This is a genomic window from Bacillus sp. UNC41MFS5, from assembly GCF_000686805.1.
Map to the genome: position 1 here is coordinate 980415 of NZ_KK366017.1, position 57671 is coordinate 1038085.

Below are 57671 nucleotides of genomic sequence, written 5' to 3' on the forward strand. Positions count from 1 at the left end.
ATAGGGCTGCACTCCTGTAAGTGCCGTTCCTCCAAACTTATCGGGCCTTTGATCTTTATGAAAATAACTAGTTAGAGGCTGAAGACGCTTCACTGAAGTGTTCACTGCTTCACTGTAAAAAGCAATTGTTTTCTCATCCAAATTCGGATTTCCAGAGCAGCCCCTTACAATAGAAGTAGGAAAAGCACCTTCCCACCCTCGCCAGCCAAAGTTAATAAATCCTTCTTGGTCAATTTCAGTTTTCAATAAAAAGGTTTGAACAAGTTGAGTAACCGGTATTGGTTTATAATGAACAAATGAAAAAATCGACTCTACGAGATCTTGTCCGACATTTCCCACATATTTGATATATTGATTATAAAACCTTTGAAATGAAATGCCTGGAATATTGCGGACTCCTTTGGCCATTACCGTTAGGGATTCCTGAATAGATAAGGGAAGTTCGTTAAAACGTGTGACTACAGGTGGATTATTGATAAATGTATTCTTTGCTACATCAATTTCAATTATTTTACCGGCTATTTCCAAATTATCTTGGCTTAAATTAAATGGATCATAACCTGATCCACCATCTCCGGTTGTTAAAACAAGTTTTCCTGTTTCAGGGGAAAAGTTTAAGCTATTGAAACCATTATGATTCATATATGGTCTTCTTAAGTTAAGTAATGTCCGTCGTTTTTGCGGTTGACTATTCGATTGTAAAATCCATTCCTCCACAGTATCAATATGATCATATTGGGTTTCTCTATTTATCCACGTTAAGTTTAAGGTTTTGGGATCACACGGGTTTGGATTAAAACCTTCAGGAAGAGTACCAGGGCCTTGTGTTCCAGCTACTGAGTAATGTAAATAAAAAAGACCGTTATTGTAAAATTCGGGATGAAACGCAAGCCCTAACAATCCCCGTTCATCATATCCAGGACCAGAAACACCTTGTTCAGAACTACCTAGTTTTATAATCAGCGGGCGAATATCTAAAAATGTCCTTATTGCTCCGTTTCCTATGTAAAAGATCTCTCCTACCTGCGTTGCAATAAATAATCTTTCAATAGAGTCACCTGGAAGTATTGCAGTTTTCAAAACAGTGGGTAGATTTATCCTACTAACAATGGGCTGTAAACGAACCCTAACTTTTTTCACCTAACTTTACACCCCTTCTAATTATTATCTTTTATAAGAATATGATTAGAACTGTTCTATTAGTACCAAATAGGGGGGCTGGGGAATCGTTCGTGGATTGTCTAATAAAATTACAAAAAAACATAAAGTTATCACAATTAAAAATTATCTAAATTTTTATATAATTTAACATGTAATCGCTTACACAGGCGCTGCGGAATTTTAGATTATGGAGGTGCTACCTAGAAGTAAATACCAGTATTTCAAGTTAAGTTAGAGGGGCAAATTTAGGGAGGTAGAAATTATTGTCAAGTAAATCCAAACGTTTAAGAAAAATTGTAATGGGGTCATTTGTATCAACTATCGCTGCAGCTTCTATTGCCGGAGGAGCATTAGCCGCTTCTCCACCAGACCATTCCAACGCCGGTGGCAAGAAGTCTCCGTCGGTTGAAGCTCATGTTAAGCCTATTATTAAGATTGGACAGCGCGAGTTCAAAGATCTCAATGCCAATGGAAAGCTTGACAAGTACGAGGACTGGCGCTTGTCGACTGAAAAGCGTGTGAATGACCTTCTTCCACGTATGAGCATGGAGGAGAAGACCGGGATCATGCAGATCACTTCATTAGGTGCTAACACAGGAATAGTTAATGATTATGTCAATAACCGACATATTCGCTACATGATTATTCGAGACAACCCTACAGCTGAAGAGTTAGCAAAGCGGGCGAACTCCTACCAGGAGATTGCAGAGGCTACAAAGTTAGGTATCCCACTCGTTTTCACTTCAAATCCGCGTAACCATATCAATGAGCAAAATCAGTTTGGAATAAGTGAGGCATCTGGTCAGTTCTCCTCTTGGCCAGGCACCCTTGGTCTAGCGGCAACTCGCGACATTGACCTAATCCGTGATTTTGCAGAGATTGCCCGAGATGAATGGAGAGCATCCGGAATCCAGAAGAATTACGGCTACCAGATTGAGACTGCGACCGAACCGCGCTGGCGCCGCATATCTGGTACCTTTGGCGAGGATCCAACGTTGAACGCGGAGATTGCACGTGAGTTAGTACTCGGCTTCCAAGGAGAGGAGCTCAGCAGCCAGTCTGTGGCCCAGACGATTAAACATTTCCCAGGTGACGGTGCGGTCCTCAATGGCCTTGATCCACACAATGAGCAAGGTCAGTGGGCAATCTACCCGACAGAGGGAAGCTTGTACAAGTATCAGCTTCCACCATTCCAAGCAGCGATTGACGCTGGAGCAAGCTCGGTTATGTCCTACTATAACGTACCTAAAAACGATATGAGTGCTGCGCAGCTCCCAAAAGAGCTTTGGTACTCTGAGACACAGCAGTTCGAGGAAGTAGCGGGGGCTTATAACAAGAAAATCATTACTGACTTGCTTCGCGGCGAGATGGGCTTCAAAGGATACGTTAACAGCGATAGCGGTGTACTGACTAACCGTGACTGGGGAGTACATGATCTAACAATCGAGGAAAAGTTCGCAAAGGCCATTGATGCTGGAACGAATATCTTCTCAGACAATAACGATCCAAGCGGGTTGATTTCTGCAGTCAATAAAGGGCTGGTCAAAGAAAAGGACCTTGACCCATCAGTAGCGCATTTACTTACTGAGATGTTTAACCTTGGTCTGTTTGAGGATCCATATACTGATCCAGAAAAAGCCCAGGCACTTGCTGACTCATCTGAGTCTCAGGCACGTGCAAACGAGGCTCACCTTAAGTCGGTCACACTCCTCCGCAATAACGAGAATATGTTGCCGCTGACTGACGCAAAAATAGTAGATACAAAGCTTTATGTTGAGGTTTTTGCAGGGAAAGATAGTCTCACTAGGACATCTGCCTTGAAGGAACTCATTGCTAAGGAAGATCCATCAGTAACCATCGTTAACACGCTTGAAGAGGCAAGTGCCGCCCTCGTCATGTTGCGACCAAGTCCTTTTGAAGACCCAATCAACCTTAACGCCCCGGTAGATATCAAGCTGGGTACACCTACTGGTATTGACGTTGAAAGAGTTAAGGAGATTGAGAACAAAGTACCAACCACACTTGTTATCAATATGAATAATCCGTGGATAATCGATGAGGTCGAGACAGATGCTGCCGCTGTAGTTGCAACTTACAACGTTAGTGGTGAGGCACTTCTAGATGTGCTTCGTGGTCGCTTTAACCCAACTGGAAAACTGCCAATTACAATTCCAGCTAACCAGGAAGCTGTAAATAAAAATGCTTCTGACGTCCCAGGTTATGATGAATCGTTCGACTACACCTACACAAATGAGGTTGGTGACGATTACACACTCGGCTTCGGTTTGAGCTACGACAAGAAGTAAGCTGAAATAGAAAGAGGGGTATCATCGGTATCAACCTTTGAACTACAAGATTAGTATTTTTCTCTTTTCTAACAAAATAAAACAAAGAAGGGAAACGTATTATCGCGTTTCCCTTCTTTGTGGTTATCTATTTATTTTAACATACTATCTAAATAACGGATCACTTCATCGGGTTTTCCGGAAACTTTCTCATCCCGTTCTTGATCTTTAACAAGCTTTTCTTTTGCTTTCCTTAATACTTCTTCCTCGATTGCTTTCGGAACGACTACGACCCCATCAGCATCCGCTACAATGATGTCTCCGGGACTAACTGAGGTTCCACCGCAAGAAATCGGGACGTTAACTTCTCCCCAACCACCCTTAGCACTTGATGCAACAGTCGTGCCTTTGCAGAAAACTGGAAAATTAAGCTTTTTTACACCAAGGATGTCACGAATGACTCCATCGGTTATAACCCCTGCAATTCCTAATGTTTGTGCAAGTCCAAGGATAAAATCCCCTGCAATGGTACGATAAGTATCTCCTTTGGCATCCACAACGAGAATATCTCCTGGCTTGGCTTCACGAATAGCACGTAAAACGCATTGATTATCTCCAACAGGCATTTTTACAGTATAGGCTCGACCTGCTATTCTGTATTCTTCTTTTAATGGTTTAATTAATGGATCCATATTATTTAGTCCTTGCATAGTGTCAGAAATGCACGTGGTTGGAATCTCTTGAAATGCTGAAACTATCTCGCTCATTTTGGCCCTCCTTTAAGATAATAATAGAATGTAATTTAATGCTACAAAAAACCTTGGACTTTATATAATAGTAAAAAAGAATGGATGAATATAACCAAAAGGAATCAAAAAAAGTTTGAATTACATTAAGCTAAAATTCAAAAATTCTAAATATTTCATAGATAATAAATATATCAAACAATTCCATAATTAAAAGTTATGGCATTAGATAAAAAGAGTGAATTTTATTTTAATAGTATTCTATTTTAAAGTTAATTATGAAAGCGATACCAAAGATAGAAGATAATTGGAGGGATGAAGGAGGCAGAGCGTCTAGGTATTGATCTATCTGATATTCTTTAATAGAGGATGATCTTACTTTGTCGCTGAAAAGTGTCTGGATAATTATCTTATTCTTTCAAAATAGCTGATGAAAACCCAAGCTCCTGAGGTCAGAAGTAGAAAAGGTCATCATTAAGCTGATGAAGACCCAAGCTCTGGAAGTGAGAAGTAGAAAAGGTCATCATTTGGCTGATGAAGACCAAACTACTGATAGAAAGCCGAAGAAAAGGTTATCATCAAGCTGATGATGACCAAAATTCCGAAAGAAAGCCGAAGAAAAGGTCATCATTAAGCTGATGAAGACCAAACTACTGAAGGAAAGCCAAAGAAAAGGTTATCATCAAGCTGATGATGACCAAAATTCCGAAAGAAAGCCGAAGAAAAGGTCATCATTAAGCTGATGAAGACCAAAACTCCGGAAGAAAACCGAAGAAAAGGTCATCATTAAGCGAATGATGACCAAACCTCTGAACAATATCATTAAACTAGTAGTTATTCTCCTAATAAACAATCATTTCTACTTTGTTATCTTAAGGCTCTACTCTTTAAGCGTTCTGCAAGAGGTACTACAATGATACCTGCTATTACGACCTGCATTATGTTACCAGGGATGGAGCCGAATGGCTGTATCCAGTTACTATAAAGGATCACTTCTGCAAAATAATAGCCAACAACTTTTATGATTAATGCAGTGGCAATTGCCAGAGTGTTAACAAAGATTTTATTGCCGGGTACTTTTTCGGAAATAAGTCCGACTACGAAGCCCATTGCACCTACGATGATAAATGTAAACGGGGACCATATTGCCCAGCCAGAGATCAGATCGAAGAAACCCATTCCGAAGGCGCCTGCTATGGCTCCTGTTTTCTTGCCGTAAACCAAGGCTGCTATAAAAAGAGGCACGTTGCCCAGATGAATTAGCCCTCCGTTACCCATTATTGGCAGCTTTATGTTAATGAACATCGTAGCTAAGAGAGTTAAAGCAATGAAAAGTGCATTGATGACAATGGCTTTTGTCTTAGATGTTGTTTTTGTTGATGAGAATGTTGATTCCATATGTTAACCCCTTCTTTTTTTAAAAATAATATCATACAAATAATATTTAATAAATGGAATTTTGAAACATTTATTAGATTTCAAGTTGATTTCCCGCATCTTTTTAAAAACAGGTTTCTACTGTTATAGAAAATCCATATATATAGGATTAAAAGCAAATAGGAGTAGAAATCATTGGACAAACAAAATAGCAGATTTAGATGGATTGTATTTGCTGCGGTCATGTTTACTTATTTATTGATGGCGAGCCAACGAACCGCACCGGGGTTGATTACAGAAGAAGTGATGAGGGATTTTAATGTAACAGCTACAACGATTGGGTTACTAACAAGTATACAATTTTTTGTATACACAGGATTGCAAATTCCAATGGGTATTTTCGCTGATCGATTTGGACCCAATTTTTTCCTCATAATAGGTGCCATACTTACCGGCTTAGGTACAATCATTTATAGTCTTGGTACCCATGAAATTGTCCTGTTTTTGGCAAGAATATTGACGGGAACGGGGGATGCGACCATTTGGGTCAATCTGGTGTTAATTTTGGGCCAATGGTTTAAAGTAAAGGAATTTGTTCGATTAATTGGTTTGGCAGGAATGACGGGAAGTCTTGGTTTCCTTTTTGCAACAGTCCCGTTCTCCATATTAATTAACCTGCTTGGTTGGAGGGGGGCATTTTTTTCAGCGGGACTGCTCTTATGTCTGTGTGGAATCCTTCTTTATTTTATTCTCATAAAAAAACCCAAACAAATCTTTCATACCAAATCGGCCGCTGTTAAAGAAGAGATACCACGTGAAAAAACGTTCGCGCTAATAAGAAGAATATTTTCGAATCGTCAGGCGTGGGCTTTATTTTTTTGTCACTTTGGGGTTGTAGGTGCATATGTAGGATTTATCGGTTCGTGGGCAGTGCCTTATGGGATGGATGTCTATGGAATGACTCGTTCAGATGCGAGTCAACTCATTATGATTGGTCTTATTGGAGCACTTATTGGTGCTCCTATAACTAGTTGGATTTCAAGCCGATTCGAAACAATTAAACGACCTTATGTTATTGTTCATATCATGATTTTATTGAGTTGGTCCTTCTTTCTTTTATTTAATGGGAATCCACCTTTATCCATCCTCGTTATGCTTTTCTTTATCATTGGCTTTGGTTACGGATCTAGTGCTTTAACCTTTGCTGTCGTTCGTCAATCTTTTCCTCTAATAGAATCTGGCATTGTATCTGGGTTTGCGAATACGGGCGGATTTCTAAGTGCGGTATTGCTGCCAAGCATTTTTGGATATGTGTTGGATCATTTTCAAACAGCTTCAGGTAGTGTGGGTAATGGGTACTACTATGGTTTCATCACTCCAGTTATTTTCTCTATGATTGGTGTGATGGGAGTGATCTGTATTAAGGAAAAGTGCCAGATGAAAAACATGACTCAAAATTAATTAGTTCTAAATTGAGTAACAGCAAAATTAAAATAAACGGAGATTTTCCGGTTAAATGCAAATGGGAGCTCGTTTCGGGATAATTTTCCGTTTATGCAAAGCAAAATCTCCTATTTGCACGTTTATCGAGTTAATAGGCGGAATTTCTCCGTCTATTTAAGCGTTTTTTAATAATAATTACGGATTAAGCGGAAACTTTCCGTCTATTTATCAGCTCGGGTGCTTAACCTGATCATCCAACCGATAAGTGCGGACCCTCTTGATCCTAGAAGCGGAATCAGCAAATTCATACGTCAATTCTTGTGTCTTTTCATAAGAAAGCACTCGAAAACGGAACCCTTTAGATTCCACACGTGTACGTTTTTTTCTTAGTGTTGACTTTGCAATTGCAACATTTACATAGATATTGTTAGAAATTTCGAATGTAAGGACATCTCTTCTAATAAAGTAATTGTAACGGGAGTAAAAAGGCTTTTTAGCCGAAAAACACCGGCAAGTTTCATATTACTGTAACTAAAGGACCATGTGTCTGTTAATAAAGGGAGGGGTTAAATGCTGCATATTGTAGCCTGTATTAAGCAAGTGCCTGACACCAAAATTATCAAGATGAATCCAAAAACAAATACGATGGATCGTAGGACGGCGCCTGCGATATTGAATCCGTATGATGCTCACGCTGTTGAAGAGGCGGTTCGGCTAAAGAATAGGTATGGAGGAATCGTTTCTGTTGTAACAATGGGGCCGCCTCCAGCAGTTACCGCCATTAAAAAGTGTATTGAAATTGGCGCCGATGAAGGTTATTTGATTACAGACCGCCGGTTCGCGGGTGCGGATACATTGGCAACGAGCTATGCTGTGACAAAGGCGATTGAAAAAATTGCAAAAACGAATCCCGTTGATTTGATCATTTGCGGAAAAATGTCCATCGATGGAGATACCGGGCAAGTCGGACCTGGAATTGCACGACGGCTCGATATTCCACCACTTACGTCTGTGAATAAAGTAGAGGAAGTCAATCAAGAGGAAGGATATGCCATTGTTTATCGCAAGTTGGAGGACGGATATGAAGTCGTAAGGTCCACATTGCCGTGCCTGTTTTCCGTTGAAAAAACAATCAATGAAGTACCGTATTCTCCACTTCCAAACATGCTGAAAGCTGCAAGATATCAACCCCATATCTGGTCTGTTGATGACTTGGAAGGGGTAGACATTAAGCAGCTTGGTTTGAAGGGATCCCCGACGATTGTCTCCAAAGTATGGGCTCCGCAAAAACCGGCAGGGGGGACGTTCCTTGATGGCACCCCAACTGCACAAGTAGAGCAATTGCTCTCTGTCCTGCTTGAAAAGAAAGAACTGTTTGAAACAAAGGAGGGAGTGTAATTGGATTTCAAAGATTACAAAGGTGTTTGGGTGTTCATTGAACAAAAAGATGGTGTCGTTGCTTCTGTATCCCTTGAATTATTGGGAGCCGGAAGAAAGCTGGCAGATAAACGGGGAGTGGAATTGGCAGGTATTCTAATTGGAGAAAATGTTAAGGATTTAACAAAAACCGTATTTGAATATGGAGCAGATACAGTGTACGTATATGATCAACCCATCTTTAAACATTACCGGACCGAAACCTACATGAAGGCGCTGCTGGAGTGCTCGGATAAACACAAACCTGAAATTATCCTCTATGGGGCCACCTCAACTGGAAAAGACCTAGCAAGTGCGGTGGCTACCGATCTTCCGACAGGTTTAACGGCAGATACGACAGAGCTGGATGTGGAAGAGGAAACGGGGTTACTATTGGCGAGCAGGCCGGCTTTTGGCGGAAATATTATGGCGACCATTTTATGTAAAAAATACCGGCCGCAAATGGCGACAGTACGCGCCAAAGTCATGAAGGCGCTGGACCCGGAGTCGGGGAGAACCGGCAAGGTGGTTGAAGAAACAATACCCCTAAAGGAAGACGATATCAGGACAAAAGTCTTGGAAATTGTAAAGGAAACTGTAAAGAAGGTACGAATCGACGAAGCGGACATCATTGTTGCAGGTGGAAAAGGATTAGGGAGCTTCGAAGGATTTCAGTTAATCCACCAATTGGCGGAAACGCTTGGAGGAGCGGTTGGTGCCAGCAGAGATGTAGTAGAAGCGGGGTGGATCGACCATCCTCATCAAGTAGGGCAAACCGGTGTAACAGTAACGCCAAAAATTTATTTTGCGATTGGAATCTCCGGTGCGATTCAACATATTGTGGGAATGAAAAATTCAGGTTTAATTATTGCCATAAATAAGGACAAAGAGGCCCCTATTTTTCAGAATTGTCATTATGGAATTGTTGGCGATGCCTTTGAAATCGTTCCTATATTAATTGAACAGTTTACAAAGGCTTTATCCAGAGAAAAGGTAAGTAATACCAGAGAAGTTTAATCTAATGATGTCAGGGCAGCCTCGTTTGCTTCGTTGGGAAACCCAATGAAGCAAACGAGGCTTTTTTAGAAGGAAATTGATCCTTATCATCGGTAACCTCTAGAGTTGAGGTTTAAATTACCAGATTTTGTTGGAAAAATAAGCATATTGTTTTATCATTAAAATCATAAATATACTACTTCGAGGAAAGAAAGGGATTGGGCTAAATGCTGGTTAGAGAAATTACAGAGAATGAATACTTAGAATCAATGAAACTATCAATGTACGCTTTTCAATATAAGATTCCAGAAGTTGATATACCGGCTAGGAAAGAATCAATGAAAAATCATCATATTCTTGGAATATGGGATGATGAGAACATTCTGGCTGCCAAACTACATATTATTCCACTAACAATTTTCATGAAGGATGCCGAATGGAAAATGGGTGGAATAGCGGGAGTTGCTACATACCCGGAGTTTAGACGAAATGGTTATGTAAACACACTCATTATCGAATCTTTGAAACACATGCGAAATAATAATCAGATTGTATCGCTTTTACACCCATTTGATATCTCTTTTTATCGGAAATATGGTTGGGAGGTATTAAGTGAACAGAAGAAATTAACGTTTGAAAAAGTAAACCTTAAGTTCCTTGAAATGCAGCCAGGTTTTATTAGGAGATATTCCAAGGAGACCCATCATGAGGAGATAGAAAAGATTTACCAGCAATTTTGCACTCAACATACAGGAATGCTAAAACGAGATACGAATTGGTGGAAACAACATGTATATAATAAAGATTCGCAACTTGCTGTCTATTACCAATCCGAGAACGAGGCAATGGGCTATCTTCTGTACCAAGTGAAGGAAAGAAATATGGAGGTGGAAGAGCTAGTTACTATTAACCATGATGCGAGAAAAGGGCTATGGAATTTCATATGCCAGCATGACTCCATGGTTGAAACAGTAACTATGAATCTTGCGAGCCACGATCCATTTCCTTATTTTCTGCCGCAGCCAAAGGTGAAAATGGAGTTAGCGCCCTATTTTATGGCAAGAATTGTCGATGCTGAAGAATGTTTACGGAAATTTCCGTTTCAAGAAGAAAATGAGTTTCTATTCCTCCATCTTGAAGATACACATGCACCTTGGAATAATGGGAGCTATCTGCTAGGAAAGGGAGAAATCAAGGTGTTTAAAGAAAAAACGGGAGGTCACTGTGTTCATCCTCCTAAAAAAGGGATTCAATTAAATATTAATTCCCTTTCAGCGATTCTATTCGGATACAAGAGACCGATGGAACTTTTTGAAATGGGATATTTGAAAGGTTCCAAGAATGAGATCGATCTTTTTGAAAAAATGATCCCATCGATGAAATCGTCATTTTTTGATTTCTTTTAATATTATTGTAGTATCTATTAGTAGAATAGTACTATTATGACGTTTTTCCCCTTCAGAGGTTGATTCATAACGACCCATTAAAAATTGGTTACTTTTCTTTTACTATTAATTAAAGTGGAGCTTGCTCTTTTCTATGGGAAGTTAATAACCCCATCCTCACAAGAGAATGGGGTTACTAGTCATCTTTTCTGGTAAATTATCAGTTAAATACCTAAAATTCATATAGCAAGGCAGGGGTTATTATAAAAGATCACTTCTGTTAATATTGAATACCCGTGCATTTCGCTTAATGCATCTCTCGCTTCTTTTTCAGTATCAAATTCAAATATTTTAATACTTTTTTCTGTATACCTTGTGATCACCCACATTTAAAATTCCCCCGATTTTTTTCTGAATTTTTATGACTAGCACACTGAAATTAGGAAGTTAGCCTATGCCTCTATAGCTAAATCTGAAAGTTGATAATCGTCCTTTGTAAAAACGGAACCTTCTAGGATGGTTCTAGCTGTACGCACTACCTTTATTGAATTTATATTGCCTGCAAGCAAGTCTACCTTTGTTTCCATAATTCCAGCAGGGTGTGCTAATCTAAGGATTTCGTGGTTGATTGTCACGATATCCGACAAAATGGTATCCTTCAGGAAAGCACCGGCAGTTGTACAGATGGCACCTGTAATAGCAAGCGCTTGATGCGGCTTTTGCATTGACATCATTCTTATTGCCAAATCCATTTCTGACGCATTTCTCTTAATGCCAGTCACATCAATAAAATCCATTGGAGGGGCAATGAGGGTCATTTTTGGCACAGCTGGAGACTTTTTAGTTGCTTCTTCTTTTTTCGAAAAGTGGCACATTTCAGCTGCTAGAGATCTAATTTCTTCTAATTCCTTTAATTTTTCTGGAGTATACTCATGAGGCAATTCGTTTCCTTTTAGCCCCACATCTTCTGCTCTGACAAAAACAAGGGGATTGGCAACATCAATAATGGAAATAGGAATGGTACTATTTTTTGTTTGGATCCAGTCTACATGTTTTCCGGTTGGAAAGAGCTTCCCAGTTACTGCCCCCTCAGAACGGGTAAAGGAAAGGTAAATAGGGGAACCAGTTCCTGGAACACCAGGGATTGAACATTTTCCTTCAGTTTTCACTTTCCCATTTTTAACTTCAACTTCTGCTATAATTAATTTTTTTGTATTAGTATTTAATATTCTTACTATCGTCACAGGTTCTATTGCATGTACAAGACCTTGTTCAATCGCATATGGCCCTACTGCAGAAGAAATATTGCCGCAATTTCCTTTAAAATCAACTAATTGATCTTCAATGCTAATTTGTGCAAATGTATATTCGATGTCAACTCCTTCTATATTAGACTTTTTAATAATCGCTGCTTTACTAGTTAAGGAATTTGCGCCGCCCAGCCCGTCAATTTGTCTTTGATCAGGACTGCCCATAATATCAAGGAGAAACTTCTCCCAAACTGCACGATTTTTAGGCATGTTTTCGTAATTCAAGAATACTCCTTTACTTGTTCCTCCTCGCATAATAACAACCGGAACTTTCATATTCCATACCCCTTTATTTTAATTATTTGAAAAATCGTTTTTCTTATGAAAACATCGTATGATAAACTAAATCATAAGTAAAATAGATAATTTTAAGAAAAAATATAAAAAAATACTTATAATATAAAAAGGAATGGGGGATTCATATGGATGAGAAAGATTGGGTTGCAATTAAAGTTTTATATGAAGAAAAAAATATTAGCCGGGCATCGGAACGATTATTTATATCACAGCCTGCTTTAACCTACCGATTAAAGAATTTAGAAAAAGAACTTGGGACTGAATTGTTTTACAAGATAAAAGGGGGAACCGAATTTACTTCTGAAGGTGTTTATTTAGCTGATTATGCTGAAGAAATGATAAAAAAACTTCAGCAGACAAAAGATTATATGCTAAATATGCGGGAGGAAGTAAGAGGAACATTAAGGATAGGAGTATCAAGTAACTTTGCTCAATATAAACTTCCCAAACTATTAAAGAAGTTCTCTATTGAGTATCCTAACGTACAGTTTAGTGTGCATACAGGCTGGAGTACCGGTATTATGAACTTGCTTAATTCATCAAAGGTTCAAGTGGGAATACTGCGTGGAAATTATGATTGGTATGGAGTCAAAACAATGCTGCATGAGGAAAGGCTTTATCTTATATCCAAACATGAAATTGACATCAATAAATTGCCTGAACTCCCTTTTATTCATTATCAAACAGATAGTTCCCTAAAAAATCTTATCAATGGCTGGTGGCACGATCGATTTTCTGAACCACCGATGGTAACAATGGAAATAGACAGGCAGGAAACGTGCAAGGAAATGGTTAAAAACGATTTAGGGATTGCCATATTGCCTGAAATTTGTTTACAACCCTCTGATAATTTATATACATATGGATTGTCTTACAAAAATGATACGCCCGTATTAAGAAGTACATGTTTAATGTATAACAGGGAAGCATTACAACTATCAACTGTAAAAACCTTTGTTGATTTCTTAACCCAAAATTCTAATTTATAAAAAAATAGATCTGTAGGGACAAAGAAGCAGTACTTTACTTCTTTGTCCTTAATTTGATTAATACACAACCTATGAAAGTTATTTATACATAGTGTCCAAGTTGATTATAAGTTTTTTTTTAGTAATACATAAAAAAATATATATTTTACTTATTATACTCATTGCAATATTCTAAAAATATAGTTTTCAGAGATTAATAGAAGTTGATATAATTTCTTTTTAATCTCTTTGTTTGTAAGCGATTACTTATTAAGGGGGGAATTTATATTATTACGTTTTTAGGAATTTCAATGGTTGTCGTTTTTACTTACTTGATTATGGCTAAACGATTATCTCCTGTTACTGCCCTTGTAGTTGTTCCAATTGGCTTTGGATTAGTTGGAGGCTTTGGTTCAAAGCTTGGAGATATGATGCAGGAAGGATTAAAGGTTGTTGCGCCTTCAGCAGCTCTATTATTATTTGCAATTCTATTTTTCGGTATTTTAATTGACGCTGGGTTGTTCGATCCGCTAATTAAACAAATGTTGAGATTGGTAAAAGGGGATCCAGTAAAAATCGCAATAGGAACTGCAATCATTGCTATGACAGTTGCACTTGATGGAGACGGTACAACAACACACATGATTACAATTTCTGCATTGCTGCCGCTTTATTTGAGATTAGGCATGAATCCACTTGTACTTGGGACTATTTCTATGCTTTCTGTCAGTATTATGAGCGGCATGACTCCTTGGGGAGGTCCAGCTACAAGAGCAATTGCCTCTTTGGGCCTTGATGCCAATGAATTTTTTATTCCACTCTTGCCTACATTATTTGCAGGAATGGGAAGTATCTTGTTTACAGCATATTTCCTTGGGAGAAAAGAACGAAAAAAGATTGGAATAATTAGTGTGGAGTTTCCTTCTAGAACCATTTCTGTCATTCCTGAAGCAGCTATAGCTTTGGAAATGACTGAGAATTTTAAGCGGCCTAAGTTGATATGGATTAATCTTCTGTTAACGCTCGTGGTCATGTTCGTTTTGGTAATGGGAATATTGCCAGCTCCAGTGTTATTTTTAATAGGGTTTGTTCTTGCTTCTACGATTAATTACCCTAATTTGAAGCAACAAAAAGATCGTATCATTTCACATGCAGGTAATGCTCTAACAGTTGTTACTCTCGTTTTTGCAGCAGGGATATTTACAGGTATTTTTTCTGGAACAAAAATGGTAGATGCAATCGCCCATTCACTAGTTTCTATAATACCAGCTTCTGTTGGATCTTACTTCCCTGTAGTGGTGGCGTTGACAAGTATGCCGTTTACATTCGTTTTGTCGAATGACGCTTATTACTTTGGTGTTTTGCCAATTTTGGCAGAAGCGGCATCTGCATATGGCGTTGATCCTTTGGAAGTAGCCAGAGCTTCCGTTTTAGGTCAGCCTGTACACTTTTTAAGTCCTTTAGTCGCATCTACACTGTTATTAATAGGAATGATTAATACCGACTTGGGAGAATTCCAGAAATATGCTTTCAAATGGGCTGTTATCTGCTCATTGGTGGTCACCATTGCTGCTATATTAACTGGAGCATTTACACTTTTTAAATGAGGAAATGAAATGATAATAGAATAAATTCAGAGCTGTTTTCGAATCGGTACAGCCAGTGAATTCGAAAGCAGCTCTGTTTTATATAATTTTGTAAATGAAGGTTTATTGTACGGTAAGACGAATGATTTTCACAATCGTTCTGGCAAAATTGAATACGGTGTATAATCGAGTGTCATTAATAAATTGTGATGCGGGCAGGGGATCAATATAGTTGACCACACCTTTGATATGGTAATCTCCAACTTCAGGTAAAATTTTCTCCAGGGCCTTGCCAGGAGCAAGCGGCCCTTTGTTAAAAATCATAAATCCAACTTGGCTTTTTTCACCCAAACATGCATCAATACTGATAATTAACGGCTTTTTTAGTTGCTTATTGATATCTTTCAAAATATCCTTTAAGTTAAATGCATGAACAGGTTCTTTCAAAGTACCATACACATGATAAGGAACATGACTTTCTCTAAGCATAGTACCCACTAAAGGCCCCAGTGAATCTCCTACATACCGGTCTGAACCAATGCATAGAAACACAATATCTCTATGTTCAAGCGTAGAGCAAGTGATTATTTCTTCCATAATCCTTGCAGCTGCCTCAATTTCCTTTTCTTCCATCATTTCTTTCACTTTAATTCTAAACAATGTGTTTTCTTGTTGTGTGTTTTCATGATTATTGTAAAAAGGGCACATTCTATTTCCCCCAAATTCAATACATAATTATTTTTCCTGTAAAAGTACCTACTACTATTATATCAGCTAACCAGCATGAAAACAGTAACTTAAAACTGGGCAAGATGGGATGTTTTCTTTTTTACCTCCCTATCTACTAATAGTTTAAAAAAGAAAGGAAGTATTGCACAAACACAACTACTCTCAATACTTGCACTGGTAAAACGTATGTAGCATCTCCATGTAGTACGATAAAGAATAGGCTGCTATTGATAAATCCAATTTGTACTAATAATGCATCAGTATTCTTTACAAATTTCCTTCTTTCACTAATCTTTGATTTTATGTTAACGATAAACTACATATTTTTAAGCGACCAGATGTAAATATGGTAAATATACAATAGATAAAGAAATAAATAAAATACAAAATTTTTAATTGTCTAGACTAAAAAATTTTATATTAAAAATGAACGGTGAAATGGATGAATCGTTTCGATTTATGGATATACTGAACATAACTTAAGACATTCTTGCCAGGTTTGATGGGTTCGATTCCCACGGAATCCCGCTGAAGTAGCTTTTTCAATCTTCGAAATTTTTTATTATTTTATTGACATAGGAATAAGTCTGTGAGATTATTATTTTGTGAATGCGCTTTCAATTTTTAGACAATTTTCTCTTTCGTGGTTTTACAAATTTTTTATACATAATTTAATATTTTACGGTCGATTGTATTGGGAGAGAGTGACGAATGTCGCCGCCGACGGAGCAAGTTCCATAAAATCCTTGGAATAAATCTCTCAGGTAAAAAGAACCAATACATGACGTAGCTCTGGAGAGTGCATATTTCTGGATATGCCACCAAAGGGGATTCGCTTTGATGCGGAACAAACTTTCAGGTAAAAGGACAGAGAAGGTGAAACATTGCCTTCTTCTGTCCTTTTTTTGTTGCAGAAATTAACAAAATTCTAATTAATCACTTCTAACCCAACATTAGCATTTAGCCATGTAAAAAGTGAAGATCATCAAAAACTTCCAAAATGGCTTTTTTATAATTTTATCTACTGATTAGGGAAATAACGAATCTAAAAAATAAGGAGGAGTAAGAATTGTAATTGGGTGGGACTGATCTTTGTCAAAATAAAAAAGTAGAAGGTGGGGATTCATATGCAGGAACAGAAATTGGCTAGAGGACTAAAAAACAGGCACGTACAACTAATCGCTATTGGTGGAGCAATCGGAACAGGATTATTTCTAGGTGCAGGAAAATCTATTCATTTGGCAGGACCTTCGATTCTATTTGCTTATATCATTACTGGAACCATTTGCTTTTTAATCATGCGTGCGCTTGGCGAACTGCTCTTAACCAATTTGAACTATCATTCTTTTGTTGACTTTGTAAGAGACTATTTAGGGAATATGGCAGCATTTATCACGGGATGGACCTACTGGTTTTGCTGGATATCAATCGCCATGGCAGACTTAACAGCAGTTGGGCTTTATACCCAATATTGGTTTCCGTCTGTACCACAGTGGATGCCAGGATTAATTGCGCTTGTCATTTTGCTGATTATGAACCTTGCTACTGTAAAGCTGTTTGGAGAAATGGAATTCTGGTTCGCTTTAATTAAAGTCATCGCGATTTTAGCACTCATTGTCATTGGTGTTTTCATGATTATTAAAGGCTTCTCCACTGATGCAGGTGCATCCAGTTTCACAAATTTATGGAGCCATGGCGGTTGGTTCCCAAATGGCATAAATGGGTTTATTCTCTCATTCCAGATGGTTGTGTTTGCGTTTACCGGCATAGAACTTGTGGGACTAACAGCAGGTGAAACCAAGGACCCGGAAAAAGTTATTCCAAAAGCAATCAATAATATCCCAATTAGGGTTTTTATTTTCTACCTTGGTGCACTATTTGTCATAATGAGTATTTATCCTTGGAACGCGATAAATCCGGCGAAAAGCCCATTTGTCCAAGTCTTCGTGGCGGTTGGGATTGCTGCAGCTGCAGGTATTGTTAACTTTGTTGTTCTAACATCGGCAGCGTCGGCATGTAACAGCGCCATCTTCAGTACAAGCCGGATGGTATATTCACTTGCCAAAGATAAAAATGCACCTGTACCATTTACAAAACTTACTGCCCGTAAAGTACCTTCCAATGCATTGCTCTTTTCAACTGTGGTCATTTTAATTGCCGTTGTGTTGAACTATGTCATGCCAGAAGGAGTATTCACACTAATTACAAGTATTTCTACCGTATGTTTTATCTTTATTTGGGGTATTACCGCCATTAGCCATTTGAAATACCGTAAAACAAGACCAGATCTAGCAAAAGTAAACAAATTTAAATTGCCGCTTTATCCATTTTCTAATTACTTAATCCTAGCTTTTCTAGCATTCGTTCTTGTCGTGCTTGCACTTGCAGAAGATACTCGCGTTGCCTTGTTTGTAACTCCTGTTTGGTTTATTTTACTAATTGCCATATATAAGATGCGAAATATGAAAGCAAACTATGCAGATCAAGTCAATCAGGAAAAGATAGCAGAAAATTAAGAGGCAACTTAAAAATGTCTTATTTATCTACTGTTGTTACCGTTTTCAAAAAAAAGCTTGACTTGGATTCCTTTAACAATTATTCTGAAAATAATAAAAAAATAGAGCGGATGACGGTTGTGGGAGAGTGCAATTTTTACACGCCACCGAAGGAGCAAGTTCCAAAAAAAACCCTTGGAATTAATCTCTCAGGTAGATGGAACCACAGCGGGACGCAACTCTGGAGAGCGCATAATATTTATGCCACCAAAGGGGAAGGTTCGACAAAGAACTAAACTCTCAGGTAAAAGGACAGAGAAGGGAAATGAAGCTTTTTAGCTTCCCCTTCTTCTGTCCTTTTTTGCGTGCAAAAAAACAGATGTTTCGCAATGACGACCTGGAGAGTAGCTGATAAATTTTCCATGTTTGAAACATAAAGGGGAGCTTGAACGATATTTCAAGGAGGAGTTTACATGAGTTTACAACAAAATGATCAAACCATTTTTGAAGCAATTAAAAAGGAGCAAGATCGTCAGCATCAAACATTGGAGTTGATTGCATCAGAAAACTTCGTGAGCCAGGATGTTTTAGAAGCAATGGGAAGTGTGTTGACCAATAAATATGCAGAAGGCTATCCAGGAAAGCGTTACTATGGCGGATGTGAATTTGTCGATGTGGCAGAACAAGCAGCTATTGATCGTTTAACAAAGCTGTTTGGTGCTAAATATGCAAACGTTCAACCTCACTCAGGTGCACAAGCTAATTTTGCTGTTTTTTTCGCACTGCTTCAGCCTGGCGATAAAATCATGGGAATGAACCTTTCACAAGGTGGGCATTTAACGCATGGAAGTCCTGTTAGTGTTTCAGGAAAATGGTTTGAGGTTGTGTCTTATGGGGTAAAAGAAGACACTCATTTGATTGATTATGATGAGCTGGAAGAAGTCGCGAAAAAAGAACAGCCTAAATTGATTATTGCAGGGGCAAGTGCTTACCCAAGAACGATTGATTTTGCACGCTTTAGACAAATTGCAGATCAAGTTGGTGCAAAATTCATGGTGGATATGGCGCATATTGCAGGACTCGTTGCAGCTGGTCTTCATCCATCGCCAGTTCCGTATGCAGATGTTGTGACAAGCACTACGCATAAAACGTTACGAGGACCACGAGGCGGTATCGTTTTATCAAACGATGAAGAGATAATCAAAGCGATTAATAAATCCGTATTTCCAGGAATTCAAGGCGGTCCCCTCATGCACATCATTGCAGCTAAAGCAGTTGCTTTCAATGAAGCTTTACAACCAAGTTTTAAAGATTACGCGAAACAAATCATTGATAATGCAGCAGCACTAGCGGATACGTTAAAGAAAGAAGGAGCAACCCTTGTCTCTGGAGGTACAGACAATCACATTGTTCTTTTAGATGTTCGCCCGTGGAACTTAACAGGAAAAGAAGCAGAGAAATTGTTAGAAGATGCAGGTATTACTGTTAACAAAAACACGATTCCCTATGATCCTACAAGCCCGTTTGTCACAAGTGGAATCCGTATGGGAACTGCTGCTTTAACAACTCGCGGAATGAAGCAGGATGATATGGAGAAAATCGGGAAAGTAATCGCTGCTGTTCTGAAAAGTAAAGGTAATCTAGAAGTTCTTAAACAAGCAAAAGAAACTACTAAAAATATTTGTGGTAACTATCCACTATTTCAACACCCAATTACTGTTTAAGAAGGAGACATTTCATGGAATTTCAAAGTTGCTTTGATATAATCGGCCCGATTATGGTTGGACCCTCGAGCTCACATACAGCAGGTGTTGTGTCAATCGGAAAATTTATATATGAACTGTTAGGTCGTTGTCCAGAAGAGACAAAAATTGTATTTTATGATTCCTTTGCCGAAACGTATCAAGGCCATGGGACGGATAAAGCGCTCATAGGCGGATTGCTTGGAATGAATACCGATGATCCAAGAATTAAAAATTCGTTGGAGTGGGCAAAAGAGGATGGCATGCAGTACCATTTCGAATTTGAAGACAAATGTACTTATTATAATCATCCCAATACAACCATTGTGACAGCAAAATGCAATAATCGTGCTGTAAAAGTTGGAGGAGTATCCCTTGGCGGTGGTTTATCGAAAATCTTTATGATTAACGGAAGAAAAGTAGATATTCGTTTAAGTTCAGGCGATGACTTTACGTCCCTCGCTAGTCATTACCAACCAAACGAGAAAGTATTTATGGAGGCAATTTAATGGAAATTAAGTCCATGGCAGAACTGATTGAAGTTTGTGAAAGAGAACAAAAAACCATTGGTGAAATCATGTTGATGATGGAGGCGAAAAAGTCAGGAAAAGCTGAAGAGACCATAATCAGCATGATGGAAGAACGATTGATCAAAATGAAGGAGGCCGTTGATAGCGGGATTAAAGACGGCTCAACAGCACCAAGTGGTATTTCCGGCGGTGATGCTGTGAAAATGTATAACTACATGACTCAAGGTAAATCCTTGTCAGGAAATTACATTAGTAATGCCATGACGTTTTCATTAGCTACATCTGAAAGCAATGCACGTATGGGAATCATTGTAGCTACACCAACTGCTGGAGCGGCTGGTATTTTACCTGGTGTATTGTTTTCTCTTTATAAAAATGACACCTATTCGTATAAAGATTTAGTCATGGGCTTATTTACTGCAAGTATGGTAGGTTATGTGATTGCTAACCGTTCATTTATTTCTGGAGCAGCAGGGGGCTGTCAAGCTGAGGTGGGATCCGCAACAGCAATGGCAGCGGGGACAATCGTAGAGTTAAAAGGCGGTACACCACAACAAGCCGTAAATGCCACCGCCATTGCGATGAAATCATTATTAGGCTTGGTGTGTGATCCGGTTGCAGGGCTTGTGGAAGTACCTTGCATAAAGCGAAATGTCATTGGTACATCGATTGCCTTTTCAGCAGCCGATTTATCGCTTGCTGGCGTGGAAAGCCGTATTCCATGTGACGAAGTCATAGAAGCGATGTATAAGGTTGGAAAGGAAATGCCACGGACTCTTCGGGAAACCGCACTTGGCGGTCTGGCGATGACCGAAACAGGTAAAAAGGTAAAAGAACAGTTATTTTGTAGGAAATCTAAATCGGAGGTAACACAATGAGTACAGAAACAATCTTAAAGCGAACACCCTTATTTGAAACATATAAAAAATATGGGGCAAAGGTTATTGATTTTGGGGGCTGGGAACTACCAGTACAGTTTTCAAGTATTTTAGAAGAGCATGAGGCGGTACGTAACCGAGTAGGACTTTTTGATGTTTCTCATATGGGTGAAGTGCTGGTAGAAGGAAAAGATGCAGAAAGCTACATAAACTATCTGGTCACAAACGATGTTACAAAGCTCAGTACCAATCAGGCACAGTATACAGCAATGTGCTACCCGAATGGCGGAACGGTCGATGATTTATTAGTTTATAAATTAAAGAATGAAAAATATTTACTCGTCATCAACGCGGCCAACATTGATAAAGATTTTGAATGGATGAAGCAAAATGTAAAGGGGGAGGTAACACTTAAAAATATCTCCAATGAAACCGCTCAGCTAGCCATCCAAGGTCCAAAGGCTGAACGTATTTTGCAAAAGCTAACGGATACCAATCTATCGGAAATTGGCTCATTTAAATTTGAACAACATGTTAATGTTTCCGGGATAACAGATGTCATTGTATCACGTACAGGTTATACGGGAGAAAATGGTTTTGAGCTTTATTTAGAAGCTGACCAGGCGGAAGCGCTATGGGAAAAGTTGATAGAAGCAGGTAGTGAAGATGGCTTAAAGCCATGCGGACTGGGTGCACGTGACACCCTTCGTTTAGAGGCACGTCTTGCACTTTATGGTCAAGAACTATTAAACGATATTAGTCCTCTAGAAGCAGGAATCGGCTTCGCGGTAAAAACCAATAAAGATAGTGATTTTATTGGAAAAGAGGCACTTTTAAGACAAAAAGAAGAAGGATTAAAACGCAAATTAGTAGGAATTGAAGTAACTGGCCGTGGGATTCCCCGTCATGGTTATAAAGTAATTTCAGAGAGTGGAGAGGAAATTGGTGTAGTTACATCGGGAACACAATCACCCACTCTAAAGAAAAGCATTGGTCTTGCCCTTGTATCAACGGAGTATGCACAAGTTGACACACAACTAAAAGTAGAAATCCGTAATAAACAAATTGATGCAGTAGTAATTAAGACCCCGTTTTACAAAATGTGTTAATAGAATCATAGAATTCTATTACCTTTTATTACAGTAGTCAGCTTGCCGCTCTACTTACACAAACTTACTTACATGACCTCAATGGTCAAATTCAAATTTACAAATGAAGGGAAGTAAAATTATGACAAACGCAACTGCAAACTTACTATATAGCAAGGAACACGAATGGGTATTACAACTAGATGGAAATCGGGTACGTATTGGAATTTCTCATTTTGCACAAAAACAATTAGGGGATATCGTGTTTGTTGAAACTCCGGAGGTAGATGATGAAGTAACAGTGGAAGAATCGATGGGCACAATTGAATCGGTTAAAGCCGTTTCTGAAATTTACGCTCCTGTATCTGGAACGGTTGTTTGTGTAAACGAGGATTTAAACGATAATCCTCAGACAATCAACGAACAGCCATATGATGCAGGGTGGTTAGTAGAAGTGGAACTTTCCAATCCAGAGGAGTTAAACTCGCTTTTAAATGAAAATGAGTACCAGGCATATATTGAGGGAGGGGAATAAGATGACCAACACATTTAGGTACCTTCCTGATACGAAACAAGATCAAGAGGAGATGCTCACATTTTTAAACGTGTCTTCAATCGATGATTTATTTGAAGACATTCCCAAAGAAATCCGTTTAGAGGGTGAGTTGAACATTCCAGAAGCGGTTCCAGAGCCGCTTCTGTTGAAAAAAATGCAACAGCTTGCTTCGAAAAACAAAAATGCCAATAACTATCCAACATTTCTTGGTGCTGGTACATATGATCACTACATTCCAAGCGTGGTAAATCATATGATTTCACGTTCAGAATTTTACACAGCTTATACACCATACCAACCAGAAATCAGCCAAGGTGAGCTGCAGGCCATTTTTGAATTCCAGACAATGGTTTGTGAGTTAACAGGAATGGATGTTGCCAACTCTTCCATGTACGATGGCTTTACATCACTTGCAGAAGCTGCCTCACTTGCTATTTCATCAACAAGGCGTTCAAAAGTGCTTGTATCAAAAGCGGTTCATCCTGAATCACGATCGATATTAAATACAGTAGCACGCGGCCAAGAATATGCAGTAGAAGAAGTCAATCTTGTTGATGATGTCACTGATTTAAGAGGACTAAAAGAACAATTGGATAAGAGCATTGCTGCCGTTATTGTTCAATACCCGAATTTCTTGGGATCGATTGAAGATTTGGTAGAAATTAAAAAAATTGCGGATGCACAAGGAGCGCTACTCATTGTAAGTGCTAATCCTCTGGCACTTGCACTTCTGCAGTCACCAGGTAAGCTCGGGGCAGATATTGTGGTGGGTGATATGCAGCCATTAGGAATACCGATGGCCTTTGGGGGTCCACACTGCGGTTATTTCGCTGTTCACAAAAAATTTATGCGTAAAGTCCCAGGGCGGATTGTAGGACAAACAACAGATGAGCAAGGAAAACGTGGATTTGTCTTAACGCTGCAAGCACGTGAACAACATATTCGCCGTGACAAAGCCTCTTCTAATATTTGTTCCAATCAGGCATTAAATGCTCTTGCTTCCGCTATTTGCATGACTGCACTAGGAAAGCAAGGAATTCGTCAAATGGCCCAGCTAAACATTGAGAAAGCTGACTATATGGCAAAGTGTCTGCAAAAGGCAGGCTTTATCATTATCAATCAATCACCATTTTTTAATGAATTTGTAGTGGAACTTCCTCGTCCGGTTAAAGAGGTCAACACCAAACTGCTTGAGGCGGGAATCATCGGAGGATTTGACTTGGAAAGTGATTACGGTTCTGACAATCAAATGCTTATTGCAGTGACAGAGCAGAGAACAAAAGAAGAGATTGACCAATTTGTAACAGTATTGGAGGAAGTCGTAAATGATTGAATATAATGAGCTAATCTTTGAAATTAGTCGTCAAGGGCGTATGGGGGCAAGTCTGCCGGAAACTGACGTGGAAAGCATTGATTTAAATACTAAATACCCGAAGCATTTGATTCGTGATGTACCAGCCGAGCTACCGGAAGTATCAGAACTTCAGCTTGTACGCCATTACACAGCACTTTCCAATCGAAACCACGGAATTGATAATGGGTTCTACCCATTAGGTTCTTGTACTATGAAATACAACCCGAAAATTAACGAAGATGTTGCACGTTTTGACGGCTTTAGCCGCATTCATCCGTATCAGCCGGCTGAAACGGTTCAGGGTGCTTTGGAGCTTTTATATAATTTGCAGGAAGAGTTAGCTGAGATCACCGGCATGGATTCAGTCACGTTACAGCCTTCTGCAGGAGCTCAGGGAGAATGGACTGGCTTAATGATGGTAAAAGCCTATCTTGAACAAAAAGGAGAAAAAAGAACAAAGGTCCTTGTTCCGGACTCTGCGCATGGTACAAACCCTGCCAGTGCAACGGTTGCCGGGTTTAAAACAGTCACCATTCCTTCCAATGAAAATGGTTTGGTCGACTTAGAAGAATTAAAAAAACATGTGGATCAGGATACAGCCGCGTTGATGCTGACAAATCCTAATACACTTGGATTGTTTGAAAAAGAAATTTTGGAAATTGCCAAAGTTGTTCATGAAGCAGGCGGCTTATTATACTACGATGGAGCCAATGCCAACGCCATTCTAGGAAAAACAACACCGGGTCATATGGGCTTTGATATTGTGCATTTAAATCTTCATAAGACGTTCACAACCCCTCATGGCGGCGGCGGCCCAGGAGCCGGTCCAGTCGGTGTGAAAAAGAAGCTTATTCCGTACTTACCTGTCCCACGTATTGAAAAAGACGGTGAGAAATATGTACTTAACTCGAATCATCCGCTATCAATTGGCCGTGTAAAAGGATATTATGGAAACTTTGGAATTTTGGTTCGTGCTTACACCTATATTCGTACGATGGGACCTGTAGGATTACGTCAAGTATCTGAGGGCGCAGTGCTTCATGCGAACTACCTCCGTAAAAAACTTGAACCGTATTTTGATGCACCGTATTCACAAGTTTGTAAACATGAATTTGTATTATCTGGTTCTAGACAGAAAAAGCTGGGTGTAAGAACACTTGATATGGCAAAACGGCTGCTTGATTTTGGCTATCATCCTCCGACCATCTACTTCCCGCTAAATGTTGAGGAGTGTTTGATGATTGAACCTACAGAAACTGAGTCAAAGGAAACAATGGATGCCTTTGCTGAGGTGATGATAAAAATTGCCAAAGAGGTAGAAGAAAACCCAGAGATTGTATTAGAAGCACCACACACGACAGTCATCGGACGGTTGGATGAAGTACAAGCGGCGAGACAACCTATCTTACGGTATATAATAGAAGAAACCGATCAGAAGGTACCAGTAAAATCTTAAACGAATAATCATTAAACCACTAGGAATGAAGAAATGGAAAAAATTATCCTTCTTATGATCTCATTCTTGGTGGTTTAATAGATACTAAAAATCTGATGTCTGTTCTTAGGAGTGATAGACATGTCAACAAATTATGCTCGAAAACCAGAATGGTTAAAAATAAAACTAAATACAAATGAACAATATACTGGCCTAAAAAAAATGATGCGTGAAAAGAATCTTCATACTGTCTGTGAAGAAGCAAAATGTCCAAATATTCATGAATGCTGGGCTGAACGGAAAACAGCAACCTTTATGATATTAGGAAGTATTTGTACGCGTGCCTGCCGGTTTTGTGCGGTTCAAACAGGCCTGCCGACAGAACTTGATTGGGAAGAACCAGAGCGTGTTGCAGATTCAGTGGAAAAAATGGGCCTAAAGCATGTCGTGATTACCGCTGTTGCTCGTGATGATTTAAAAGATGGCGGAGCAGGGGTATTTGCAGAAACGATTAGAGCCGTTAGACGCCGAAATCCATTTTGCAGTATTGAAGTCCTTCCGTCTGACATGAAGGGTGAATATGACAACTTAAAAACATTAATGGATGCAAGGCCAGATATTTTAAATCACAATATTGAGACAGTCAAACGGTTATCACCAAGTATTCGGGCACGGGCAACCTATGAACGTTCCCTAGAGTTTTTGCGCCGGGCCAAAGAAATGAATGCCAGTATTCCAACAAAATCCAGTATTATGATTGGTCTTGGAGAATCAAAGGAAGAAATTATCGAAACGATGGACGATCTTCGTGCGAATCATGTGGATATTATGACAATTGGTCAATATTTGCAGCCAACCAAACATCATTTAAAAGTTCAAAAGTATTGGAGTCCACAAGAGTTTGAGGAACTAAAAACAATCGCCATGTCAAAAGGATTTAGTCACTGTGAGGCAGGTCCACTTGTTCGCTCCTCTTATCATGCTGACGAACAGGTCAATGCGGCAAACGTAACTGTGTAATGAAATAGTCGTTAGGAGAAGAATGTTCATGATGATAAAAATGACAGAAGCAGCCATCAACAAACTAAAAGAAATGTTGGCCAATGAAAATCATCATCCTCGGATTGATGCCGAAGTTAGCGGGGGATGCGGAATATCTGTTAAGTTTTCGATTGTATTTGATGAACCTCGACGAAACGATTTATGTATGGAAATAGAAGGGATTCAAATTCAAATAGACCGTTTTACAAAACGCTATTTAGATGACGAAACGCAAATTGACTATAGCGAAGAACAAGGTTTTGTAGTAGGGGAAAGCTTTGCCTCTAGTGCATGCGCCATTCAAATCGATTAATCGGAATACGGCTGCCTTGTAACCATAAAGGAAAGTTTCAGACGATTTATTACAAGTTTTCCGATAAATATAATGTTAAAGGGAGAAACCGAACATGACAAAAGAATATGATGTCGTAATTATCGGTGGTGGGACAGGTGGATACGTGGCTGCCATTCGTGCTTCTCAATTAGGTTTAAGAGCGGCGGTTATTGAAAAAGGAAAAATCGGTGGAACCTGCCTTCACGCTGGTTGTATTCCGAGTAAGGCCCTATTAAGAAGTGCAGAAGTATTCGCTCAAACAAAGCATGCAGATAAGTATGGTGTAATTGCCCCTGTAGTTGGTCTTAATTTTTCAAAAGTACAGGCCCGGAAGGAAGAAATTACGGACCGCCTATATAAAGGTGTCCAACATTTAATGAAAAAGGGAAAGATAGATGTTTATGATGGAAAGGGAAGTATTACACAGACAAAAGATGTGTTAGTCGAATTGAATAATGGTAATGGGGAAATCATTTTAAGCCCAAAAAATATTTTAATTGCCACAGGCTCCCGTCCAAGAACACTTCCTGGCCTAGAAGTGGATGAGAAGTATGTGATGACTTCGGATGAAGCGCTAAAAATGGAGAAGCTTCCGGGTTCTATCATTATCGTTGGCGGCGGAGTAATTGGAATCGAATGGGCATCGATGCTTTCGGACTTCGGTATCCAAGTTACCGTAATTGAATATGCCAATCGCATTTTACCAACTGAGGATGCAGATGTTTCAAAGGAAGTCCAGCGTTTAATGAAGAAAAAAGGAATAAAAATTGTTACAGGAGCAAAAGTGCTTCCAGAAACGCTGGAAAAAGGTGAGGGTCTTTCCATTAAGGCGGAGCATAAAGGCAAAGAAACACCATTTTCTGCAGACAAACTTCTGGTATCTGTAGGGCGATCTCCCAATACAGAAGGATTTGGAATTGAAAAAACGGCCGTTGAATTAAATCCGATTTTTATTAAAACAAATGAGTTCTACCAAACCAATGAACCGAACATTTATGCTATTGGTGATGTCATTGGCGGCTTGCAGCTTGCACATGCTGCTTCACACGAAGGAATCATTGCTATTGAACATATGGCAGGTAAATCTCCAAAACTACTTGATTCAAACCTTATTTCCAGATGTATATATTGTAGTCCAGAAGTAGCAAGTGTCGGACTTACAGAGGAAGCGGCAAAGGAAAAGGGATATCTAGTGAAAGTTGGTAAATTCTCATTCCGTGCGATTGGAAAGGCATTGGTTTTTGGTGAATCAGACGGATTTGTCAAACTGGTTGTTGAAGAAGGTACGAATAAGCTTTTAGGAGCTCATATGGTAGGGCCCCATGTTACCGATATGATTACGGAGGCTGGACTTGCTTGTGTATTGAATGCAACAGCAATGGATATTGCCCATACTATACACCCACATCCTACATTAGCTGAAGCAATTGGTGAAGCAGCCCTAGCCGTGTATGGACAGGAAATTCATGCCTAACCCATTAGGAAGGTATTAGCCTTTCTATTATACATAAATAATAACCTTAAGGATGGTGGAAGAGCGTTGATCACAAAATTGAAGCCTAACCGGGCAAAATTATTAATTTCATGTCCGGAAAAGCCGGGTATAATCTCGACTGTAACGAATTTTCTATTAGAACATAAAGCTAATATTGTCCATTTTGACCAGCATACAACAGATCCAAAAGCAGGTATGTTTTTTATGAGGATCGAGTTTGAGTTGGAAGAATTCGATTCTTCTATTAAAAAACTTGAACAAGATTTACATGTGATAGCTGGGGAGTATGCCTTGGATTGGAAGTTGAACAGTAATGAAAAAAGAAAGCGGATGGCCATCTTTGTTTCCAAAACTGATCATTGTCTAAACGAACTTCTATGGCGGTGGAAATCCAATGAAATTCCAGTAGATATCCCAATGGTAATTAGTAATCATAGTATTTTAAAAGAAGTAGTTGAAAGTTATGGAATTCCTTTTTATCATATCCCAATGTCTCACGAAACGAAAGAAGATGCCGAACAGAAAGCATTAGAACTAATGAAAGGGAAAGTGGACTTAATTGTCCTGGCCAGGTATATGCAAATTCTTTCCCCTAATTTTATTTCTAAGTATCCTAATCAAATCATAAACATCCATCATTCATTCTTGCCGGCATTTGTTGGCGCAAATCCATATGTAAGAGCGTTTAACCGTGGTGTAAAGTTAATCGGTGCAACAGCACATTACGTTACGAATGATCTTGATGAAGGACCAATTATTGAACAGGATGTACAACGAATTAATCAACGCTATACAGCAGAGGATTTAAAGACCGCCGGACGTCATGTGGAAAGAAGGGTTCTTGCTGAAGCTGTTTCCTGGCATGTTGAGGATAAAGTACTTGTTCATGGAAATAAAACAATCGTATTTGCTTAAGATTATAAGGAGAGGGAGCCATTGCCAGGAAAAGATCTTGTAGGGGACTTGATTAATATCCTTTTAGCTATACTTTGGATATGGATTTTTCTTCAAAATAAACGAAAGCGTACGGTAAACCACGCACATGTTTTTCTGTTCGTACTTGCAGTGGGGATATTACTTAACTCATTTTATGAAGCAATCAATAGTTGGTGGGTTATTGGGACAGAGTTAAATGTAGAATGGTTTAAATAGATTTTTAGATAAGCTAAAATTAGAGGATTTAATGGTGAAAATCTCGCTTTCTATTATGGAAGGTGGGATTTTTATTTTTGATAGAATAGTGATGATGAAAGACAAAATTAAAAATTAAAGAGTAAAAAAGGCTAAACCTTATAGCACAATTGTTTAATTTGTTGTATTATCAACATCAAACAAATATGTAACGTAATCGAAAATAATTTTTAGATAAAATTGTAAAATGTGTCAAAAAAGGAGGTAACGCCTTGGTATCATCGAAAGACGTCGCAAAACACGCAGGCGTATCCCAAACGACGGTGTCACGTGTATTGAATACGCCAGAATTAGTTAAAAAACCTACACTTGATAAAGTAATGAAATCCATTAACGATTTAAACTATATACCGAATGCACAAGCACGATCCCTTGTGCAAAATAAAACAAATACTATAGCCCTCTTATCGGGGCCATTACACAACCCATTTTTTGTCGATACCACATCCGCCATTATCACTTACGCTAATGAGATGGGGTACCGTGTAAACGTCCAGTTCGTAAACGATGAAAAATTGCCGGAAGCATATGCCGCTGCTTTTGAAAATAAAGTGGATGGTATCATTCTATCGTGTATTTTAATTGATGATCCGATATTCGATAAGCTCAAACAAATGGATATTCCATTCATTACATACAATCGTAAGCATAAAAAAAATGAAAACTTTGTTGAAATTGACAATTTTGAAGCTGGATATTTATCGGCAAAACATATGATTGAGCAAGGACATAAAACGATTGCATGGGTTGGCGGACCTATGACTGTCAGCACATTTAACAACCGTTATTCAGGATTCCTTCATGCAATTAACGATTATAAATTACCATTGTCCGAACAATATATCTTCAACACAGATACTTCTAAACAAGAAATATCAGATGCTTTTCAACGCTTAATGAAACTGGAGCATCGTCCGACCGCCATTTGTGCTGGTGCGGATTCTCTGGCATTAAATTTGATAGACGATGCCATCAGTGAGGATTTCAGTGTACCGGATGATTTAAGTATTATTGGGATTGATAACGTAGACATTAGTCAGCATGGTTTGATTCAATTGACGACAGTAGGTAGTATCTCACAGGAAAATCTAGGACTCTTAGCAATCACTGAATTGATTGAAATGATAGAAAATAAAAAAAATTATTGCATTCAAATAACTGAACCTGTTAAAATATTTAACAGAAGAACAACTAGAAAAATAGAAAATAAACAATAATGTTGTTTATTTCTTATTTGCACAAAAATGAATACGTAACCATTTTTTTGATTCATTACTTTAACTTTTCCCTTGCAGGAAAGAAACATCAGGATTTTTTGCTTTACTCAAAAATGGTTACGTATTCATAAAATGAATGTACAAAGGGGTAGTATATTCAGGGGAATTGTAAGGGTTTACAACCAAAAAAGGGGGAGAAATTATTTTATGAAATGGAAAAATCGTCCACATGGTGAAGAATCACCATACATGCCAGCGGGGCCATTTAAAATTAGGCTGCCTTTTATTCATTACCGGTTTGAATGGCCAGACTATGTTCAAGGTTTATTAATGTGTGCAGTAGACTTGGGGGCTATTACTCTATTAGGTCAACATTTACACATGCCATTCGAGGTGGCATTAGCGGTGGTTGTATTGAATGGGCTGCTTTATTTATTTCACCATATTTTAGGTGATCCCGTTATTCCAGGATGGATTACACCGGCCATTCCGCTGATTGTCTTGTTTGTTACTCAATTTGATGAGGGGCCTGATCGGGTCTATGCGCTGGTCGCCTTTCAGTTAACATTAGGTATTTTATCGATTATTCTGGGTATTACCGGCTTAGCAAGTAAAGTGGTTCATATGGTTCCAAATGCCATTAAAACAGGAATCATACTTGGGGCTGGTATTGGAGCGGTCACTTCCGTTTTTGGAGTAGGCGGACAATTTGAAAAATTCCCGTTCACTATTTCGATTTGTATTGGATTTGCCTTTTTCCTTACTTTTTCCAAGTCATTTGAACGAATTAGAAAAAATAATAAAGGATTTTTATTTACTCTATTAGGTAATCTTGGCATTCTACCCGCTATTTTTCTAGCCGTTTTTGTTGCTCCATTATTTGGAGAAGCAAACTGGCCTGATATTCAATGGGGATTTAGTAAACCAGATTTTGCGACCCTGTTTGCGGAGTACACTGTTTTCGGATTAGGATTTCCGGCTGTTGCTTTTTTTCTAAAAGCGATTCCGGCTGTGTTGGCTACGTACCTAGTCGTTTTCGGTGATGTGCTTAAAACGAAAGCATTGCTTTCTGAATCCGATGCCGTAAGAACCGATGAAAAAGTGGATTACAATCCAAACCGGGCGCATTTAATTTTTGGTGGAAGAAACACACTGATGAGTATGATTGGTCCTGATATTACCATGTGTGGTCCAATGTGGGCTGCGATGCAGGTAGTCGCCATTGAGCGCTTTAAAGAAGGAAAAAAAGCGATGAATTCCTTTTTTGGAGGAATTGGATCTTTCCGTTGGGGTACAAATACAGCCCTGCTATTATTGCCAATTGTAAGCTTTGTTCAACCGATTCTAGGCGTAGCTTTAGCTTTGACATTACTTGTCCAAGGTTACGTAAGTGTCCGGATTGGGATCATGCAGGCACGGAGCCAGCGTGATTTAGGAATAGCTGGAATTGTGGCTGCCCTCCTTGTCATCAAAGGTGCTTCATGGGCATTTGCAGTAGGAATTCTGCTTTGCTTCTTAATTTATGGTAAAGACTTCTTCAAAGGAGAAGTTGATCATACATTTGTCAAAGATTCCTTGGAATCATCTAAAAATGAAGAAATGAAAGAGGTAAGTTAAATGAAAAAGCAATATTACGTTAACGGTGAATGGAAGACTGCAGAGAAATTTGCAGATCTCCACTCACCTTACTCTAAAGAAGTAATCGCTCAAATTCCACAAGCAATACGTGAGGAAGTAGAACAAGTCATTGACATTGCCTACAACACGAGAAGACAAATGGAAGAATTGACTGCCTATGAGCGTGCAGCGATTTTAGAACATATTGCACAGCTATTCATTGAAAATCGACAAAAGGCGGCTGAAATTATCTCGTTAGAAGCGGCAAAGCCAATGAAAATCGCATTAGGGGAAATCGATCGTACGGTTGAAACCTATAAATTTGCGGCTGAAGAAGCCAAACGATTAACGGGAGAAATGATTCCAATGGATGCTGCGAAAAATGGAGCAAACCGCTTTGGTTACACCATTGAGCAGCCAATTGGAGTCATTGGGGCAATCACACCATTTAACTTCCCGCAAAATCTGGTCGCACATAAAGTGGGACCTGCGATTGCAGCCGGAAATACAATCATTCTTAAGCCGGCATCACAAACACCTCTTTCAGCACTGTTTCTAGCTGAATTAATTGATCAAACGGCTTTGCCTAAAGGTGCATTTAACGTGATAACCGGTAGTGGCCGAATCGTTGGTGATACATTGGTGACCAGTGAAAAAGTAAAAATGATTACATTTACTGGCAGTCCTTCTGTCGGCATCGGTATTCGGAACAAAGCTGGACTCAAAAAAGTTGCTCTTGAACTAGGCTCAAACGCTGGTTTAATTATTGACAAGAATGTTGATTTATCCCAAATTGTTCCAAAATGTGTTACTGGAGCTTTTTCAAATCAGGGACAGATTTGTATCTCATTACAACGTACCTATGTAATGGATGAATTATTTGATGAATTTATGGAACAATTTGCAGCAGCTGCTAAGCAGTTAGTCATCGGCAGCCCACTTGCAGAAACAACGGATATTTCTGCCATGATTAATCCTGCTGAACAAGAACGGGCACTTAGCTGGGTACAGGAAGCTGCCCAGAACGGCGCTGAAATCGTGATTGGCGGGAAAATTGAGAATGGAGTCTTCTTGCCAACGATATTAACGAATGTAGCCCCTACTTTAAATGTATCTTGCCAGGAAGTTTTTGCACCAATTGTAGTTGTCAATCGCATTTCCTCTGTTGAAGAAGGAATTGCAGCCATTAATGATTCCAATTATGGCTTGCAGGCAGGAATCTTTACAAATGACATTCAAACAGCATTCAAAGCTTCAAAAGAGTTTGAAGTAGGCGGTGTCATGATTAACGATATTCCAACTTACCGTGTAGACCAAATGCCGTATGGAGGCGTAAAAGAAAGCGGAACAGGTAAAGAAGGATTAAAATATGCAATCCATGAAATGACGGAAACAAAACTTGTCGTTTGGAATCATAATTAAGGAGTGACCAAAATTGTCTGAAAAAATTACCTTTACACCACTTAGTTATACCGGATGGGATTCTTTAGCTCACCTTTTAGTAGAAGTAAACCGCTTTGATGTGAAAAAGATTCTAGTCATAACAGACCCGTTCTTATATGATATTGGATTAACAAATAAAGTTACAGATCCGCTTGAAGAAGCAGGTTATGTAACTGAAGTTTATACAGATGTTGTACCTGAGCCACCGCTGGCAATCGGAGAAAAATTGGTTGCCTACACCCGTGATAATCAATTCGACATGGTCATTGGAGTTGGTGGGGGAAGTGCATTAGATTTAACAAAGCTTGCAGGGGTATTAGCGTCTCATGAGGGTAAAGTAGAAGACTACTTAAACTTAACGGGTACGAAAAAGATTACGAACAAAGGTCTGCCTAAAATCTTAATTCCTACCACTTCAGGGACTGGTTCAGAGGTGACGAATATTTCTGTTCTATCTTTAGAAACAACTAAAGATGTCGTAACGCATGACTACTTATTAGCGGATGTTGCGATTGTGGATCCTGCCTTAACGATTTCATTACCTCCAAAAGTAACAGCTGCTACAGGAGTTGATGCACTTACACATGCAGTAGAAGCTTATGTTTCTAAAAATGCGAGCGTTGTCTCTGATGCATTAGCATTGCAAGCCATCCGCCTCATCAGCAACTCGATTCGCACAGCTGTTTCAAACGGTCAAGACAAACAAGCACGTACGGATATGAGCTACGGAAGTTACCTTGCAGGTCTTGCCTTCTTCAATGCAGGAGTTGCTGGTGTTCACGCGCTAGCTTACCCTCTCGGAGGCCAATTCCACATTGCACACGGTGACTCCAATGCCGTCTTGCTTCCATATGTATTTGGTTATATTCGCCAAAGCTGTGAAAAACGGATGAAAGATATTTACGATGCCATGGGCTTTAGCTCTGTAAATCTATCACAAGAAGAGGCATCATATAAATGTGTAGCAGAGTTAAAAAGATTAGTAGAAGATGTAAATATTCCATCTTCTTTAAAAGGATTTAATATTCCAGAGGATGCCCTTGAAAGCTTAACGAATGATGGGGTTAAGCAAAAACGTATTTTAGCACGTAGTCCAATGCCTTTATTGAAAGAAGATATCTATACCATTTATAAAGCTGCATTCGATGGAGTAGTTGTTGAAAAATCGAAAGATTGTAAGATTGCAGTTCGTGATTGAAGTTTTATGAAACTAGCAGTGCGGTTCAATTCGCACTGCTAGTTTTTAATATCTCACTCAATTTATTTTTCCCTGACAATCAGGGCTGAAATCCAGCCTTCCATCCCGTTTGCGGTTTGAACTTTTAGCCACGTAATTCCTCTGGAATCTACTTGTTCTTCATTCAAAAAGTGCATTATTTCTCCATTTGTAATAGTGTATATATGAGGCGCGGTTAGTGTGGGTGCTTCACGAATATTTCCGCCTTCTTCATAAATCTTATTTAAAATTAAATCTTTTTGATTAGGGGAAGACACGGATGCTTGTATGTGCGCATGTTCTTGGTTTAACCATATCTCAACTTTCTTCCATTTTTCTGTATACCACTCATTTGGATTGTTGATGATTGCTGCAGTAAGTAAGATTCCTAAAGTTGTGGCAGAATAGAAGGTCCATCTTTTAATTCTTGTCTTATTCCTTTTCCGTTTCATGAAAAGCTGAATGATTTTGTTGAAAAATCTTTCGAACAAGGCAAACATTCCTTCAATGATATCAATCCAAACAGATATGCCAGCTTTTCCTGCTTCTCTCCGGCTTCTTTGAATCGTGCAAAGAAGTGCCATGATTGGGTAAGAAATGGGATAAAGCATTTTTTTTAACAAACGGCACAACAAGTTTAAGAAGGGAGGAACCATGTACAACAAAATCAACCTTGCGAGATGCAGCAGCACAAAGAGAGCCAAAAAAATACGCAACCATTCCGGAAGGACAGAAATAAGTGACCAGATCCAAAACCGCTGATTTAAAATGGATTCCACAATTGCTAATCTCCTTTATATAAATAGGATGAAAGTTCTCTCCTTGGACCAGAAATCTGTTTTTTTCTATTGATGTTTTCCTGATTGACTGGGAGATAGGGGAATAGTTTTTTTAGCTTGGCCAATCTTTGTTCTACCTCAAACTGGTCAATAGTGTGATTGTTGATCAAGTTTAAAAGTTGTTTGTTTACCTCATATTTGAAGACTTGATTTTGGCTAAACTCCGATTCCACTAACCGCTTTGCCATTTCATTCTTTTCTCCAAGCTTCCCTGCAGTGATAAAATCACCTGCTTGAAGGGCTTCTTTAATCGAGGCAGAAATCCGGCGAGCTTCCTCTAAGTCCAGAGCCTCTTGATAGGCGGATAGTTCTGCGTTTCGGTCTAAATCGGCGATCGCCTCATCATGACGCTGGTCCCGAATACCTTGCCGAATCAAAACACGAACATTTCGAACCACAATTCCAGCCTCTCTTAACACCTTGACCAATCGCGAGGTTTGAAAAAATTCTTCAATATGCCTGGCAAAACTCAGATCCTCTTCAATAGGAAAAAATCTTGCTTCCGACTCCACCCAGAAGGGCAGATTATTGTTAAAAAGGTGGCTAATTTCTCCTGCATTTTGTTGAACTAACCGTTCGGGGTGTTTAACGGCAATATCGATAAATATATTGACAGAAAACCTTCTTCCTCTTGTAGCCGAAGGGACTTCCTCTTTGTAGGAGATGGTTTGCTGCTGCATATTGACTGTATATACCCTTTTATATTTGCCAATCCGCAATTCACTACGTGACAAACGCTCTCCATTTTTAACTGTATAGTATTCGTTGTGATTATTAACATAAACAAAGGCATAAGTCATAGATGATGCCGGCGGTTTTTCCAAAAAGCTAAATTTCACGTCATTAACATCTTCAATAAATTGCATTAGGTTATTCCCTCCAGGTTAACTATTTTCATTGAGAGATCACTTCCGCTTGTCTACATTCTATGCAGACAAGCGGAAGAAAAGCCCCCAAATCTATGCAGAAATTGGGGATTGAGGGAGTTTAAGTAACATAATATAAAATCATAAATTCACAACCAATGTGGAAAAGTAATGAAATTTGTTGTTGGAATTTATACTAAGTGTTAATATATTTAGTATAAGATGGAATAAATTGAACTAAGGGTGAGCTGAGATAAAAAATGAACCTCTATATCAACAAATAAAAAATAAAATTAAAGAGCAAATTCTATCTGGTAAGCTGCGAGTAGGTGACCGTGTTCCCTCCGAAAAAGAGTTAACAGAGGAATTTCATGTAAGTCAGATTACTACTAAAAACGCACTTTCTGGTCTTGCGGAAGAAGGGATAGTAGAAAGAATTAAAGGGAAAGGAACGTTTGTTTGTGAAAGTAATCTAACGACTTCAATCAGACAACCGAATAAACCGACTGGATTAATTGGACTTATTCTTCCTAGTATGAAAACAAGGATTGAACAAGAGTTTGTCAATTTTATTGAAAAATATGTTTCAAAGAGTGGATATAACCTAATTATAAAAATAACAAGAGAGTCACAATTTGAAGAAGCAGATGCTATTGAGATGTTTAAAAAAATGAATGTTAAAGGAATGATTATTTTTCCTACTGAAAAAGATAATTATAATGAAGCGGTGCTAAGGCTTACACTGGATAAATTTCCATTTGTATTAATTGACAGGTATATGGAGAATATTTTAACTTATAGTGTTACCTCTGAAAATGAGCTTGGGACTTTAGAAGCCATCTCTTTCTTATTAAATAAAGGCCATAAAAATATTGGGCTTGTGTCTCCAATTATTACAAATACAGCAACTGACGAGAGAGCTAGAGGGTTTGAAAACGCTTTTTTGAAAAGGGGAACAACCATTAATAAGAATCTATGGCTGACATTAAGTTTCAATGAAATTTCTCAGAATAAAACTCCGAAGTTAATTAAAGAATTTCTAATGAGAAGACCCGAAATGACAGCTGTATTTACAATGAATGCTGAATTAGCTGTGTATTCTCATTTAGCAATAAGTTCTCTTAAGAATGAAACATGTCGAGATCTTGAATTATTAACCTTTGATTCACCAGGTATACCTGGCGTCTCGTTTATTAAGCAGGATATTGCTGAATGTAGTAAAAAAACAGTTGACCTACTATTAGAACAAATTGGAGGAATTTATAAACCGAAAAGAATTTATGTACCTGTCGATCTTAAAGTAAATGAAAATGAAGAATTGTTGGAAACTATAATAACCTAACTGGTTTCTCTATATGAAAATAAAGTCAATGTAGAAATTCCATTCAAAAGGTAGTAAACCCAAACGTCCCCCGTTGTCGTTTGGGTTTTTTATGTGATTATTTCTAAACTATAAAAGGTTAGAAATAATTTACTTTTTATCAAATAGTATAATTTATACTAAATTTGGTATATTAAAGTTAATTTACTTAATATAAGATATAAATGTAAGCACTTCCAAAGTCTAGATTATCAAAAATTATTAAGTTTCATATAAAAGGAGTTATATATAATGACAGTAAAAAACATTCCAAGAAAAGAATATCCACGTCCCCATTTTGAAAGGGAACATTGGCTGAATTTAAATGGGGAGTGGAAATTCAAATTTGATAGTGAAAACATAGGTGAAAAGGAAAAATGGTATAAAAAATCAAATTTTGATAAAAAAATTATTGTTCCTTTTACATATGAAACAGAAGCCAGCGGCATTGGAGAGGAAGTATTTTGTCCTAATGTATGGTATCAAAAAAGCATAATTATTCCAAGTGAATATGAAAATAAGGAGATTATACTTCATTTCCAAGCTGCTGATTATATAACAAAGCTTTGGGTGAACGGCACCTTTGTTGGTAAAAGAAAGGGTGGGCAAATAGCATTTTCTTTCAATATTACTGATTTTTTAGATGGGACAAATGAATTGAATATTGTTGTGAAAAACGAAGATAGTCAAAGTTGTTTTCAGCCAAGAGGAAAACAAAGATGGTTAGATCATAGTTATGAATGTTGGTATGTTCAAACAACGGGAATTTGGCAAACTGTTTGGCTTGAGTTTTTAAATGAAGCACATGTTCATGCAGTCAAAATTACTCCAGATATTGATACAGAATCAGTTGAGTTTGCATATGAAGTTTCAGGTAACATTGATCATTCCTTGGAGTTAAGAACATCCATATATTTTAAAGGTCAGCAAATAAAATCCTTCGTCCAAACTGTATATCGTCCATATCAAACAATTACTATTAATATTGTAAGTGATTTTCATCATTGGAGAGTGGTACATTGGAGTCCACAATCTCCTAATTTATATGATGTAGAATTTACATTAACTAAGAATGGTAAAGTAGTAGACCATGTAAAATCATATTTTGGGATGAGGAAAATTTCGATAGAAAATGGAAACGTATTGCTTAATAATATTCCACTTTATCAAAAACTAATATTAGATCAGGGTTATTGGGGAGAGTCACATTTAACACCACCTTCAGAAGAAGCGATTATTGAGGATATTGATCGTACATTAGAGATGGGCTTTAACGGAGTACGAAAACATATGAAAGTGGAAGATCAACGATTTCTATATTGGGCAGATAAAAAAGGACTACTTGTTTGGTCTGAAATGGCAGCGACATATGAGTTTTCAGATGAGGCTGTTCAAAATTTTACTGAGGAATGGATAGAGGTTGTTAAACAGCATTATAATCACCCATGCATCATTACATGGACGCCATTTAATGAATCTTGGGGCGTGAAAAATATTTATACAGACTTTAAGCAGCAAAAGTTTACAGAGGGGATCTATCATCTTACAAAAGCTATTGATAGTATGAGACCTGTTATTGTAAACGATGGATGGGAGCATACAATTTCCGATATTATTTCCTTGCACGATTATGTAGAATACGGTGATGAATTTATAAAGCGATATATGGATAAAGAAAAAGTAGTTCATAACGATTTAGCTTTTAATAATTTTAAGCATGCTATGGCACAAGGCTATAAATATAACGGTCAGCCAATTATTATTAGTGAATATGGTGGTATTGCAATCAATTCCGAAAAAGGCTGGGGCTATGGTGAACAAGTAAATAGTGAAGAGGACTTCTTGAATCGTTATGAATCTATTACTCAGGGAATTAAAGATACTTCATATATTAGTGGATTTTGCTATACACAACTTACTGATGTGCAGCAAGAGGTTAATGGGTTGCTAAAGGAAGATAGAGTACCAAAAGTAGACTTAAACAAAATTAGAGCAATTAACAGTAAATAAATTTTCATTAGCAAGGAGACAGTTTATGACAATTCGCCAAGAATACCCTCGCCCACAATTAATAAGACAAGACTGGCTTAATTTAAATGGGGAATGGGATTTTGAATTTGATGATCAGAATATAGGATTAGATGAAAAATGGTTTATAAATAATAGGGAATTCAAACAAAAAATAAATGTACCCTTTGCCTATCAGTCCAAGTTGAGTGGAATAAACGATTCTACATTCCATGACTGGGTTTGGTATCGTCGTAAATTTGAAATTCCTGATTCAATGGTTGGAAAGCAAATTATCATGCATTTTGGTGCAGTAGATTATCGAGCGATGGTCTTCATAAATGGAAATTTAGTAGGTACTCATGAAGGTGGGCACACACCATTCTTATTCGATATTACTAATTATTTAATAAATGGTACACAATCAGTTTTTGTAAGAGTTGAAGATCCCTCTGTTGAAGAGACGATTCCCCGTGGAAAGCAATATTGGATTGAGAAATCAAATGGAATTTGGTATACAAGGACGACAGGTATTTGGCAGACAGTTTGGTTGGAGGCAGTGAATAAGACTCATATAAGTAAGGTGAAATTCACTCCGGATATTGATAATGGTGATATTATTATTGATTTTGAATTAACAGGTGACTATATTAATAAAAATCTTGAAATTGATATCACGTTTAAGGGTGATAATGTAGCGAATGATTCAGTGAAAATTCATGAAGGGTACTTTAGGAGATCTATTAATCTATATAATAGGAAAATTTTTCGAACAGGTTTCCATCATGCTGGATGGAATTGGACACCAGAAAGTCCTAATTTATTTGACGTGAATATACGTGTAAGAGAGAAAGAGCAAGTACTAGATCAAATAACTACTTATTTCGGGATGAGAAAAATTCATACTGAAAATGGGATGGTCTATTTAAATAACAAGCCATATTATCAAAAACTAGTTCTTGATCAGGGATACTGGCCAGAAGGGTTATTAACTGCTCCAACAGAGCAAGATTTAAAGAGAGATATCGAACTATCAAAAGAAATGGGGTTTAATGGTTGTAGGAAACATCAAAAGGTAGAGGATCCACTATTTCTTTATTGGGCGGATCAATTAGGTTTTCTGGTTTGGGGTGAATGTGCTGCTTCTCCTTCTTATAGTGAGGACGCAGTGGCACGTCTAACAAATGAATGGATTGAAATCATTAATCGAGACTACAATCATCCATGTATTGTTACTTGGGTACCTTTGAATGAAAGCTGGGGAGTTCCACTCATATGTAATAATGAACAACAAAAGCACCACTCGGCAGCAATGTATCATTTAATCCATTCACTTGACACAACAAGGTTAGTCATTTCTAATGATGGATGGGAATTAACGAAAACTGATATATGTGCTATTCATAATTATAACCATGGTCAAAAGGATGAAATTGAAAAATACAATGAGTTTCGAAAATCTGTATTAAATAAGGAAAACCTACTTAACTCAAAACCGGCAGGACGAAGGATTTACACAAAAGGTTTTGATTACTGTGGTGAACCAATTCTTTTAACAGAGTTTGGTGGAATCGGTTATAAAGTTGGAAATGAAGGTGGATGGGGTTATACATCAGTTACGAATGAAGAAGATTATATAGCTGATTTTGAACGAGTCATGAATGCTATCTATGAATCCAATACATTACATGGATTTTGTTATACACAGTTAACAGATGTTGAACAGGAGATTAATGGAATACTAACATATGATAGAGCCCCAAAATGTAATTTAAAGAGGATTCGAGAAATTAATGATATGTGGCATGCCAATGTGGTAAATTAGCATTCTTATACAAATCTCCAGGTTAATCATTGGTTAGTATGATCTTTTTTGATTGAAAATTATAAAAATTCAATCAAAAAGATTTATATATAGTATTAATCAAACTGTGCCTACGTAGGAGGGGGTAAAAGTTACAATCTGTTAGGGTACTAGTTTTATAATAAAAAATCAGGGGGAAATCAAATGAGAAAAAAAGCAGTATTAATGTTCTCGGTACTTTTCGCGATGATGATGGTTTTGTCAGGATGTAGTTCGTCTAGTTCAAGTTCTTCAGCTTCAGCTAAAAATGAAATTATATATTGGAATCCTTTTACAGGACCTGATGGTGAAAACATGAAACAAATCGTTAATGAATATAACAAGACAAATCCAAAATTCAAGGTAAAGAATGTATCAATTGAAGCTGATGATATGTATAAAAAGATCCCAACAGTTGTTAATTCTGGAAAAGGTATCCCTGATCTTACAATTGTCCATGCTGAAAGAATTAAACAGTTTGTTGACAATGACCTATTAACAACCTATGGTGATAAATTGGCTGATTATCCTGAAATTAAAGCTGAAAACTATGTACCTGCAGGATGGAATATTGGTGATATTAATGGTAGTAGATATAGTGTTCCATTGGATGTACACAGTTTTGTAATGTATTACAATAAAGATTTACTAGAAAAATATGCACCAAATGCACTCGATGATAACGTTATAACCTTTGATGAAATAAAAGCAGCCGGAGAATTATCTAAAAAAGATAAAATTGCAGGTATTGGAATAACGTGGACAAGACCAATCTTTTTATCGATTTACAATCAACTTGGCGGAGATATAACCAGTGACGGTGAAAAACCGACAATTAATACTCCAGAAGCTAAGCAGGCATTAGAATTATTAAAAGGGTTAGTTGATGACAAAATTACTAACAAGGATGGGGAAGACCCTGGTCAGTTATTCAAATCTGGTAAGGCAATCTTTTATCCAGAAGGAATTTGGATGCAAAATAGTGTAAATGAAGCGAAAAAATTAAATTGGGGATTAACGAGTTTCCCTCAGATTTCACCGGATAAAATTGTAAACTGGACTTCCTCACATCAATTCGTTATGTTTAAGGACAAAAATCGATCTGAAGAGAAGACTAAGGGTATCATGGATTTCCTTGATTATGTAAGACAAAACTCACTTCCATGGGCACAGGCAGGACAAAACCCTGCAGCATTGGCTACGTTAGATAATCCTGAATATCAAGAATTACCACAATCGTTCCTAGTAAAAAATCCTGAAATGCAAAAAACTCTTAAAATCTTTGATTATAAGTATAATGGCTTTGTAGTCGAAGAAGTGGATAAGTTGGTTGGTGACGCAATATTTGGAAAATTGAATATTGATAAAGGACTAAAAGCCGCGCAAAAAGCAGTTGAGGATAAAATAGCATCAAATAATAAAAAATAAGATTGCTAGAAATTAGGTTATAGATATAGGTTGTTTGCGGAATTAGAGAGAAACCCTATTAATGCATATGGGTTTCTCTCTCTATTCGATAATAAAGAATAGGAGTCAAAATTTATGATAAATACTGGAGTGAACAAGGAATTAAATAGGTCTGCAATTATAGAAAAAAATTCGGGTAAAAACCGCTTTAATCTTTCTCCCTATCTTTATATCGGACCACATCTAATACTATTTGCAGTTTTTTTTCTTTTCCCCACTTTATATGGTATTTATATTTCATTTACCAACTGGGATCTAATCGGAGCTCCTGAATTTGTCGGATTCGCTAATTATAAAGAAATATTGCTAAATCAAGAGTCTACATTTTACGATCAACTTCGTACTGGGTTGGGAAATACATTTAAATTTGTGATTTTTACTGTTCCAGCATGTGTGATTGTCCCGCTACTTTTAGCTGCAGGTCTTAATACTAAACCAAAGGGATTGAAGTTTTTTCAAGCATTATTTTACATGCCAACTTTGTTCTCGGTTTCTGCAGTAATGATTATTTTTTCCATGCTTTTTAGTGTTTCTTTTGGACCAATTAATCATTATCTAAAGGTTGATACTAACTGGCTAGCTACGCAGCCATACTCTTGGATTACATTAGTTATTGTTACTGTTTGGTGGACAATCGGTGCTAATATGATTATTTATCAAGCGGCTCTGAACGGTATTTCAAAAGATTTATTTGAAGCCGCCTCTATAGATGGAGCAAGTAGTATTCAAAGATTTTTTAGAATTACTCTACCAAGTATAAGATCTCAAATTTTATACACAGTTGTAATTACAACAATTTCACAATTTAATGTATATGGGCAGCCACTCATGTTAACAAAAGGTGGACCAACGAGTTCGACTACAGTTTTGTTAATGTACATTCAAGAAAATGCATTTGGGTCTGGAATTTCTATTGCTGGGATTGGGGCAGCCATGGCTGTAATCCTCGGTTTATGTATCATGGTTGTTTCTGCTATTCAATTCTTCTTTTTAAGACAACGTGATTAGGAGGTGCTTACTTTGGAGAAAAAAAGAGTTTCGAAGTTCGGTTCTTTAATCTTTCTATTATTCATGGCTTTTATATGGATTATCCCGGTTTTATATACAACGATTACTTCCTTCAAAAGTGAAGCTGATATTCAATCAAGTGCTTTTACGGTTTTACCAATTAACTGGGTTATAGGTAATTACCAGGATGTACTTTTTGGTAACACAAGTGCGCCTGTTGCAAAATGGTTTATGAACTCACTTATTATATCTGTATCACAAACAGTATTAGTTTTAGTAATCGTTTCATTAGCAGGTTATGGTTATTCAAGAATGAAATTTAAGGGAAGAGAAGCTATCTTTGTCCTTTTAATGGCAACGATGATGTTTCCGGCAGTCGTAAATCTTATTCCGCTCTATAAAATTATTGATACACTAGGCTGGGTAAATAATTATCTAGCAGCAATAGTTCCAGGGGCAGCTGGAGTATTTAATATCTTTCTCGTAAGACAGTTTATGCAAGGGATTCCTAAGGACTTTGATGAATCTGCAAGAGTGGATGGTGCTTCAGACTTTCAAATTTTCACTAAGTTAATTTTACCCTTAATAAGACCAGTATTGACTGTTGTAGCATTGTTTACATTTACAGCATCATGGAATGACTTTTTATGGCCATCTATTGTGTTTAACGATGTTGAAAAAATGCCCATTACACCAGGATTACAATTGCTTCAAGGGATGTATGCGCTTGACGTTGCTCATGCTCTAACCGGAGCACTTGTAGCAATTGTTCCAACTTTTATTCTTTATCTTTTCACACAAAAATACTTTATGGAATCACTCTCGTTGTCATCCGGAGTTAAAGGATGATTGAAACGAAGCTGCTTGATAGGAGGTTTAACGGTGAATAGAAAACTAGAGAGAAAATTGGTCATGGTCGGTTCAATATGGCAAATAGTTTCAGGGCTCCTTACCATTTTTGTTTATGCTTCATATATTAAAAATGAAGGATTGAATTCTTCGTATAACACAATTGCAAGACTTGAGGCTGCACAATCCATTTTTGGTAGTTTGTATATGTTTTCAGTTAGTTTTGGAATGCTATTTGTTATAATGGGAATCTTAAACTTTGTTTTAGCTAAAACATTGAAGGATGATAAAGCAGAAGTTAAAAAACCTATATGGTTTATCCTATTAGGGTTTGGATCATATCTAGTGATGGATCTTTTAGGGGCTTTAATGTTTCTATCGGCAGGAATTTTAGCTCTAGCCAAAAATAAATCAATTTCAAAGATGGGAAACTATCAATTTCAAAAGCAGTAAAAGGTATATAGAAAATCAATAGTATATAGCCAAAGGAGAGTTAATGATCTTTCAATTCCTTTGGTTATAGGTTGATTTTTTTTTGTCTGTTTTTTCGATATTGAGAGTAGCACAAGGTAAAGCGTGACATTTTTGTGTAAAAAATTGGGAAATTTATACAATTAACGAATAGAATTTTAGTTTGAATTATTACTAGGAGAATAAATAAAGGAGGAGATTTTTCTGAAAAAGTTTCTAACGATATCCATTTTAGCCGGTTTAATATTATCCTTGCCATTATCGGCCTTTGCCTACAGTAATCCCTTTAAATTAACAAATTCTTGGAAATGGGATACAGGAGTGTTTTATGGAGAAGGAGATCCCTATATTTTAAAACACAACGGTACTTATTATCTTTATGTCAGTACGGTGGATGATAAGAGTGGTGTAAAAGCTTGGAAGTCAGAAGATTTGGTCAATTGGGAGTATGGTGGCCTAGTGACGGAGGAACCTACGACCAAGGCTGCCTATGCCCCTGAGGTTGTATATTGGAATGGTGATTTTTATATGTACACTTCACCTGGGGGAAATGGTCATTATGTGTACAAAAGCTCAAATCCATTAGGTCCCTTTGTGAAGCAAACTGGTAACCTAGGCATGGGAATTGATGGTCATGTGTTTATTGATGATGATGGAAAATGGTATTTCTACAGTACGGGAGATCGAAGAATTGATGCACGTCCAATGAAAGATCCCTATACCTTTGGTCAAGTTTCAAACACTGGTGCAGAAATGGATGGCTGGACAGAAGGACCAACGATTATTAAAAGAAATAGTAAATATTTTATGACCTATACAGGAAATCATGTATGGAACAAAGCGTATCGTGTTGACTATGCAAGCAGCGATAGTCCGATTACTGGTTTTTCTCGTGACCTTGCACAAAATCCCATATTGCTTAATACAGAAGGGGAGAATGTAGGATTAGGGCATAATTCAATCGTTCGAGGGCCAGATCTTGACTCTGATTATATGGTGTATCACAGTCATGCCAATCCAGGAAGATATATGAATCTAGATCGAATCGCTTGGAATGGAGATAAGATGCTAGTTCTTGGTCCAACTACTACAGAACAGCCTAACCCGGATTTACCCGATTTTAGTGAGAGGTTTACCAAAGCATCACTTGATGAGAATTGGAAAAATAGAAATGGGGGAAGTTGGACAATTACTTCAGAAATGCCTGGGTGGCTGCAACAAATGACAATAAATAATACTAATTCGTTTAAACAATTGACGAATGCTTCAACTGCTTCAGACTATACGGCAGAATTTAATATGAAAGCGATTGAACAAGGATCAAAAAATAATCCACAATTGGGTGCTGTTTTCTCTTACAAGGATGAAAACAACTACGGGTTAGCAGTATTAAGTCCTAAGAAAAATCAATTAGAAACCTTCTTTATTGTAAACGGGGTCGAACAAATCAGGGAAGCAACGGATTTACCAGCGGGCTATGATTATTCTAAACTCCACCAAATTCGAGTAGAAAAGTCTTCCGACACCTTTAAGATTTTTGTAGACGGAATGCAAAAACAAACTCGTGAAATTTCTGGGCTACATGGAGGGAAAATCGGATATACAACTTCTAATCTTCACGCTGCATTTGGCTATACTGCATTTAGCAATAAAGTGAACGGAAGCAATGTTTTTAATGCATATAAACCTTTACCAGGAAAGATAGAGGCGGTTCACTATAATGAAGGCGGAGAAGGAGTAGGCTTTCATAATAGTACGGCTGAGAATACAAAGGGAAAATATAGAAGGGATGCTGTCGATTTTAAAGAGAATTCTGAAGGTGGATATAACGTAAGTTTAAAGGAAAACGAATGGCTCAACTACAATGTAAATGTTGCTGAATCTACTACTTATAACCTAGACCTTAGAGTATCAGATTCGAGGGATGATGCACAAGTAAAATTAGTCTTAGATGACTCGACTGAATTGACAGGTGTATTAAATATTCCGAAAACAAAAGAGTGGAAAACATTTTCGATTGAGGGAATTGATTTACCAAAAGGGAAACATACGATAAAAATAGTCGTCGAGGATGGAACATTTGATTTATCCAATATGAATTTCCAAAAATATAAAGAAGTAAATCAAGTGTCTTCAGATTTTAATGATGGAAAGAGTGCTGGCTGGGAGGAGATAGAAGGATTTTGGACGGTTAAAACAAATAAACCAAGCACTTTTGATGCATACAAACCGATACCAGGTTCAATCAGTGCCGCCTATTATATAACTGGTGGTGAGGGAGTTGCTTATCATGAAACAACTGCTGAAAATATTGGCGGTGTATTAAGAGGAGATTCTGTAGATATTCGTGATAATCCAAAAGGTGGTACGGCAGTTGGATGGAATCAAACAGGAGAATGGTTTAAATACAATGTCTCTATTAAAGAAACAGGACTATATAATATTCAATTAAATACAGCAACAACATTTAATGCGGCAAAGGTACGTTTATGGCTTGATGATAAAACAGATTTAACGGGTGTGCTGGATGTGCATAGCACAGGTGATTGGAATAATTGGCAGCCAGTTATTAAAAAAGGAATTACATTGCCGGAGGGACAACATACGATTAAGGTTGAGATAGTAGAAGGTGAATTTGATTTTACTAGTCTAGATTTTACTTCTTTTGATATTCATAAACCAGTTCCTGGAATCATTGAAGCCGCAGAATACAATCTTGGTGGTGAGGGAGTGGGATACCATGATAACACGGTGGAGAATAGCGGACAAGAATACCGAGATGATTCTGTAGATATCCGCATTAATCCAGAAGGTGGTTACGCAGTTACCTCTAACCAAACAGGAGAATGGCTGTCATATGACGTTAACATTGAAGAAGAAGCCACATATGGTTTAGATCTTCTTACATCTGCAACGAAAGATGGAGGAAAAGTAAAGCTCCTTTTAGATGATAAAATCGATTTAACAGGGGAAATGACTATACCAAATACAGGAGATAGGAATCGTTGGCAAAACATTTCATTAAAGGACATTTTATTGCCAGCTGGAAAACACACTTTAAAGCTTGTAATCCTACAGGGAGAATTTGATATTTCTAGATTAGCACTTCACAGATTTGATGATCATAAGAAGCTTCCAGGAAAAATAATGACGGCTGATTATATTACTGGTGGAGAAGGTATTGGTTATCATGATAATTCTCCTGAAAACATAGGTGGTAAATATAGAAGAGATTCTGTAGATATCCGGGTTAATCCAGAGGGCGGTTATAATGTTGGCTGGAATCAAGCAGGAGAATGGTTAAAATACAATGTAGATATTGAAAAAGAGGACAATTATCAAGTAGATATACGAGTTGCTACTGATTTAGAGGGAGGTCAAATTAGGCTTTGGCTTGATGATACGGTTGATTTAACAGGTATCATAGATGTGCCAAAATCAGGGGGATGGGATAACTGGGAAAGTGTTATTAAAGAAAATGTCTCTTTACCAGCTGGAAAACATACTATTAAGGCAGAAATGGTAAAAGGAGAATTTGACTTTAGAAGTATTAATTTCACATTAGATAAAGGTGAAGATCTACCAGCAATTGAAGGAGAATATAGTACTGCACCAGGTACCTTTGCGAAATCGGTAATCGGAGATAGTGAATGGAAGGATTATACAGTTGAAGCGGATATCAATATTGGAGCTGGGACAGGTGACGGTGGTTTAATTTTTAGAGTGAATAATCCAGCCAATGGTATTGAACTTGGTCAAAATAATCCAAATTTCATGCAGGGTTATGTAGCTTATTTCAATAAGGATGGTGTTCATTTAGGGAAGTTTAATTATAATTGGACATATTTAAAAGGTGCAGAAATCAATGACTCCTTAAATACATGGCACCATATGAAAGTTGTTGCAAAAGGAACCAATATAAAGATATTTGTTGGAGACATGGATACTCCTAAAATAGATTATACTGACAACAGCAGCACAGCATTTACACATGGAAAAGTAGGTCTCAGGTCAAACCATAATTACACAAGGTTTGATAATTTTGCACTGAATCCTATAGAGACAAATCATTCATCAATTATGAACTATCTTGATAAGATGACAAAATCTGGTGATGTTCTTCAAAGTGAGTATAATAAGTTAATAAATAAGTTAGAGCAGTCAAAGCATCATTTAGATAAAGGCAGATTTGATCAATCCATAAAACATCTTGATGATTTTAGAGAGTTTCTTGAAAAAGAGAGTAAGATATCAGAAGATGTAAAGCAAGTACTTGAGGCAGACTCTTTAAGACTAATAAAAAAAATAGATGTTAAAAATAATGAATGATTTGGAGCTAAACCAGCACCTCTTCGACATGCTAAATAGAATAAATAAAAATAATAAAGCTGCTAACAAGTGAATAGGGTGAGTTTTTTATGAGGATTATGACCGTGTTTATAACATATTCATTATTTATTTGAAGAGACGGAAAAGTTCAGGGGTAGCGTATTAATTATCTTCCGAACAACCGATGGCATGAACATACAATGTTCATGCTTTTTTTATTAATATTAAAAGGCTGCAGACATAAAATAAACAAAAGATTGCAAACTTTCTTTCTCATGTTTTATTTTCAAAAGTTTACTAGTCATTTAAGGTTTATTAATGCTTACAGCCTTTTTACAGAATTAACCATGATAAGGGATTGTTAGGGGGGATTGTGATGAGTAGCAAGGAGAGCATTTTGAAAAAGGAAGGGCGGAAGTTTCCAGGGGCGACTTATTCAGAGGTAGTATTGGCACCTGCTTATGAGCACGCCAAACAAACATTACTAGAGCCGATGCTCGCTGTCCATAAAGCTCATCTGAACATGCTGGTAGAACAAGGGTTGTTGGAGGAGAGTGGAGCATCTCAAATCCTGGCAGGTATTTACGCACTTGATAAGGAGGCACTTCTTCAATCCACCTATGATGGACAGTATGAGGATCTCTTTTTCTTTGTAGAAAGCCAAATAATGAATGTTGCCGGCGAAGTTGGTGGAAGTTTGCACCTTGCTAGGAGCCGGAACGATATGGGTGTGGCCATGTACAGGATGGTACTTAGGGACAAGATTCTCCTCGCCACCCGGGCGCTGCTTTCTTTTCAAGAAACTCTTTTGAGGGTGATTGACACTTATAAGGAAACCATTGTCCTCGGGCATACTCATACGCAGCAGGCCCAGCCGATGACGTTCTCCCACTATCTACTGGGAATCTACGATGTCGTCGAACGTGACGTAAAAAGATTGAAGGCAGCCTATGATACATGCAATAGCAGTCCTCTCGGCGCGGCGGCCTTCACTACGACCGGATTTCCGATTAACCGAAACAAAGTCGCAGAGTTATTAGGTTTCCCGAAAATCATCAAGAGTGCCTATGATTCGATTGGCGGTGCCGATTATTTAGGGGAAATTGCCACAGCGATTCAATTAACCTTTATTAATCTCGGCCGGTTTTCACAAGACCTTCTCTTATGGTCCACACAGGAATTTTCAGCAATTCGTGTAGCAGACCCCTATGTGCAAACGAGCTCCATAATGCCGCAAAAAAGAAATCCTGTTTCACTCGAGCATATTCGTGCATTAAGCTCAAGCGGTATTGGAAATGCTCAAACCGTACTTCAAATGTTACATAATACACCATACGGTGATATAAACGATACCGAGGATGACCTGCAGCCCTATTTATGGAAGGGCCTGCATCTTATTGATCAAGTTTTTCGGTTAACAAACGTGGTGGTTGGAACACTTGAAGTAAATGAAGCACTGTTAAAAAGAAGGGCCCAAGAAAGTTTTGCGACGATAACCGAACTAGCCGATACCCTGTTTAGAGAAGCAAACATCCCATTCCGAACCTCTCATTCCATTGCCAGCCAAGTGGTGAAAATAGCCTTGGACAGAGGACTGAATGCCACGCATGTCACATCTGTACTCGTAGATGAAGCGGCAAAAGCAGTTGTCGGATCTCCGTTGAATTTACCGGAGGAAATCATTCGTACAGCAATGGACCCAGAACACTTTGTTAAAATTCGGTCGCTTCCTGGCGGCCCAGCACCGGAGGAAATGAAGCGTGCCATTGTGGAAAGAGAAGCTAGTTTACACCACCATATTTTGTTCCTCCATACGGAGGTTAATCGAATTAAAGTTTGTATGGAAAAACTTGATCAACTGACAAGCCAGTGGGACAAAACGGATGAAGACGATATCAATCCTGCACATTGATGAATGGGCAGCTTATTTCCAGAATACAAAATGTGATGATGAGAACCCTCCTGTTCTTAATTGGGCGAATGATTTAGTAAAAAATAGAAAAAGTTTTTAAATAATACTTGACTGGTAGGAATAGTCGGGTATAAGATATTACTAAATATTTGGTCAATAATTTATATGCCGACTGGTTCACTAGAGGCTCTCAATTCAAGGTGAGATTATCTTGAATTGAGGGCCTCTTATTTTTTTCAATTAAAGGAGAAAGGGAATAACGAACTGCCACCAAAACATGGCGGAAATAAATATAAAATTGGAGGGAAGCGGATTGTCAAATTCTGTTAATGAACTTAAGAAAGATACTCAAAAAAACCGAACTCAACAATCAATTAAAATAGAATCAACTCCGAGATGGGTACGAGTAAAGTTTAATGGATTAGAAATTGCAAATAGTAAAGGAGTATTGGTCCTTCATGAACGGGGGCACCTACCAGTCTACTATTTTCCTGAAAAAGATGTAAATAAAGAAGTATTGGTTCCTACAGAAAAAAGCAGCCATTGCCCATTAAAAGGAGATGCCAGCTATTGGACGATTAAAGTGGGGGATCGAACAGCAGAAAATGCTGTTTGGAGTTATCAAAATCCTATTCCTGAAAGTAAAGAGGTTAAAGGCTATTTTTCTTTCTACTGGAATCAGGTAGATGCTTGGTTTGAAGAAGAAGAGGAAATATTTGTTCATCCACGAGATCCATATAAACGAGTAGATGCCTTGTTAAGTTCAAGACATATCAAGATAGTCCTAGAGGGAAAAACAATAGCTGAGAGCAAGAGACCCGTTATTGTATTTGAAACCGGAGTCCCAGTTCGATATTATCTTCCAAAAGAAGACGTTGTTCAAGACTTCCTTGAAGCATCCAATTTAAAAACAAGATGTCCCTATAAGGGAATCGCATCGTATTGGTCCGTCAAAATTGAAGGAAAGAGACTTGAAAATATTGTTTGGAGTTACCTTAACCCGATACCAGAAATTCCAAAAATCGCGGGACTACTCTCATTTTATAATGAAAGAGTAGAAATATTTGTGGATGGTGAATTGCAGAAAAAACCCCAATGGCATTATTCTGCGCTAGATTTTTTTAATGCAAGTGAGATTTAATTAGTCTTACCTAAATAGAACTTTGTTAAAATACGTTATTATCAATCAATTAAATCAACATGGATCGACCATGCAAATGGAGGTCACATTCTCACACATGAGGATGTGGCCTTTTATATTTTTTGAGAGGAATGAAGGAAGTGAGCCAATCAGCTGTAGAGTTTAAAAAAGTTAATAAAGATTATGGTTCTGGATCTGTTCTTTCTAATTTGAGCCTTTCCATTCCCCAGGGGAAAATCATAACCATTATCGGTCCCTCAGGCTGTGGCAAAACCACACTACTTAAAATGGTGAATCGGCTTATAGAGCCTGATGAGGGAAGTATTATCATCGATGGTAGTGATATCAATGGATTAGACCCCGTGCAATTAAGAAGAAATATCGGGTATGTGATCCAACAGATAGGATTATTTCCACATATGACAATAGAAGAAAACATTTCTATCGTGTCCCGGTTGAAGGGAGAAAAGAAAAAGGCATTAACAAGTCGTGTAGAAGAGTTATTGGAGTTAATTGGATTAGAGCCAAAAGCTTTCCGAAATCGCTATCCACATGAGTTGAGCGGTGGACAGCAGCAGAGGATCGGAGTTGCCCGGGCGCTTTTTTCGGATCCGTCTATTATTTTAATGGATGAACCATTTAGTGCCCTGGACCCGATTAGCCGGGTCCAGCTTCAAAATGAATTGAAAAAGTTAAATAAGCAGCTAAAGAAAACGATAATCTTTGTCACACATGATATTGAGGAAGCGTTAAAAATAGCGGACCAAATAATTCTATTACATCAGGGTCAGGTCGTTCAGTATGCAACGCCAACAGAGATTCTGAATCATCCTGCAAATGAGTTTGTCCGACAATTTATCGGTGTAGAAAGATACAAATCAATCGACTCATTGGGAATAGGAAACCGTAGACGGGTTAGCAATTGAATAAGGAGCAGGTGATGTTATGAATTATTTTTGGGAGACATTAAGAGCGGATTGGCCATTAATTCTACAAAAGACAAGTGAACACATGTATCTTTCACTGATTTCAGTCCTTATTGCCTGTGTCATTGCCATTCCTCTTGGTATATTTTTAACCAGTCAGAAGAAGTTGGCAAACGGGATTATTACGATTATTTCCGTTATTCAAACTATACCAAGCTTAGCCCTATTTGGTTTTTTAATACCTTTCTTTGGGATTGGGACTACACCTGCCATTATAGCTTTAACGTTATATTCATTACTTCCCATTCTTCAGAACACCTACGTGGGAATTTTGGATGTCAATAAGGCATTGATTGAAGCAGGAACCGGAATGGGAATGACGAAGGGGCAAATTCTGAGGATGATTCAGCTGCCTATAGCAAGAGGAGTTATCTTGGCTGGGATTCGGCTTGTTGTGGTCCAAACTATTAGTCTAGCAACCATAGCTACCTATATTGCTGCAGGAGGACTAGGGGATATCATCACACGTGGTATTTCAATGGTTAATACCGCTACGATTTTAGAAGGGGCCATACCCGTATCGATTCTGGTTATCGTCGTCAATCTAGTATTACTGGGTGCTAATTATTTCTTAACGCCGAAAGGGTTAAGGGGTCAGACAAAAATATAATAATCATTTTCTAGGGGGAAAAGTTTTGAAAACATTTTTTAAGTTTAATAACAGGAAAAAAGCAAAAATCACCTTGTTCGCTGCCATGATTACTACATTGTTGTTTGTCATAACGGGATGTGGTGCACAAGATGAAAAGGCTTCAGGATCAAGTAAAACTGACACCATCGTGATTGCAACAAAAGGCTTTGCCGAATCAGATATTCTAGCAAACTTGGAAAAACTTCTCATTGAGAATGATACAGATTTGAAAACAGAAGTGAAAACGTTGGATAACAAACTTCTATGGGATGCAATTAAGGCAGGAAAGGCGGATACATATGTGGAGTATACAGGGACTGCCTTACTTAATTTATTAAAAGAAGATCCTATATTTGATGCCGATCAAGTTTATGAAAAGGTGTCAAAGGGACTAGATGCGAAATATCAATTAAAAATTTTGGAGCCGATTGGTTTTAATAATACGTATGGCTTAGCCGTAAAGAAAGAAGAAGCGGATAAATTAGGTATTAAAACAATCTCAGATTTGGCAAAAGTATCGGATCAGCTTGTTTTTGGAGCCAGCCAGGAGTATATGAACAGACCTGATTCATGGCCTATTATTGAAAAAACCTATGGCCTTAAATACAAAGAAATAAAAACGATTCAGGAACAGTCTTTGCAATATCAAGCCGTTAAACAAAATTTAATTGACTCCATGATTGTTTATTCAACAGACAGCAAAATATCTGACACTGGCCTGAAGGTGTTAAAGGATGACAGAAATGTCTTTTTACCCTATTATGCGGCTCCTTTAATTAGAGAAAGTGTACTCAAAGAACACCCAGAACTCGAGAAAACTCTTAATAAATTGGCGGGTAAAATTACCGACGAAGAAATGCAAAAATTAAACGGTGAAGTAGAGTTAAATCAACGGCCGCCGCTTGATGTAGCAAAGGAATGGTTAAAAGAACAGGGGTTAATCAAATAAAATTTCAATCGGTGTCTTCTGTCCTGGTTGACCTAAAAGCCATATGAAATAAGGAGGAGTTTATGGAACGAGAAAATCGTCAAATGATTCTTGGTGCTATGATGTTTTTTCCAGCTGGAGAGCAAATTTCCAGCTGGAGACATCCAAAAGCTGAGGCGGATGGATTTTTAAATTTTGACTATTACAAGCGGATTGTTCAAACAGCAGAAAAGGGTAAATTTGATCTCTTTTTCTATGCGGATGAGTTGTATGTTTGGGATGACTTTGAATCCAGTGTGAAATATGCAAATAGTATTCGGCCAGAACCGTTTACGCTTCTTTCAGCCCTTTCTGTTGTTACAAATCATATTGGATTAGGTGCAACGATTTCCACTACCTACAATGAGCCGTATCATATAGCCAGAAAACTGGCGACACTTGACCACTTAAGCGGCGGTAGAACCGCATGGAATATCGTGACTTCAAGAACGGATGAAGAAGCTCAAAACTTTGGGAAAGAGAAGCACCTTTTGCACGAAAAACGTTATGAACGGGCGAAAGAGTTTATCGATGTAACGGAAGGATTATGGGATAGCTGGGAAGATGATGCTCTCCTTTTTGATAAAGAGAGCGGCCTTTTTGCTGATATCAATAAGCTTCATTATTTACAGCACAAGGGGCCTGAATTTTCCGTACGCGGTCCCTTGAATGTGGCACGACCGCCACAAGGTTATCCAGTTCTAATTCAAGCAGGTGCATCTGAAGCGGGAAAAGAATTAGCGGCTGCAACGGCCGAAGTTGTATTTGCACCTAAAGGAACATTACAAGAAGGTATGCATCTCTATCAAGATATTAAGGGAAGAATGGCGAAGTATGGCCGATCAGAGCAGCACTTGAAAATCCTGCCTGGAATTATGCCGGTAATTGGAAGAACAAAGGAAGAGGCTGAAGAAAAATTAGCAGCTATTGATAATTTAATACCATGGCAGTTAGGCCTCGATTTACTTTCTCATGAGATTGGTGAGGATCTTTCTGTATATCCACTTGATGAGCCATTACCTTTTCTTCCTGATATTGAGAGTGCTAACAAAAGTAAAAGCAAACTCTTGGCTGTTCGAACATTGATGGAAAAAGAAAATGTAACGCTTCGTCAGTTGTGCAAAAGGTTTAATTCACGAGGAATTGCTGGAACTCCAGAACAAATTGCGGATCAACTAGAAGAAAGGTTTATAAACAAAGCAGCAGATGGATTTAATATTGCATTTCCCTATTTGCCAGGTGCACTTGATGAGTTTGTTGAATTGGTAGTTCCAGAACTGCAGCGAAGGGGACTTTATAAAACCGAATATAGCGGAAAAACACTTCGTGAAAATCTTGGATTAAAACGTCCTAGAAATCGATTTACCACAACCAATGTTAATTGAGAGAAAAAGGTGAAAAAAGTGACGACTATTTTAGCGAAACGAGGAACAGAGCTCCGCTGTAAGGGATGGAGACAAGAAGCACTTTTACGAATGCTCGAGAACGTACTCGAAAATGGGGAAAACCCTAATGAACTGATTGTTTACGCTTCATTAGGAAAGGCGGCAAGAAACTGGCCTTCTTTTCATGCGATTGTTCGTACATTGAAGACATTAGAGGAAGACGAAACCCTAGTCATTCAATCTGGTAAACCGATAGGGATATTCAAAACACATCGCCAG

The 57671-nt window shown here is 38.0% G+C and carries 46 protein-coding genes and 2 riboswitches (2 of these 48 cut by a window edge); of the genes, 39 read left to right on the forward strand and 7 right to left on the reverse strand.

Annotation, left to right across the window (positions count from 1 at the left end; translation table 11 throughout):
* On the reverse strand, window positions 1–1140 hold the 5' portion of the coding sequence (locus BR30_RS0121120) for a PQQ-dependent sugar dehydrogenase (RefSeq protein ID WP_026566728.1). Its footprint begins 291 nt before the window's first position; 1140 of the gene's 1431 nt are visible here — the first part of the coding sequence; the start codon lies at window positions 1138–1140; its stop codon lies off the left edge, out of view.
* Between the two features lie 284 nt (window positions 1141–1424).
* On the opposite strand from BR30_RS0121120, the gene BR30_RS0121125 reads away from it, so the two are divergent.
* Window positions 1425–3467, forward strand: coding sequence for a glycoside hydrolase family 3 protein (locus tag BR30_RS0121125; RefSeq protein WP_051633709.1), 2043 nt, complete (start codon window positions 1425–1427; stop codon window positions 3465–3467).
* Between the two features lie 131 nt (window positions 3468–3598).
* Here BR30_RS0121125 and BR30_RS0121130 read toward each other — a convergent pair whose 3' ends face one another.
* Window positions 3599–4213 (reverse strand): RraA family protein, encoded by a 615-nt coding sequence (locus tag BR30_RS0121130; protein WP_026566730.1) that lies wholly within the window; start codon window positions 4211–4213, stop codon window positions 3599–3601.
* Between the two features lie 846 nt (window positions 4214–5059).
* Window positions 5060–5590 carry an ECF transporter S component gene (locus BR30_RS0121135; protein WP_026566731.1) on the reverse strand — a complete coding sequence of 177 codons (531 nt, stop codon included), beginning with the start codon at window positions 5588–5590 and terminating at the stop codon, window positions 5060–5062.
* Between the two features lie 174 nt (window positions 5591–5764).
* Here BR30_RS0121135 and BR30_RS0121140 point away from each other — a divergent pair, with 174 nt between their 5' ends.
* The 4 genes from BR30_RS0121140 to BR30_RS0121155 all read left to right on the forward strand — a co-directional run bounded on the left by BR30_RS0121140 (window position 5765) and on the right by BR30_RS0121155 (window position 10830).
* On the forward strand, window positions 5765–7030 hold the full coding sequence (locus tag BR30_RS0121140; RefSeq protein WP_026566732.1) for an MFS transporter: 1266 nt from the start codon (window positions 5765–5767) through the stop codon (window positions 7028–7030).
* A gap of 552 nt (window positions 7031–7582) precedes the next feature.
* Window positions 7583–8410, forward strand: coding sequence for an electron transfer flavoprotein subunit beta/FixA family protein (locus BR30_RS0121145; protein ID WP_026566733.1), 828 nt, complete (start codon window positions 7583–7585; stop codon window positions 8408–8410).
* The gene (locus tag BR30_RS0121150) at window positions 8411–9445 is read left to right on the forward strand and encodes an electron transfer flavoprotein subunit alpha/FixB family protein (protein ID WP_026566734.1); all 1035 of its coding nucleotides are present in this window, start codon (window positions 8411–8413) and stop codon (window positions 9443–9445) included.
* Window positions 9446–9651: 206 nt separating this feature from the next.
* Window positions 9652–10830, forward strand: a complete 1179-nt coding sequence (locus BR30_RS0121155) for a GNAT family N-acetyltransferase (RefSeq protein ID WP_026566735.1) — start codon at window positions 9652–9654, stop codon at window positions 10828–10830.
* A 431-nt stretch (window positions 10831–11261) separates the two neighbouring features.
* Here BR30_RS0121155 and BR30_RS0121165 read toward each other — a convergent pair whose 3' ends face one another.
* A complete protein-coding gene (locus BR30_RS0121165) occupies window positions 11262–12395 on the reverse strand; it encodes a 2-methylaconitate cis-trans isomerase PrpF family protein (protein ID WP_026566736.1) in 1134 nt (377 codons plus the stop codon).
* Window positions 12396–12541: 146 nt separating this feature from the next.
* On the opposite strand from BR30_RS0121165, the gene BR30_RS0121170 reads away from it, so the two are divergent.
* Together BR30_RS0121170 and BR30_RS0121175 are read left to right on the forward strand one after the other, a co-directional pair.
* Complete coding sequence (locus tag BR30_RS0121170; protein ID WP_026566737.1) at window positions 12542–13405, forward strand: LysR family transcriptional regulator; 864 nt, start codon at window positions 12542–12544, stop codon at window positions 13403–13405.
* Window positions 13406–13671: 266 nt separating this feature from the next.
* Window positions 13672–14991, forward strand: coding sequence for a CitMHS family transporter (locus BR30_RS0121175; RefSeq protein WP_026566738.1), 1320 nt, complete (start codon window positions 13672–13674; stop codon window positions 14989–14991).
* Between the two features lie 102 nt (window positions 14992–15093).
* Here BR30_RS0121175 and yyaC read toward each other — a convergent pair whose 3' ends face one another.
* On the reverse strand, window positions 15094–15678 hold the full coding sequence (gene yyaC / locus BR30_RS34180) for a spore protease YyaC (protein WP_231507758.1): 585 nt from the start codon (window positions 15676–15678) through the stop codon (window positions 15094–15096).
* A 706-nt stretch (window positions 15679–16384) separates the two neighbouring features.
* A riboswitch (glycine riboswitch) is annotated at window positions 16385–16486 on the forward strand.
* A gap of 340 nt (window positions 16487–16826) precedes the next feature.
* On the opposite strand from yyaC, the gene BR30_RS0121185 reads away from it, so the two are divergent.
* The 17 genes from BR30_RS0121185 (at window position 16827) to BR30_RS0121275 (ending at window position 35313) form a co-directional block, all read left to right on the forward strand.
* Window positions 16827–18215, forward strand: a complete 1389-nt coding sequence (locus BR30_RS0121185; RefSeq protein WP_026566739.1) for an amino acid permease — start codon at window positions 16827–16829, stop codon at window positions 18213–18215.
* A 210-nt stretch (window positions 18216–18425) separates the two neighbouring features.
* A riboswitch (glycine riboswitch) is annotated at window positions 18426–18520 on the forward strand.
* 147 nt (window positions 18521–18667) lie between these two features.
* Window positions 18668–19918 carry a serine hydroxymethyltransferase gene (gene glyA / locus BR30_RS0121195; protein ID WP_026566741.1) on the forward strand — a complete coding sequence of 417 codons (1251 nt, stop codon included), beginning with the start codon at window positions 18668–18670 and terminating at the stop codon, window positions 19916–19918.
* A 14-nt stretch (window positions 19919–19932) separates the two neighbouring features.
* Window positions 19933–20445, forward strand: a complete 513-nt coding sequence (locus BR30_RS34185) for a serine dehydratase beta chain (protein WP_051633710.1) — start codon at window positions 19933–19935, stop codon at window positions 20443–20445.
* The gene (sdaAA, locus tag BR30_RS0121205) at window positions 20445–21344 is read left to right on the forward strand and encodes an L-serine ammonia-lyase, iron-sulfur-dependent, subunit alpha (RefSeq protein ID WP_026566742.1); all 900 of its coding nucleotides are present in this window, start codon (window positions 20445–20447) and stop codon (window positions 21342–21344) included. Before BR30_RS34185 ends, sdaAA begins: the two co-directional genes overlap by 1 nt.
* The gene (gene gcvT, locus BR30_RS0121210) at window positions 21341–22453 is read left to right on the forward strand and encodes a glycine cleavage system aminomethyltransferase GcvT (protein ID WP_197032377.1); all 1113 of its coding nucleotides are present in this window, start codon (window positions 21341–21343) and stop codon (window positions 22451–22453) included. Before sdaAA ends, gcvT begins: the two co-directional genes overlap by 4 nt.
* A gap of 121 nt (window positions 22454–22574) precedes the next feature.
* Window positions 22575–22967 carry a glycine cleavage system protein GcvH gene (gene gcvH, locus BR30_RS0121215; protein ID WP_026566744.1) on the forward strand — a complete coding sequence of 131 codons (393 nt, stop codon included), beginning with the start codon at window positions 22575–22577 and terminating at the stop codon, window positions 22965–22967.
* A gap of 1 nt (window position 22968) precedes the next feature.
* Window positions 22969–24321, forward strand: coding sequence for an aminomethyl-transferring glycine dehydrogenase subunit GcvPA (gcvPA, locus tag BR30_RS0121220; RefSeq protein ID WP_026566745.1), 1353 nt, complete (start codon window positions 22969–22971; stop codon window positions 24319–24321).
* Window positions 24314–25798, forward strand: coding sequence for an aminomethyl-transferring glycine dehydrogenase subunit GcvPB (gene gcvPB, locus BR30_RS0121225; protein WP_026566746.1), 1485 nt, complete (start codon window positions 24314–24316; stop codon window positions 25796–25798). The genes gcvPA and gcvPB overlap by 8 nt, the downstream gene beginning before the upstream one ends.
* A 120-nt stretch (window positions 25799–25918) precedes the next feature.
* On the forward strand, window positions 25919–26797 hold the full coding sequence (gene lipA, locus BR30_RS0121230) for a lipoyl synthase (protein WP_026566747.1): 879 nt from the start codon (window positions 25919–25921) through the stop codon (window positions 26795–26797).
* A 28-nt stretch (window positions 26798–26825) separates the two neighbouring features.
* A complete protein-coding gene (locus BR30_RS0121235) occupies window positions 26826–27131 on the forward strand; it encodes a HesB/IscA family protein (protein ID WP_026566748.1) in 306 nt (101 codons plus the stop codon).
* 94 nt (window positions 27132–27225) lie between these two features.
* The gene (gene lpdA / locus BR30_RS0121240; RefSeq protein WP_026566749.1) at window positions 27226–28626 is read left to right on the forward strand and encodes a dihydrolipoyl dehydrogenase; all 1401 of its coding nucleotides are present in this window, start codon (window positions 27226–27228) and stop codon (window positions 28624–28626) included.
* Between the two features lie 66 nt (window positions 28627–28692).
* A complete protein-coding gene (purU, locus tag BR30_RS0121245) occupies window positions 28693–29562 on the forward strand; it encodes a formyltetrahydrofolate deformylase (protein WP_026566750.1) in 870 nt (289 codons plus the stop codon).
* Between the two features lie 21 nt (window positions 29563–29583).
* The gene (locus BR30_RS0121250) at window positions 29584–29799 is read left to right on the forward strand and encodes a hypothetical protein (protein ID WP_026566751.1); all 216 of its coding nucleotides are present in this window, start codon (window positions 29584–29586) and stop codon (window positions 29797–29799) included.
* 251 nt (window positions 29800–30050) lie between these two features.
* A complete protein-coding gene (locus tag BR30_RS0121260; protein WP_026566752.1) occupies window positions 30051–31055 on the forward strand; it encodes a LacI family DNA-binding transcriptional regulator in 1005 nt (334 codons plus the stop codon).
* A gap of 207 nt (window positions 31056–31262) precedes the next feature.
* Entirely contained in the window at window positions 31263–32672 is a 1410-nt protein-coding gene (locus BR30_RS0121265; RefSeq protein WP_026566753.1) for a hypothetical protein, read from the forward strand.
* Window positions 32673–34094, forward strand: coding sequence for an aldehyde dehydrogenase family protein (locus tag BR30_RS0121270; RefSeq protein ID WP_026566754.1), 1422 nt, complete (start codon window positions 32673–32675; stop codon window positions 34092–34094).
* Between the two features lie 13 nt (window positions 34095–34107).
* A complete protein-coding gene (locus BR30_RS0121275) occupies window positions 34108–35313 on the forward strand; it encodes an iron-containing alcohol dehydrogenase (protein ID WP_026566755.1) in 1206 nt (401 codons plus the stop codon).
* A gap of 62 nt (window positions 35314–35375) precedes the next feature.
* Here the strand turns inward: BR30_RS0121275 and BR30_RS0121280 are convergent, their stop codons facing one another.
* Window positions 35376–36110, reverse strand: a complete 735-nt coding sequence (locus BR30_RS0121280) for an SH3 domain-containing protein (protein ID WP_026566756.1) — start codon at window positions 36108–36110, stop codon at window positions 35376–35378.
* Window positions 36111–36115: 5 nt separating this feature from the next.
* A complete protein-coding gene (locus BR30_RS0121285; protein ID WP_026566757.1) occupies window positions 36116–37036 on the reverse strand; it encodes a hypothetical protein in 921 nt (306 codons plus the stop codon).
* Window positions 37037–37316: 280 nt separating this feature from the next.
* Between BR30_RS0121285 and BR30_RS0121290 the strand changes: the two genes are divergently transcribed.
* The 15 genes from BR30_RS0121290 to BR30_RS0121360 all read left to right on the forward strand — a co-directional run.
* Window positions 37317–38378 (forward strand): GntR family transcriptional regulator, encoded by a 1062-nt coding sequence (locus tag BR30_RS0121290; RefSeq protein ID WP_269320641.1) that lies wholly within the window; start codon window positions 37317–37319, stop codon window positions 38376–38378.
* Window positions 38379–38648: 270 nt separating this feature from the next.
* The gene (locus tag BR30_RS0121295) at window positions 38649–40406 is read left to right on the forward strand and encodes a glycoside hydrolase family 2 protein (RefSeq protein WP_026566759.1); all 1758 of its coding nucleotides are present in this window, start codon (window positions 38649–38651) and stop codon (window positions 40404–40406) included.
* 25 nt (window positions 40407–40431) lie between these two features.
* Window positions 40432–42228, forward strand: a complete 1797-nt coding sequence (locus BR30_RS0121300) for a glycoside hydrolase family 2 protein (RefSeq protein ID WP_026566760.1) — start codon at window positions 40432–40434, stop codon at window positions 42226–42228.
* A gap of 183 nt (window positions 42229–42411) precedes the next feature.
* Window positions 42412–43674: an extracellular solute-binding protein gene (locus tag BR30_RS0121305; protein WP_026566761.1), complete on the forward strand. Its 1263-nt coding sequence runs from the start codon at window positions 42412–42414 to the stop codon at window positions 43672–43674.
* A gap of 114 nt (window positions 43675–43788) precedes the next feature.
* A complete protein-coding gene (locus tag BR30_RS0121310) occupies window positions 43789–44721 on the forward strand; it encodes a carbohydrate ABC transporter permease (protein ID WP_197032378.1) in 933 nt (310 codons plus the stop codon).
* A 3-nt stretch (window positions 44722–44724) separates the two neighbouring features.
* Window positions 44725–45570, forward strand: a complete 846-nt coding sequence (locus BR30_RS0121315) for a carbohydrate ABC transporter permease (protein ID WP_331280804.1) — start codon at window positions 44725–44727, stop codon at window positions 45568–45570.
* 33 nt (window positions 45571–45603) lie between these two features.
* Window positions 45604–46023, forward strand: coding sequence for a hypothetical protein (locus tag BR30_RS0121320; RefSeq protein ID WP_026566764.1), 420 nt, complete (start codon window positions 45604–45606; stop codon window positions 46021–46023).
* Between the two features lie 339 nt (window positions 46024–46362).
* The gene (locus tag BR30_RS34190; RefSeq protein ID WP_231507760.1) at window positions 46363–50370 is read left to right on the forward strand and encodes a carbohydrate-binding protein; all 4008 of its coding nucleotides are present in this window, start codon (window positions 46363–46365) and stop codon (window positions 50368–50370) included.
* A gap of 376 nt (window positions 50371–50746) precedes the next feature.
* Entirely contained in the window at window positions 50747–52282 is a 1536-nt protein-coding gene (gene argH, locus BR30_RS0121330; RefSeq protein WP_026566765.1) for an argininosuccinate lyase, read from the forward strand.
* A 313-nt stretch (window positions 52283–52595) separates the two neighbouring features.
* On the forward strand, window positions 52596–53423 hold the full coding sequence (locus tag BR30_RS34195; protein ID WP_197032379.1) for a DUF427 domain-containing protein: 828 nt from the start codon (window positions 52596–52598) through the stop codon (window positions 53421–53423).
* A 131-nt stretch (window positions 53424–53554) separates the two neighbouring features.
* Complete coding sequence (locus BR30_RS34200; RefSeq protein ID WP_051633712.1) at window positions 53555–54349, forward strand: ABC transporter ATP-binding protein; 795 nt, start codon at window positions 53555–53557, stop codon at window positions 54347–54349.
* 19 nt (window positions 54350–54368) lie between these two features.
* Entirely contained in the window at window positions 54369–55019 is a 651-nt protein-coding gene (locus BR30_RS0121345) for an ABC transporter permease (protein ID WP_026566766.1), read from the forward strand.
* 25 nt (window positions 55020–55044) lie between these two features.
* The gene (locus tag BR30_RS0121350; RefSeq protein WP_051633713.1) at window positions 55045–55989 is read left to right on the forward strand and encodes an ABC transporter substrate-binding protein; all 945 of its coding nucleotides are present in this window, start codon (window positions 55045–55047) and stop codon (window positions 55987–55989) included.
* 62 nt (window positions 55990–56051) lie between these two features.
* Window positions 56052–57392, forward strand: a complete 1341-nt coding sequence (locus BR30_RS0121355; RefSeq protein WP_026566768.1) for an LLM class flavin-dependent oxidoreductase — start codon at window positions 56052–56054, stop codon at window positions 57390–57392.
* 9 nt (window positions 57393–57401) lie between these two features.
* Window positions 57402–57671, forward strand: partial view of a urocanate hydratase gene (locus BR30_RS0121360; protein ID WP_197032380.1) — the 5' portion only. The gene runs 1401 nt beyond the window's last position; 270 of the gene's 1671 nt are visible here — the first part of the coding sequence; it begins with the start codon at window positions 57402–57404; the stop codon falls past the right edge of the window.

Coding starts and splice junctions, on each gene's coding strand:
- BR30_RS0121130 (WP_026566730.1), bottom strand. CDS start 4,213: ATGAGCGAGATAGTTTCAGCATTTCAAGAGATTCCAACCACGTGCATT.
- BR30_RS0121135 (WP_026566731.1), bottom strand. CDS start 5,590: ATGGAATCAACATTCTCATCAACAAAAACAACATCTAAGACAAAAGCC.
- BR30_RS0121145 (WP_026566733.1), top strand. CDS start 7,583: ATGCTGCATATTGTAGCCTGTATTAAGCAAGTGCCTGACACCAAAATT.
- BR30_RS0121155 (WP_026566735.1), top strand. CDS start 9,652: ATGCTGGTTAGAGAAATTACAGAGAATGAATACTTAGAATCAATGAAA.
- BR30_RS0121165 (WP_026566736.1), bottom strand. CDS start 12,395: ATGAAAGTTCCGGTTGTTATTATGCGAGGAGGAACAAGTAAAGGAGTA.
- BR30_RS0121170 (WP_026566737.1), top strand. CDS start 12,542: ATGGATGAGAAAGATTGGGTTGCAATTAAAGTTTTATATGAAGAAAAA.
- yyaC (WP_231507758.1), bottom strand. CDS start 15,678: ATGTGCCCTTTTTACAATAATCATGAAAACACACAACAAGAAAACACA.
- BR30_RS0121185 (WP_026566739.1), top strand. CDS start 16,827: ATGCAGGAACAGAAATTGGCTAGAGGACTAAAAAACAGGCACGTACAA.
- glyA (WP_026566741.1), top strand. CDS start 18,668: ATGAGTTTACAACAAAATGATCAAACCATTTTTGAAGCAATTAAAAAG.
- BR30_RS34185 (WP_051633710.1), top strand. CDS start 19,933: ATGGAATTTCAAAGTTGCTTTGATATAATCGGCCCGATTATGGTTGGA.
- sdaAA (WP_026566742.1), top strand. CDS start 20,445: ATGGAAATTAAGTCCATGGCAGAACTGATTGAAGTTTGTGAAAGAGAA.
- gcvT (WP_197032377.1), top strand. CDS start 21,341: ATGAGTACAGAAACAATCTTAAAGCGAACACCCTTATTTGAAACATAT.
- gcvH (WP_026566744.1), top strand. CDS start 22,575: ATGACAAACGCAACTGCAAACTTACTATATAGCAAGGAACACGAATGG.
- gcvPA (WP_026566745.1), top strand. CDS start 22,969: ATGACCAACACATTTAGGTACCTTCCTGATACGAAACAAGATCAAGAG.
- gcvPB (WP_026566746.1), top strand. CDS start 24,314: ATGATTGAATATAATGAGCTAATCTTTGAAATTAGTCGTCAAGGGCGT.
- lipA (WP_026566747.1), top strand. CDS start 25,919: ATGTCAACAAATTATGCTCGAAAACCAGAATGGTTAAAAATAAAACTA.
- BR30_RS0121235 (WP_026566748.1), top strand. CDS start 26,826: ATGATGATAAAAATGACAGAAGCAGCCATCAACAAACTAAAAGAAATG.
- lpdA (WP_026566749.1), top strand. CDS start 27,226: ATGACAAAAGAATATGATGTCGTAATTATCGGTGGTGGGACAGGTGGA.
- BR30_RS0121265 (WP_026566753.1), top strand. CDS start 31,263: ATGAAATGGAAAAATCGTCCACATGGTGAAGAATCACCATACATGCCA.
- BR30_RS0121270 (WP_026566754.1), top strand. CDS start 32,673: ATGAAAAAGCAATATTACGTTAACGGTGAATGGAAGACTGCAGAGAAA.
- BR30_RS0121285 (WP_026566757.1), bottom strand. CDS start 37,036: ATGCAATTTATTGAAGATGTTAATGACGTGAAATTTAGCTTTTTGGAA.
- BR30_RS0121295 (WP_026566759.1), top strand. CDS start 38,649: ATGACAGTAAAAAACATTCCAAGAAAAGAATATCCACGTCCCCATTTT.
- BR30_RS0121300 (WP_026566760.1), top strand. CDS start 40,432: ATGACAATTCGCCAAGAATACCCTCGCCCACAATTAATAAGACAAGAC.
- BR30_RS0121305 (WP_026566761.1), top strand. CDS start 42,412: ATGAGAAAAAAAGCAGTATTAATGTTCTCGGTACTTTTCGCGATGATG.
- BR30_RS0121310 (WP_197032378.1), top strand. CDS start 43,789: ATGATAAATACTGGAGTGAACAAGGAATTAAATAGGTCTGCAATTATA.
- argH (WP_026566765.1), top strand. CDS start 50,747: ATGAGTAGCAAGGAGAGCATTTTGAAAAAGGAAGGGCGGAAGTTTCCA.
- BR30_RS34200 (WP_051633712.1), top strand. CDS start 53,555: ATGAAGGAAGTGAGCCAATCAGCTGTAGAGTTTAAAAAAGTTAATAAA.
- BR30_RS0121345 (WP_026566766.1), top strand. CDS start 54,369: ATGAATTATTTTTGGGAGACATTAAGAGCGGATTGGCCATTAATTCTA.
- BR30_RS0121355 (WP_026566768.1), top strand. CDS start 56,052: ATGGAACGAGAAAATCGTCAAATGATTCTTGGTGCTATGATGTTTTTT.